The organism is Sphingomonas sp. CFBP 13706, assembly GCF_014842355.1.
Classification (GTDB): Bacteria; Pseudomonadota; Alphaproteobacteria; order Sphingomonadales; family Sphingomonadaceae; genus Sphingomonas; species Sphingomonas aerolata.
In genome coordinates this window covers 1-57671 of the sequence record NZ_JACYVM010000009.1, presented here as the reverse complement: position 1 = coordinate 57671, position 57671 = coordinate 1, and the positions used below count along the sequence as shown (strand labels likewise).

The window sequence follows — 57671 nt, the reverse complement described above, 5'->3', positions numbered from 1 at the left end:
GCCGGCGCGGTCGAGCAGCCGGCGTTTCGCGTCCGCCGCCTCGCCCTCGCCCAGCAGGATGACCGGGCGGCCCGCCAGCCGCACGAACAGCGGCAGGCTGTGCAGGCTCACCGCTTGAGCCATTCGGGCACGCGCTCGGCCGCCAGAATCGTCTCGGGCTCGATCCGGTCGGCGACCACCGCGAACCGGTCGCCATCGACCAGCACCTCGGGCACCAGGGCGCGGCTGTTATAGGTCGACGCCATCGTCGCGCCGTACGCGCCTGCGGTGCGGAACACGCCCAGATCGCCCGACTTCACGACGTCGATGTCGCGCCCCATCGCGAAGGTGTCGCCGGTCTCGCAGACCGGCCCGGCGATGTTCGCGGTCATCCGCTCGCCGCCCGGCTCCACCGCGACGAAGTCGTGATAGGCGTCGTACATCGCGACACGCGCGAGGTCGTTCATCGCCGCATCGACGATCACATAGGGGTTGGTCACGCCGGGCTTCACCCAGATGACCTTGGTCAGCAGAACGCCGGCGTTCCCTGCGATCACGCGCCCCGGCTCGAACATCAGCTCGACGTCCCAGCCCGCGGTCGCACGCGCGACCATCGCGCCATAGTCGGCCGGGCTCGGCAGCACGTCGTCGGGCTTGTACGGTACACCGAGACCGCCGCCCAGATCGACCCGGCTGATGACGTGCCCCGCCGCGCGTAGTTCGGCGACGAGTTCGCCGATCCGCGCATAGGCCGCCTCGAGCGGGGCGAGATCGGCGAGCTGGCTGCCGATATGGATCGCCACCCCGCGCAGATCGAGCCCCTCATGCTTCGACAACCGATCGAACATCGCGGGTGCTTGGTCGATCGGCACGCCGAACTTGTTCTCCTTGCGCCCGGTCGAGATCTTGGCGTGCGTGCCCGCATCGACATCGGGGTTCACGCGGAGCACCGCCGGTGCACGAATGCCGCGATCGCGGGCGAGTGCGGCGAGCACCTCGCCCTCCTCCTCGAGCTCGAGGTTGAACTGGCCGATCCCGGCATCAAGCGCGCGGGCGAGCTCGTCGCGGGTCTTGCCGACGCCCGAAAACACGATGTCCGACGCGGGGATGCCCGCCGCCAGCGCGCGCGCCATCTCGCCCGCCGACACCACGTCCGCGCCGTAACCCTCGTCAGCCAGCACGCGCAGCACCGCGACGTTCGGATTGGCCTTGATCGCATAGGCCAGATGCACGCGCCCCGCGCCTTTCAGCGCGTCGCGGAACACCTGCGCGTGACGGCGGAACGTCGCGGTCGAATAGACATAGACGGGCGTCCCGACCGCATCGGCGATCACGGGAAGCGCGACGTCCTCGACATGAAGGACGCCGTCGCGATAGTGGAAATGGTCCATGCTGGCCTGTGATCAGTTGGAAGGCGGCAGGTTGAATTCGTCGCTCCGCCGCTCGCGCGAGCTGGTGAGCAATTCATCACTGCGTTCGGGGCGTTGCTGCGGCGTCGGTGTCAGCAGCGCGGTCGGCGTCGGTGTCGTCTTCGCCCCGTAAGGCGCGACCGGCAGCGATTTGCCGGGCGCGGGTTCGAGCCCGTCGGCCGCCCCGCAGGCGGTCAGCGACAGACCCGACAGGGTCAGCCCGGCGAGAAGGATCAGGCGTGTCATTCGCTCGTCTCCCGTGCGGCGCGGATCGCGGCGCGTACATTGTCGGGCGCGGTGCCGCCGAAGCTGGTACGGCTGGCCACCGACGCGTCGACCGACAATACGCCGTACACCCGGTCGTCGATCCGCGCATCGATCGCCTGCAGATCCCCGATCGACAAAGCGTCGAGCGCGATGCCCAGATCCTCCGCGCGTTTCACCGCACGCCCGGTCACGTGGTGCGCCTCGCGGAACGGCAGCCCCGCCTCGCGCACCAGCCAGTCGGCCAGATCGGTCGCGGTCGCAAAGCCCGCCTCGGCCACCGCGCGCATCCGTTCGGTCCGGAACGTCGCGCTCTCGACCATCCCGGTCATCGCCGCGATCGACAGCGCGAGCAGGTCATGCGCCTCGAACACCGGCGGCTTGTCGTCCTGCATGTCCTTCGAATAGGCGAGCGGCAGCCCCTTCATCGTCACCATCAGCGCGGTCATGCAGCCCATGATCCGCCCCGAATGCCCGCGCACGAGCTCGGCGGCATCGGGATTGCGCTTCTGCGGCATGATCGAGCTGCCCGTCGACCATTGGTCGCTGAGCGCGACGAAGCCGAACGGCTGCGACGCCCAGAGCACGAACTCCTCCGCCAGTCGCGACAGATGCAACGCGCACTGGGTGGCCGCGACGAGGTAATCGAGCGCGAAGTCGCGGTCGCTGACCCCGTCGAGCGAGTTGGTCATCGGCCCGTCGAAGCCGAGCGCATGCGCGGTCATCTCGCGGTCGATCGGAAAGCCCGTCCCCGCCAGCGCGGCCGAGCCGAGCGGCGAGCGGTTCATCCGCACGCGCGCATCGGCAAAGCGGCTGACGTCGCGCGCGATCATCGCGTGATACGCCATCAGGTGATGGCCGAGCGTCACCGGCTGCGCGGATTGCAGATGCGTGAACCCCGGCATCACGCTCGCCGCATGCTCCTCGGCCCGCACGAGCAGCGCCGCCTGGAACCCGCCAAGCGCCGCGAGCACCTGATCGATCGCATCGCGCACCCAAAGCCGGAAATCGGTCGCGACCTGGTCGTTGCGCGACCGCGCGGTGTGCAGCCGCCCCGCGACCGGACCGATCGCCTCGGCCAGCCGCGCCTCGGTCTGCATATGGATATCTTCGAGGACGAGGTCCTCGGTGACGCCATTGGCAGCATAGTGCTCGGCGACCCGGTCGAGACCGGCGGCGATCGTCGCGGCGTCCTCGGCCGAGACGATGCCCTGCGCACCGAGCATCGCGACATGCGCCTTGGAGCCGGCGATGTCCTGCTTCCACAGTCGCTTGTCGAAGGGGATCGAGGCGTTTATCTCCCGCATGACCGCGGCCGGACCCTCGGCGAAGCGTCCACCCCACATCGCATTGGAGCCGTCCATGTCCTCCCCTTCTCTGCTCTCAAGGGCGTCGATCGTCTGTCTCCTGGGTAGCGCAATGCTGATTGCGGGCTGCGATAGGAAATCGCCGGCTCCGGAGCAAGCAAACGCGGCAGGCGCCGCGATGGGCAATGGCGCCGCATCGGACGAAGTCGCGGCCTCGCCCGACGAAGCGACCGGCACCCCCACCGCCCCGGTCGACAAGATCGACCGCAGCCACAAGGGCGAGACGGGGCCGACGACCAGCTTCACCGCCCCCGATGGAAAGTCCGTCACGCTCGCCAGCTTCAAGGGCAAGCCGCTGCTGCTCAACCTGTGGGCGACCTGGTGCGCGCCCTGCGTAGCCGAGATGCCGACACTCGACGCGGTCGCGGGCGCAATGAAGGACAAGGTCCAGGTCGTCGCGGTCAGCCAGGACCTTCAGGGCGCCGAGAAGGTCACGCCGTTCTTCGCGCAAAAGGCGTTCACGACGCTGAAACCCTATCTCGACGCCAAGGCCTCGCTTAGCATCGCGTATCAGGCGAACCTGCCGACCACGATCCTCTACGATTCGGACGGGCGCGAAGTCTGGCGAATGCTCGGCGGCTATGAATGGAACACCCCCGCCGCCGCAAAGCTGATCGCGGAGGCCCGCTGAACGCCCCGCACGACGACGCGCCGCTCCGCCGCGAAAGCAGGACGGGCGCGTCGTCGGCATGCAGGGCAAGCGTACCCCGTATCACGCGTGTACCTTGTTCTGCATCTCGTCCGTGCGCCTCATCTCGCCATCGAGATCTTGCTGAACATCCGACGCCAGACGCGAAAACTCCTGCTGCCTGCCTGCTGACTAGCCCGCAAGCACCACGCGGATGCGATCGGCCATATCGGGATCGACCGGGTTGTAGACGATCATCCCCAAGTCGGGGCGACCGTCGACCGCAAAGCCCGAATATTCCAACTCCATCGCGCCCAGACCGGGGTGGTGCAGCCGCTTGGTGCCCTCGCCGTGGAAGCGCACGTCATTGTCCGCCCATAGCGCCGCGAATTCGGGACTGGTCGCGCACAGCTCGGTGACGAGCTGGCCGACCTCGGACACGGCACCCGCGCGGACCGCGTCGGCCCGGAATGCGCCGACCACGAAGCGGGCGGTGCTTTCCCAATCCTCCTGCGCGCGCCGCACCCGGTCATTGCCGAACACCAGCCGCAGGATGTTGCGCTCCCTGGGTGGCAGCGCGCCGTAATCGGTGAGCACGAGCGCGGCTGCGCGGTTCCACGCCACGACGTCCCAGGTCGCGGTCTTGATGATCGCGGGGCTGGCGGGCATCCCGTCGAGCAGGCGCTGGAGCCGCGGCGTCACGCTGTCCGCGGCGCGGTAGCGCACCTCCGGCGGACGACCGAGCGCGAGCATGAACAGATGCTCGCGCTCGGCCTCGGTCAGCATCAGGCCGCCCGCAATGCGGTTCAGAACATCGGGGGATGGCGCGCCGCCACGTCCCTGTTCGAGCCAGGTGTACCAGGTCGGACTGATGTTGGCGCGTTGCGCGACCTCCTCGCGGCGCAGTCCCGGCGTGCGCCGCCGCTGGATCGGAAAGCCGAACGCGCCGGGGTCGAGCCGGGTGCGGCGATCGCGGAGATACACGCCGAGGGGGTTATCGGGGGTCGTCGTCATCACCAGCCTGTTAGCGATTATACTAGGAAGAGGTCACTGCTGTTCCCGGATAACGAATGCGCCGATCAGGCATCGATCTGCAATGGAGAACATCGATGCGCGTATTTCTGACCGGTGCGACCGGCTTCATCGGCTCGCACATCATTCCCGAATTGCTGGCGGCTGGCCACCAGGTGGTCGGCCTGACCCGTTCGGATGCCGGTGCCGCGGCCCTGGTCGCGGCGGGCGCCGAGCCGTACCGGGGCGACATCGACGATCTCGAGAGCCTGACGCGGGGTGCCGCGTCGTGCGATGGCGTGATCCATACGGCGTTCGATCATGACTTCACGAACTTCGTCGTCAATTGCCAGAGGGACGCCCGCGCGATCGCGGCGCTGGGCAGCGGACTGGCGGGAACCAGCAAGCCGCTCGTCATCACGTCCGGCACCGCCATGGGATCGGCAGCGCCCGGTGACCCGGCGTCGGAAGACGTTTTCGCAGCGCACAGCCCCAATCCTCGGGTCGCGTCCGAACTGGCAGGGCAGGCCCTCCTCGAGCGCGGCATCCACGTCATCGCGCTGCGCAACTCGCAGATCCACGACACGCGCAAACAGGGCCTTATCAGCGAGGTGATTGCGCTTGCCTGGGAGAAGGGCGTGTCGGCCTATGTCGGCGAGGGTGCCAACAGCTGGTCGGCCGCGCACGTCTCCGACACGGCCCGGCTATACCGGCTGGCACTGGAGCGGAACGCGATCGGCGCGCGCTACCACGGCACCGACGAGACAGCTATTCCCTTCCGCGCGATCGCCGAGACGATCGGCGAAACCTTCGGCCTGCCCGTGACGTCGGTAAGCGCAGACGAAGCCGGCGCGCATTTCGGCTGGCTCGCTGCCTTCGTGTCGAAGGACATGTCGGCGTCGAGCGCGCTGACCCGCGAGCGGCTGGGCTGGAACCCCGACGGGCCGACGCTGCACGCCGACATCCGCGCGATGACGGGCAGGACGTGACACCACGGGCGGCGAGGAAGCGGTCATCCCAGGATCCGCAACGCTTCGGCATGGAGTGCCGGAGTCGCGGCGACCAGCACCGCGCCGCCTTCCTCCGCCCGCCCTCCGTCGAGCCGCGTGACGACACCGCCCGCGCGCTCGATGATCGGGATCAGCGCGACGATGTCATAGGGCTGGAGCGAGGGCCCGATCGCCAGGTCGATCCGGCCTGCCGCGATCATCGCCATCGCATAGCATTCGCCGCCATAGCGGATCATCCGCACAGCCGCCTTCAACCGTGCGAAACCGGGCGCGAGGTCGTCGCCGAAATGCTCGGGCGAGGTGGTGTGCACGATCGCGCGATCGAGGCTGCCGACGTCACGCGTCGCCAGCGGTCGGCGCACACCGTCCCGCTCGGTCCACGCGCCGTCGCGATCCGCCCAGAAGCGTTCGCGGGTGAAGGGCTGGCTCATCATCCCCAGCTCGGCCCGGCCGTCGACCGTCAGCCCGATCAACGTCCCCCAGACGGGCAGGCCGCAGATGAACGGGCGAGTCCCGTCGACCGGATCGAGCACCCATCGAACACGCCCGCTGCCCGTCAGCCCGAATTCCTCGCCGAGGATGGCATGGTCGGGGAAATGTGCACCGATCTCGGCGCGGATCGCGACTTCCGCCTCCCGGTCCGCCTCGGTCACGGGGTCGAAGCTGTACCCCTCCTTCACCTTGGTATCGACCGCGATGTCGGTGCGGTAGCGGGGCATCGTCTCGGCATCGGCAAGGTCGGCAAGGCGATGCAGGAACGCGGTGTCGGGAAGGATCATGATCGACGTCCATTGGCGGTGGCGGCCTTCGCGCACAGCGGCACGAAACACAGAAGGGCCGTGAGCAGCCAGAAGGCGGCGGGCAGGCCGATGCCCTGCGCGACAAAGCCGATCACGGCGGGACCCGCGAGGATCCCGGCATAGCCGATCGTCGTGACCGCGGCGATTGCGAGGCCCGCCGGCATGACGGTCTGCTTGCCGGCCTGGCGGAACAGGATCGGCACGACGTTCGACGCACCGAGACCGATCAGCAGGAACCCCAGGAGCGCGACGGGTGCGACCGGCGCGAGCAGCATGACGCCGTAGCCGAGCAGCGAGAGCAGCCCGCCCCACAGCATCGTCCGCCGATCCCCGAGCCTCGCGACGATCGCATCCCCGGTCAGCCGCCCGGCAGTCATCGCCACCGCGAAGACGCTGTAGCCGAGCCCTGCTTGCGTAACCGGTAGCAGGCCCTTGCCGCTCAGCAGCAACGCCCCCCAGTCGAGCATCGCGCCTTCGGTCAGGAAGGTGATCGCCGCGAGCGCCGCGAGCAGCACCACGATCCCGCGCGGGATCACGACCAGCGGGGCCTCTTCGGTCCTGGGGGTCGGGATGAGCCGCGGCGCGGCCAGTGCCAGCGTCGCGATCATCAGGACCGACGCCGTGCCGACCCCGGCGACCGGACTGATCTTCAACGACAGGACGGCGGTCAACAGCGCCGATCCGACGAAGCCGCCGACGCTGAACAACCCGTGGAACCCGGACATCAGCGGCGTGCCGGCCTGCTTCTCCACTTCGACCGCGTGCACGTTCATGCCGACTTCGATTACGCCGAGGAACGCACCGAACAGCAGCAGCGCGAACGCCATGGTCGGCACCGTGGGCGCAAAGGCGAGGAAGGGCAGCAGGATCGCCTGCCCGATGCCGCCGACGAGGATCGCCGGTCGCGCGCCGAGCTTCGATGTCAGCGGCCCCGCAAGCTGCATCGCGCCCACCGAGCCGAGGCCGAGACACAGCAGCAGCAGCCCGAGCGATCCGTCGCCGATCGCCAGCCTCTGCTTGGCCAGCGGAACGAGCGGCGCCCAGCAGGCGAGCCCGAAGCCGGACACGAGAAAGGCCAGACGCGTCGCGAGGCGCGCCCCGGAATTTTGAATCGTCACTGGCGGATATCCTTGGATCAGCGCTGGCCGGGCGGGTCGGCACGCGCGATGGTGGCGCCGAGTTTCGTCAGATCGCGCACAAGGTCGGCATCGGCGTCGTGCTCGACGACGATCTGCGTAAGGGCATCGACGCCAAGGACCCGGTGCGGGGCGTGCTGGCCGAGCTTGTCGTTCGTCGCGAGGACGATCGTGCTGCGGCTACGCGCGGTCAGCGCACGCTTGAAACTGGCGTCGGCCGGGTCATAGGCACTGACGCCCCCGTGGGCGGATACCGCGCACGCGCCGAGGACGCACAGGTCGATGTTGAGCCGCGCGATCGCCTCGAGCGCCGTACCATCGACGGCGCCGCCGATCATCCGGTCGAACATGCCCCCCACCACCAGCAGATCGATGTCGTCGCGATGCTGGAGCGCCGCGGCGATCGTCACCGAACTCGTCGCGATGGTCAGATTGAGATAGGACGGCAGCGTCTCGACAAGGGCGAGATTGGAACTGCCGTTGTCGATGAAAACAAGGCTGCTCGGTTCGATGACCCGAACGGCGGCGTCAGCCAGCGCCCGCTTCCTGTGCACATCCTCGCCGACACGCTCGGCCATCGGCCTCGCCCCTTCGACGACGGGCAAGGCGCCGCCATAGACGCGGCGGCACAGGCCCTCCGCGGCAAGACCACGCAGATCCCGCCGGATCGCATCCTCGGAAACGCCGAACTCCTTGGCAAGCGCACCAGCATGAACCGGTTCGCCCAGGGATAGACGGGCAAGGATCGTATCGCGACGGCTGGACGGGATGTCATTTGGCATCCACTGTTCCTAGCCCTCACACCGTGCACAAACAAGATGGCTATTGATCAATCATGCATGATCGGGCATCGTGTTCACATCGGTGAGACTGATTACTCCCCATGTTCCATCTTCGCGGATGGAAGATCGGGAAGCGTACAAGCCTGCCGGCTCTCGGGCGAAGCCGCTGTCCTGTCAGGGGCTTCCTATCGGGACGGGGTAAGCGCCTCAGGTCGACCCCCTCGACTCACGGTACACAGCCTCAATATTGTTGCCGTCGGGATCATACATGAAGGCTGCATAATAGCCCTCGGGATAGCCATCCGTTCGCAGACCGGGTGCGCCGTTATCCACCCCTCCGGCAGCCAGCCCATGGCGGTAAAAGTCTTCGACAGCTTCGCGGGATGTAGCGCGGAACGCCGTGTGTTGCTTCGCGCCGATTGGATGGAAAACGTCGAGCCAGAACGCGGGATATTCGGTACCGAACGCAACACCTGCCAGGTCGGCGTCGCCATCGTCCGCCAGCTCCATAGTCGCGTTGATCCGCATGACGACTTTAGCCCCGAGGGGGCGAAGTGCTGCTTCGTAGAACCGCGCAGATCGAACGATGTCAGTGACACCGATGCCGGTATGATCAAGGAGCCAATTGGAAGCGTCTGCCATCGGATCTCTCCACCAGATTGCTGCTCGTTGTCTTATCAGATCATGCCCGGCAAGATCGTCGCTCCGCAAGCTCGACTGGGTTCGTCGCGCTTCCCAAAGCGCCTTGATCTTCGGCAAAGACGCCGCATTCGGTGTGGCTAGCTACGCCTCCCCCTCAAATGCTGCCGTTCCGCTTGCCGCTCCGCTCTGAATATTCCGCGTCGTCCCCATTGCGAATGGTCGGCCGATATGAAATTCTCGATTGATGATGACCAGCACTGGAGGATGTCAGTGTGGCGCGGTGCGGTTCCGGATTGACGCCGATCTGGAAGACGCCTCCATCTGCCATTGTCGAATGTGCCAGAAGGCGACGGGCGGACTGTTCGGGCCTTATGTCGGAGCGCCCTTGTCTGCCGTGACCTGGACCCGCGGTCAGCCCGGTCATTTTCAGAGTTCGAACAAGGCTCGTCGTGGGTTTTGCCGGGATTGTGGCACGCCGCTCACCTTCGAATATGGTGAGGGAAGCATCAGTTTCACGCTTGGCGCCATGGACGAACCACGCCTGGTCCATCTGACCGAACAGCTCGCGTCGTCCGAGCGCGTCGCCGACTTTCAGGCATTGGCGAATCTGCCCGAACACCCGCTAGATGAGCCACGAGCGGCGGCGCATCTGGCAGGAATCGTGTCTCTCCAGCATCCTGACTATGATACCGTTGCGTGGCGACCGAAGACATAGACCGCAGTCCGCTTTCTTGCGGCTCCGATCCGTCGCTTGACGCAGCAGAGCATGCGCCTGCAATCTGCTGACACTTCCCGAGACGTAAGGACACGACGATGGTTCTCATGTTGGCGCTCCTGCTCGCAGCACCGCAAGGATGCATCGATACACGCCGCGAATGCCGCGCCTGCACGACGACCGATGGCAAGCAGCGTTGCTCGAGCCCGGGCATAGCGTGCCAGCCTCTGACCCGCCTGTGTCGCCCGAACACCGACAGAGCCGCTACGGAACGCCCAAAGACTGCAAAGCCAGACCACCGCTGAGTCCGCAGCGATGGTCCAAACCGACAATGGGGCATCAGCAAATATGCGGCAGAACTGCACCCGGCCGATCCCACAGGACGGCACGCCGTCGCATACCTCTGTCATGGAGGTTCGGTCTAGGCGTCGAGAAGGTGAAGCTGTGGGTTGGCATTATACCTGCGGCTCTCTCCCTCGGCATTCGTTACATGCAAGACAGCCGCAACGCACAAGCCTGCGGCGAGACAGCTGTTTTAAGGCAGAAGACTGCGGTGATATAATGATTACAGTGACTTAGGTGTCACGAGTTGCGATCGCCCGCTTGAGCTACGAGCATTTCGCGGCGGCTTAGATTCCAGGCTTGAATGCGCTACTGCTCCGGCGCGTCCCTGATAGCATCGACTTCAGACGCGACACGGCGCCAATCCTCATTCCAGGTCGCGCCACGAAGCATATGGGCCAAGCGACACGCGAACGGCTCTTCGTCGTCGTTCCCGGCGGCGTGCTCGTCGCTGCGCTGGCAATCGTTCGGAAGTCCGGCAGGCGATGTCCAAGCCCGACTCCTGCATGTCGCTATCAACCAATCTACAACGGCGGCAGATCATCGACGTTGAACTGAAAATTCTCGTAAAGCAACTTATTGATGAATCGCTTACGGTCCGGCCTTATATTTGCTAATTTCTTATCGTTAAGAAATGACCTTTCTTGCAAACCTCGCCGAACAGCTATCTCTCCAAGATATTGAAATTCGTCCTCCGATTCCAATCCGGCCGTCGGTACAAATTCAATGTCGTGGCGCAGTCCGCGGCCGTGATACCCTTCTAGGTCCAACATCGTATAAATATACTCGGGGGGGGGGGGGGGGGGGGGGGGCCTCCATATCGTCGATCACGCGTGCCGCCCTCTTGCCTATCTCGTACTTGCTTACGGTCTCGTTGATAAGGGCAGCAAGCGCTATGCCTAGATCCGAGGAATCGCCAAACACTACTTTCACTTATTTGCCTTTCGCAACGGAACGGCTTGAATATGATCGACCCGACTATCGCGAGATCAGTTGAATGCGGTCGGTATCCTGATGATGGTTGCAGGTCCAATCTGGAATGCCGGAATTCCAGCCTGTATTGCTTTCAGCTGGTCAGGCTGAAACAAGCTGCCCGTCACTTTCCCTGTATTTATCGCGTCCCGCAGATCCCTCGTGGCGACACGTAGGTCCCTGGTGGCAGCACGTAGATCCATGTGCCGGTTGCCACGACACATGGTAATCCGGGTCTCAAAGGCTGCGAACCCGATTCCGGTAACTTCGTTGCCCCAACGCTTTCCGCGCCATAGACCGCTTCCAATTCGGCTTGATCGGTTCGGTGGCCTGCCTGAAAACGCCCACTTCCGTCACGATTGCGCCGAGCGGTTGCGTCCAGCCCATGTGCTCCACGCCCCCGGGCCTTCACAAGCCGAGGAGAGCGCTCGAGAAGTTTTCTGCCGCCCCTGTGAGAAGGCTGTCCCTACTTCAACAATGACTGTAAATAACCAGTCGACCTTGGAGCAGACGAACGTGGCGCGAGAGGAACCTCCTTCATCGCTCCCGTGAAGATCTTGCGTGTACAGACGCTCGCTAATCAAGAATAGTTAAACTTTGTCTTGGCCTTGCCGCTTGCATCGAAAGAAAGTGTGAACGAAGTCCACTCTCCTCCCGTATGGCCCCTCATCAACCCCCGAAGCTTCAAGCAAAGCTCCAGGTTTTCAGTTGCAAATCCAGGTGCAGTATCCGGATATGTTTGCAACCCTCCAAGCACGATCGAAAACGTACTGCTGACTTTGCCGTAACGCTCTACAAATTCATATTCGCACGTAATAGATTCATAAGGGCCGTTAACCTGATCGAGCATGAGTTGGGCCAGTTTAGTTAGTATCTCAGCCTGCTTCTCAAATTCGTTCATTTCCCGGCCCCGCTTTCATTTAGGTGGTAAAGCCTCTTTCTTAGGACCAACCGCACAGGTCAATTTAACGTAGGAAGGCGGCGGATCGGGATAAGAATCCTCCAGCCATCGCGAGAATATGACGGTAACGGCGTGCGCTATATCGTGAAGAAGACGCTCGGACATCAATCGTAGCGAGGGGCGGCGCAACGGGCCATATGTTCGTTTTCTTCATCTCATCGGAAATTCAGTCAGTAGTCGACACCTTCGACAACGGCAGTCTCGAAGAAAACTATGGCTGCCCGATATTTTCAACCAACCCCAACTTCGATAACGTCTTGAATTTATCTATGGCGCCAACTGTGACATCCGGCGTAGCCAGAGCAACTGATTCGGGCATATGATCCAGGTTTTGCCTCCTGTAGGCTGCATTAGCCACCGCGCCAGTAGCGAAGCAGACTATGTCAAGCGCTAGTTCCGCTGCGCTATCATCATCGATAAAACTGTATTGAGCGCTCAGATCCAGATCTGGATCTGAATGATTGAGATTTATTGATATCACTTTAGCATCAAACGCTTTATTTTCGATAGATTTTAGACATGAGTCAATGCTGCGCTTAGCAACTTCTAACGGCATCTTGTATTTAGCCAAAACGGGAAGGGAGTTAGTAGCCAAGTCTACCAATATTTTGTTTTGCTGATCAACATTCAGCGAATGGAATTCACGATCATCAATCAAGGGCCAACCTTTCGTCCATTCTTAACCACTAACTCATAGACACCCGGCCTCGCCGGCTTCGACTACATGGCTGCGCAGACGAACCCGGTCCTGTTCGAAGCCGCGAGCGGTCTGGGATTTGGCGTCGAAGCCAGGTTTCTGCCGTTCTATGCGTCGCTCTGGTTCAAGCTCGGTGGCTTCGGACTGATCGCCGGGCTTCGCCTCATGCAGTATGTTCTGGAGCGAAGGTACCGGCACTGAACATAGGCTGTTTCGGCCGCTCCGGTGCTGCGAGAGGCACGATCCACCAACGCCGGCAGGGGCAGGACGTCGCGTCTCCCGGCTTGGGGGTATCCGGACAGGGTTGACGGGGCCTCCGCCAGACCAGCCGTTACCCCCGAAACAGTCCCGCCCTGCCCACCACCGGACCGTCAACGGCAGACCATCTTCGCCACGTTCACCGCCTCGTCCACCGTGGCGAGCATGTCCGTGATGGTACCCAACGTGCTCTCGAGCCGCTCGATGTCGGCGATCTCGTCCTCGATGCGGGGCAGCGCTTCCGCGACGGTGTGCGAAAGCCTCACGATCTCGTCCGTCTGCCGTGCCAGCAGCACTGAGCCGGTGGACGTGACCCGTGCGTTCACATCCGCGATACGGTCGACGATCGCGGAGATCGCCGCCGCCGTCGGCGCGGCGTCGATCGACTCCTCGAGCGTTCGCACCAACGCGATCAGGGATTCGTGCATCGCCTTGAGTTCCGGGTTCGGCAACGCACCGTTCGTCGGTTCCTTCATCGTCCGGCCTCCCCAGCGGCGTCGATCGCATCGTACGTCTTCTGCGTGCGGCCCAGCCGATCGCGCATGTCCCGCAGCACCTCGTCGAACGGTCGACGGGAGCCGGCCGCGGCGGCGGTGTGAGCGTCGGCCAGGCCGAGCAGTGACGCGCGGAGCGTCGCCAGCGACGCCAGCTGCGCATCCCGGCGATCGATGCCGGAAAGATAGTCGGCGACGATCTGCCGCTGTCGGGCATCCGCCTTCTCCGTGGCCGCCGCGGCGTAGTTGCGCTGATGGGTCGACAACGCCGTGGTCCAGTTGGAGGCGACCGTGCCTCTCAGTCCTTCGGCATCGCTCGATCCGACGGCGGTGGCCATCGCCGTCAGCAGTCTGCGGACGTCCGGATCGGTACGGCGCAGGATCTCCTTGGCGCTGGTCTGCGCACGCAGATCGACCAGGCCGCCAGCGAGGGACGCGAAACCGGCCGCGATGCCAGGATCCAGATCGACGGCGGCGATGCCCGATCCCAGTTCCACGCCGAGCTGCCGGAAGGCGTCCGTCTGGACGCCGCCCCTGCCGCGGCCGGTCAGGGTCGCGAGCAGATTGCCGTACCGCGCGAGGTCGTCGAGGGCGGATCGCCAGCGCGCCGACACCTCGGGCGGAACGGCCGGCGGGAACCGCCGTTCGGAAAGCGCGATGGCACCGGAACGGACGAACCGATCGACTTCGACGGAACGGGTCAACCGATTCGCTTCGGCGAACGTCGTGGCTGCATCGGCCTGCAGGGCCGACGCTGCGCGACCGAAGCCGGTGAGGTCGGCCGATGGTGCCGTCGCGCACGAGGTCGTGCCGATGCCGAGCAGGGCGATGAGAAGAAGACGTGTCCTCGGCCAGATCGTGATCAAGCGCTGCACCCCAGTGCCGGTGAGAGATCCGTGAAGGCCCGCGGCTCCAGCCGTGGGAACAGTCCCAGCCTCGACCGCAGCTCTACCTCCTCCAACACGACGCGTGCCGCGCAGTGATCGAGCGACCGGGCCGCGGTCGTGTCCATGATGAACGCGGCGACCCGCCCGTCCGTTGTCGCCACGACCTTCCAGTATCCCGACGGGACGCGATGGCGTTCGTCGGCCGCCGGCAGGGGCGGCATCACCCTTTCGAACAGGGGCCCGGTCAGGACGTACACGGCGATGTCCTCGTTCTTCGCGAGCTCGTTCTCTTTGGCCTCCAGTCTCTGCCAGGGCGCCTGGTTGAGACCGGCGCCCTGAGGAGTGATGTTGGAGAGGACGTTGGTGTCGGCGGCGAACGGCGTACCCGAGAACGCGGCGAGCGGGGCCTGATGCCCGCGGTCGATGCCGAGCGCCTTGGGCGCACTGTCGTAGTCGTCGGGTTCCAGCGTCTCCTCAGGCGACAGCCACGGGTCGGCCGACCATCTCCTCGTCCCGGACGGCCCGATCGACGCGGGGGTGACGCGGTATGCGACCCAGTCGGCCATCTTGGTGAGATCGTTCGATGCCAGAGTGTAGATTTCGCGGACGACGATGTCGTCGATGTCGGGTGCGCCGATCGGGCAGCCGTGGAGGCAGTGGAACGTGTGCAGTTCGGCGGTGTCGCGGGCCTGACCGGGAAAGGCCATGGCAGCGATCAGGATCGAGCCTGCAAGGACCCGGCGCCAACGCGTCGACCGGCCGCGGATGCATCGTCCGTTCCTCGGCCCCGGTTCGCCTGTCGTACGCGCTAGGCGACCGGTCGATGCGGTCATGTGGGCGTCAGACATCGGCTGTCGGGTTCCCCGGGGACTCCGGCCCGGAGTTCGGACCCTCGATGCGTTCCCCGGCAACGACCCGCTTCGCCAGGAGATGGTCGCTCAGGGACTTCGGCCGGTATGGAGCGACCTTGTCCATCTGTGGCACCGAAGGTGCTGCCAGTCTTTCGAACACGCTCGGGTGGAGGGTGGCTTTGGCGTCCACCTCGCGCACTCCCTCGCCCCATGTGAGTTGATCTCCGGTGAGCCGCCGGAGCCACGACGGCTGTCCGTACAGACTGCCGATGCGCTCGCTGTGCTGCAGACCGAGGGGGTCCGGGGAGGTCACCAACCGGTCGTCGAGAACCACGACGTCGTCGCCGAGGGAACGACGCAGCTGCTCCACCATCCAGCGCAGCGCGATGTCGGAGAGCCGAGATTCGTCCTCGGGATAGCTGCCGCCGATGTCTGAATGGTTTCCGGCGAACCATACCTGATCCAACCAGTCGCCCCGCCCTCTCGCCTTGTTCCAGGCGACGTCGGCGGCACTGCCCCAACCGACTCGCGGAAACCGCGCGCGGTCCTCATCGATCGACAGGGCGTGGCGAAGGCATGGAATCTCCTTGTCCACGAACCTGTCGTAGTTCTCGCCGCTCCACCACGCGCCGTGCGAATGCCTGATCGCGAACAGCCATCGGCGGGGGTCCCACGGCGACATCGCGAGATGGTGGTCGTCCAGATACGTCTTGACCTGACTGAACAGGGAACGCGCCACCCAGTATGCAGCCATCGCAGGCAGTATGGCGAAGACCGCCGCCGCAAGGTGCAGGCCGGCGTGCCACAGGCCGATGGTGACGGCCAGAAGGAAGGTCATGCCTACCAGCGCCATGACCAATGCCGATCTGCTGCCGAGCGCGGCCACGGTATCGAACACTCCCACGAAGCTGGGCTGCACGTTCCCCTGCAGGTCTCCCTCGACGCCGACGCCTTCCGAACCGTGCTTCGCCCGGAAGCGTGACGCCAGGCTTTCGCGTTCCGTCTCGAACGCTTCTCTCTTCGACCCCGCTCCGTGGTTGTACACCTTCCGGACGGCTTCGCTGGCGATCGCGCGCAGGGGTGGGCCATGGAGCGGTACGGGACCACCGTCGGCGCATCGCGTCGGCACGCCGCAGAGGTTCATGACGTTGGCCAACGCACGGACCGTGTACGCCCCTCGGCTGAAGCCCACGAGACATACCCTGTCGCCCGGTTCGTAGCGGGCGACGATCGCGGCGTAGCAGTCGATCACGTTCTCATCGATCCCGGTACCCACGGCTGCGGCGAGCAGATTGCGGACCCGTCGGAACGTCAGACCGCCGACCTCGCCGACGCCCAACCCCGCATCGTAGAAGGCTACCTGACGGGAGGGCGGGATCGGCGAATCGGGGCCGGGACGCATGGCGCGGTACATCTTGTATACGTTCGACAGCCGCTGGTCCGGGCTTAGGCCACCCAACTGGCCCGTGCCGTCGGAAAAGATCATGATCGTCTTCGGCAAGGCAACCTCCTGATGCGGAACCGTACCGGGGCGTCGTCCGCGGGCGCGGATTGTCGAAGCTGCGATGTCGAAGGTGTCGACGATTTCACGTCGATTGCCAATAGGCGCGGTCGACTGACTTCACGACACGCTTCGACGACGGCGGCCGTAGGGTCGTCGATGCTTGGTGCCTGTCGCAGAGCGAGTCCGCGGCCGCTACGGGACCCCCCGCCCCGTCGTCGGTTGAAATCACTGCCCTGCACCGCGATCGTCGAGGCTGCGCCTGCGCCGCATGCAGCCCGTCGCCGAGCCGACGGTGCACGCGCGACGGGTCATCGCCGAGTTCGTCGAGGAAACAGTCGCTCGACAGGGACGCGTGGTAGTCGCCGAATCCGGGGTCCGCCTGGACCAGCACCTGCGAGCTCGGGTTAGCGAACTGGAACGGTCCGCTAGGATCGAGCATCGCGCCGCCCGCACTGCCGCCCGCACGATCGGTGGGCGGCTTCATCGCGAAGCCGAATGTCGCCTCGATCGCGATGTCGGCGATCACGCAGGGCGCGCTTCCCGGTGCGACGACCGCACCCGTGATCACGAAGGCGCCGGCGCCACCAGCCGAGACGGCACCGGGCCCCGCGCTTGCGGCGAAGATGTCGGCGGTGCCGCCACCCGGAACCAGGACGACATTGTCGATGCCAGCCGCGTACATCGTCAGCGTGCCGACGACCGTGCTGTCGAGACCGCGGGTTTGTTAAGCTTCGTAGCTTAGTCCCGTGGCGAAAACGCGGAGCCTTCCATGAATCCTTTCGACCGTGCCCTCACGTTCCTCCGTTTGAACTGGTTGCCCATACTGATCGCGGCAATGATGGTCGCGCTGGCGATCCTAGCCGGCGGTCTCGTGGATCTGAAGGAGCAGCAGGCAAATAAGGATGAGGCAGCCACCGCCTACGCACAGCAGCGAAGCCTTCTGGTTTCGACGACCGCCAGCGTCGCGCACCCCGATGATGCCCAGGCAGAAGGGACAAAGGCCCAGTATCAGCCAAAACCAGTGAATTCCGCTCCACCGCGACTGGTGAACGATACTCCTGACCGGGTCCTGTCGAGGGCTTCGCTCAGCATGGCGACCTGGAGCGTCTGGATCGGCATTTTCATAGGCCTCATCGGGTCGTTGATCGGCTTGGGTCAACTTGTCGGAACGTCTTCGGAAAGGGGTAGTCGAAGGAACTGCCTCATCCTTCAGATCGAGCGTCGGGCTTTCGGCTGCCACGTCGTACGCTTGATCAACGTTGGCGGCGGAAGCCTGTCCTTGACGGGCATAGAGGCGCTCGACGCCACGGGAGCGTTCAGCTCCATGGTAGGGGCCGATCTCCCCCCAGGAAGACATCTGGACATAACCATAGTACCCGCTCATGGGGTCCCCCGTCCTTCTTTCGATCTTGTAGTAGCAGGGGGGATCGACGGTCGTGGACTGACGGGATCTTTCGAATACGACCCCGTCAACGGTTACATTCTGCGGCGGCAAGTCGAGGCCTAGAAGAAGACATGTCATGACGGCTATCACTTCGAAACCTCACTTGCCTTCCGGTGCCGGCATCGCACCCGTTCGATCGGCAGTATCAATCCCGCAATGGCAATGAGCATCGTTTCACCTAAATTTCGACATCGTCGACACACCCACACTGAATTATTTCGCTAAATCTTCTGGTTCACCTATTAACTACAAATCAACATTCCAAGTTTGATCGTCAGTTACTCTGCAACTTCAATATGGCGTCTATATCGCTTGCTGAATATCCATGCCGAGCGCCGAACAATGCCGCTTCGGCCTCGTCCCGCGGACTCCACGGCGCGTCGACCGGCACTCCGTTGTCCGTGAGCATGGCGACGACCGATTTCACCGGCCTGCCGGTACGCGCGACGAGTTCGCCCAACGAGACCAACCGCCGCGACAGCTCGAGGACCTCGGCCACGGGTACGGTGCGATCGCTGGTCTTGGCGCTCGGCCAGTGCTTCAGGGCAGCGCCGGCATGCCGTGCATGGAGGTTCAGGACCTCCAGGGCATCGTTCTTGGACATCATGGGGAGGAACACGGCGTCGCCGGGCGGCATGTAGACCATCTCTGCCAACCGCCGTGCGTCGGCCGGGTCGATGACGATCCGCCGCAGGAGAGGTTGGGGTCCTGGAGCGATAGCGTACCTGAGACGCCCCCCGAGCAGTCCTTCCACGATCGGACCCCATGGCTTCGATCGGCCCCCGATCATCCGCACGACGATCGGGAGCTTCATCCAGCCGGCCGCCCCCGGTGCGGCGGACGCGACCAGCCTCGCGGTGAGGGCCCCGAGGGACGACGACGTCACCCGATGCGAACCGTCGCGGGTCATCGTTCCGGCCGACCTCTCGAACGTGACCAGACCACGGGTCTCGAGCTGTTCGACCCCGTGATCGGCGATGCCCAGCGCCGCGGCGGCGTGATTGAGCGGTACGCTCGAACGCAAGGCTTCCGACAGCGCCTCGACCTCATGCCGATCCAGATACGGCTGGGGCTCGTTTCCATCGAGCGCGAACACGGTCCGGAGCACCCCTTGCCGCCGCAGCGCCACGAGCGCGGTGGAGGTGAGGAACGGCAGTCTGCCGGCGGCCTTGGACCCCATGCCGCGCATCGAGACCGTCTCGGTGATCGCTTGGCGGAGGTCGGTCACCACCTTCACCAGGATCGGTGGCGCGCTCTGCTCCATCACGACGTCGAGCAGCCGCATGGTCGCCCCGCGGTTGCCGTCTCCGAACCGGCCGTTCCGGATCGCGATGCGGTCGGCGGCGAGGGTCATGAATCCCTCCGGCCAGGTCGTCAGCGTCCGCCAGGCATCGGCGATCGCCCCCGCGAGGGCGGCGGGCTCGGTCCCCATTCGGAAGACCAGGTGATCCGAGGCGCATCGGATCTCGGGATCGTGGACGCCGGCCACCGCGACCAGCAGGTCGAGCAGGTCGCCAGGATCCAGGCCGTTCAGCATCGCGGGCAGTCGTCCGATGCTCCGCCGCCGTCGGTCCGCGTCGGGATGGACGAGGTCCAGCGCGGCCTCGAGTGCCTCCCGTTGCTCCGGCGGGACCTTTCCGTGCTTTGCAAGGACGAGCGGTTCGCCGCACTTGTCGCAGAGATCGACGCCCGAGGCATGGTACCACCTCTGCCGGCTGCCGCAGTCCGGATCGGGACACCGACTGGCCAGGAACTCCCAGCTCTCGCGGCAGAAGGGGAAGGGGCGCAGCTGCCACTCCTTGAGATGGATACCCTGTCGGCTCAGCGTCGTCGGCGAGAAGCGGCGCTCGTCGTGGACGATGAAGCGCCGGTCGATCGATACGCCGCCGAAGACGCGGCGGTCGGGTCGACCGGGATCGATCGGGTAGGACATCGCCTCGAGTTCGGCGACGTCGACGCGCAGGCACGCGGCCAGATCGGCGAAGGCGGGTTCTCCGCGGGACAGTTCGGGACGGCGCGACCAGACCGCGCCGGCGATCGAAGTCAGTTCCAGCGTGTTCGGCAGTCCTTCGGCGGCCGCGGTCCTCGCCATGAACCCGCTGAGCGACTCGCCGGGTTCTGGCATGCGTCGACATCCGACCGTCCAGTCGGGCGTGGCTGCGGTCCCGGTCATGATCCTGCCTTCCTGCTGAAGGGATTGCGGTCGATGAAGCCGGCGGCGACGGCGAAGCGGTCGACCGCCTCCTCCAGATCGACGACGTCGATGGTCCTGGCTCCGCGCTCCATCGAAAGACCGAGCGCGATGCGGACGATCTTCATCAGGCTGCGGATGCGGCCGCCGCATCCCCCCGCCAGGGGTGCCGCCACCGCCTCCTCCGACAGTCCTGCGCCATCCACGAGGCCGGCAGCGATCATGGCGTCGTCCAGGTCGCGGAGGAGACGGACGAAGATGGCCTGGTCCTCGTCCGCGAACCATTCGAGCGGTTGGAGCGGGATGCGGTCGTCGAGCCGCTCCGCGAGTTCCGGACATGCCTTGAGCACCGTTCCGGCCTCCTCGCTGCCGACGATCGCGATCGGGGCGATGCCCGCGTCCATGATCTTCTCGCGGATGGTCGTGGCGATGGGACGGCTCATGGTCGGGCGCCTGCTCGCACGGTTGAACTCGTCGAAGACCACGAGCTGGACCATCGCCGACCGCATTCCGCGGATCGCCTTCGTCCATCGCAGGTCGGCCCTGCCGAGATCGGGGCGAGGAAGCCCGAGCGCCGACAGGATGGCCGTGGGGATCGAGTCGGTCGTGCCGGCGGTGGGCATCACGACGTGGAGCACCGGCTGCGCGCCCGCCGGATGATCTCCATCGGCCTTAACGCGGGTCGCGAGCTCCTCCACGGCGAACGTCTTTCCGCTGCCCATCGGGGCGATCATCATCGCACCGCCGCAGGGAGCGCCCTCGCGACGGCCGATGTAGGACCGTCGCACCTCGTCGAGGGCCTCGATGGCCCCCTCCTGCGGGGGGTACCTGAGGACGATGCGGTCGAAGGCCGCCTTCGCCTCGGCGATGTCGGGCATGCTGCTCACTTCGCATTCTCCTTCGGCATGCGACGGCGCAGCGGCTGACTCGCGACCGGCGTCTCGACGGCACGTTCCGCGCCCGCGTCCCGAGGATCGCGCCGACGTCTGGCGCGGGTCGCCTTCGGCGGCAGATCGGGTCGGGTCGAAAGCACCTCGTGGTCGAAGATGGTCAGCGCGGCGCGGTCGTGACCGACGAAGTCGGCCTGCTGCACGTGCTCGCTGGGCCTCAGTTCGAGACTGGCTATGGTACCGGTGATCTCACGTATCCGGGGCACGTCGTAGAGGCGCGCCATCTCGGCCCGGGTCTCGGCATCCCTCTGCGGGTCGGCTTTCAGCTTCGCCTGCAGAAGACGGTGACGCGCTTCGGCACGTTCCTGGGCCGTGTTGAACGCGGCCCCTTCCTGAGCGGCCTTCGCCCGGATCGCATTGTGGACGAAGAGCGGCATGCCGTCCGCATAGTCCTCGTCGCTGCATCGCAGTTCGACGTACGTCCGCCGCTTCCTGTTCCAGACCCAGATGCGCGAGATGTCCATCGGATCGTAGCGGAAGTCGACGGTGGCGGTCGCTCCCCGACGCCGCTGGCGACGGCATTCGCCGGCCACGAGATCGTCGAGCAGCGCAAACACCTCGTTGTGATCATGATAGCGCAGAGTCTCGAAGACGATGCCCGACCCGCTCAGCTGCGCCTTCTCGCGCACCGGCATCAGATCACGGCGGAAGGCGTTGAGGTCCACGAAGTTGTTGATGCCGTTCTTCGCGGCGTCGTGCTGGAAGGCGAGCAGCGGCTGCCTGCCGTTCAACCCGCCGTGCGGTTCGGTGTTGTATATCGCGACCGCACGCAGCGCGATGTCCTCCAATTCCTCCATCAGCACGACGGCGTCCTTGGCCGCGTCGTAGCCGTCGTGCCGAACCTGCGCGATGGGGACCGTCCTGCCCGCGAGGTCGTTGGTTATGAGACGGTTGACGGTGCCCATCGCCCTCTCTCCGACGGCCCTGTACCTGGGCTTGGCGACGGGACAGAAGCGGACCGAGAAGCCGGCGCTCCGCGCCGCCGCCTCCATCGTGTGGCTCCGGAACTCCACGGCGTTGTCGACGACGATCTCGACCGGCTTGCCGCGCACGTTCGCCAGCATCGGGTAGCGTTCGGCCATGTCCGGGGGCACGCGCTTGGGCATGGCCATGCGCCACAGGGTCTCGCCGAGCGTCCAGACGGACGGTGGCGTGAAGCTGATCACATGTGACACGATCGCCCGGGTGGCGACGTCGACGGCAAGGGTGAGCCACGGCCGGCCGAGCACGATCTCCTCGCCGCTCGGAAGCTGGTAGATCACGATGGCGTCGAGACGGGTGTGGTCGATGATCACCCGCTGCATCGCGAAGTCCGCCGTCAGCGATCTGCCGCCGCCCATCCAGTCCTGCAGCACGGCCTTGGAACCACGCGCCGAGCGCACGGTCTCGCGCTGTTCCAGGGCATGGCATCGACGACGGAAGGTGTCGCGCGACGCGATGGCATACGGTTCGTCCGGTCGGACGTGGTTCGGGTCCCGCCCCTCGTTGATCGCCGTGAGCTCGCATCGGTACTCGGCGTACGCCGACGAGATCTCGATGCGTGCGGCGCTCCGCGCAAGTGCGTGCTTCTGCAGCAGTTCGGCCTGCAGATCGCCGGTGTACGGGCCTCGCGGCGTCTTTCCCGTCATGCGCACCATCTGCGCGGCGTGCCGCGATCCCGGATGCCCCCGCTTCGCGCGCCACCGTTCGATGGTGGCCGGTGAGTCATGCGGACCGTACTTCTTGATGAGCGCAGCGTCCCAGTGCTTCGCCAGGTGACGTCCGATCGCCTTGCGGCCGAGGGGTACGCCCGCGTCGTCGAGCATGTCGCACTCGGCCAGCATCTTACCGGCCATGGGTTCGATCGCCGTGGCCTGGGCGACCGTCCACTGCGAGACGTCGTTCATGTGCCGCACCCTGTCGTACGACGGCTTCCGCAGGACGGAGGCTCGGTCGGCCGCGAGCAGTCGGGTGAACTGATCGTCGTCGATGGGGCGGAGCGCGCCGAACGCGTCGGGCGCCGCGTAGACGGCGCCGGTCGTCGGATCGACGAACTGGAGACGTCCGTCGACGTGCCCACGGTACTCGTACGAGGTGCCGTCGATCTGCACGACGCTGTTCGCGGGGAAGTTGTTCTTGGGCATCGGTTCCTCCTTGCCGTGTGATGGCGTGATGGCGTGATGGCACGTCGGCCGTGGCGTTCGGCCCGGTCTTCCAGGCTGCAGGCCAGGTCGGGTCTGAGGACGGGTCGTGTCGCGAACGACCGTTCCCGTCCGCGTCAGTCGATGGTCAAGGGGCTCGCATCGTGGAGCCTGATCGTCAGGTCCATGCGCAGGAGGCGGCGGACGAGCATGCTCTGGACGAGTGCCCGCCCTGCCGCCGCGTGACCGGGAACCAACGCCTCGGCGAGTTCGCCGTACGTGGTGTACCCGCCGGTGCGGCGCCGGTGGTCGGCCAGGACGCCGAGTTCGTGGTCGCCGATCGTCACGAAGCCGCGCGATGCGAACAGGGAGACGTTGCGCCGATGGACGAGACCACGGAAGATCTCGTTCCTGAACACCACGCGGAACGCGATCCCGCACCGCCGGCACACCTCCCGCACGTAGGCGAGCTTCAGTCTGTATTCCGGATCGTCGAGATCGCGATCGGTACGCTTCATCTCCAGCAGCGTCACGTGCCCCGCCGGGTCCGTCTGCTCGATGTCGCACGTGTAGGAGAACGCCCTCCCCTGGTGAACGAACTCGAACGAGACGCTCTCGGCGTCGAGCTTCGCGACGTCGGCGTCCGTGTCGGACTTGAGGAGCTGCCACAGAGCGGTCTCGCCCTCCCAATGGAGCAGGTGACCGGCCTTCCGCGACGTGTGCCAGCCGTTCTCGTGCCAGAGGCCGCCGTTGAAGGTGCGCAGCGGTCCGGCGCCCTCGGCTCGGACCATCGTGCACATCGAGACGGTCTCGTCGTCGACCTCGAAGCGGTCGTCCTTCCGGCGGATGCGACGATCCGAAATCACCTGCCCCGGACTCTCGAAATGATCGAGGCCGGGAGCCCGGATCGCGAGTTGCGACGTGGGAATGCGGACGACGCGTTTCGCGCGCTCGACGTAGTCCTCGTCGATGGCGGAGGCGGGGGTCATCCGACGCGCGTCCAACGGCCGCGTCGATCCACCGGTCCGAGCTTCGCCGGCTTCAGGAGGCCGAGCGCGATCTCGGTACCGAGACGGCTGACGACCCGATGACGAGGCGCTGGTCCGCCGAAGCGACCGAACCGATCGGCATCGACGAAGGCGTAGCGGCCGTCACCGGTCCGACCCAGGAAGACCTCGTCCCTTCCGCCGATCACGACCCGCGTTCCGGGTACGAGCGGCCAGGCGTGCTGTCGCACGCCGACTCCGTGGCTGGTCCGCGACGAACCTGCTGCGGAGCCGCCCTCGACGTCGTCGGGTGGTCCGGCCGCCTTGGGGGCTCTGGAATTGCGCATGGTTGCTCCTCCTCTTTCTTCAGGACTGCGAGATCAGATAGAAGGGGGCGCCCCCCGAGACGGCGATGGCGGAGATCCGGAGGTCGCCGATCATCAGGCTTTCGCCTGCCGACGGCAGGTCGAAGAACTGCACGACGACCTCGTCGAACGGATCGGTCCTGGCCCGGTGCGGCTGCGTCTGGCCATCGCCTTCGATGCAGTGCGCGTCGTCGGTTCCGGGCGGATCGCCGAGGATGACCACGTGTTCGTCCAGATACCTCATACAGATCCTTTATGTTCCGCTTAGTGTGGAATGAGAAACTGTGGCCCGGACAGATTGTTCCACACCAGGTGGAACTTTTTCGATCAGAATCGTTTGATTCCTGCTTGCGGTCACCAGGTTCGAAGTTTACGGGAGCCCATGGACGACCCTGCACACCGCCCCGTCACGAAAACGATACGAAGGCTTTTGGAATCGGAGACCGGAAGGGCGACCGAAGACGAATACCAGCGGGAATTGGGTCTCTACATGGCCGCAGGGGGCGAGAAGCGGCGGGTGATCGACCATCGGTTGCGGGCGTTCGCCGATCTGCCCGCTGCCAAGAAGCGCACTATCGCCGACGTCGTCGTCGTCGCGAAGCGCCTCGGGGGCGCTCAGAGCAACGTGTACAGGTTGCTCAAGAGGATCCAGGCGGACGGACCGGTCTCCGGGCTGATGCCGCGCAACAGATTGAAACCGAAGTCCGGGGTCGCCGCGGATGGCTTCGGGCCTCCCGTGGACGGTTGGATCGCCGAAGCGCTCCTTTCCAAGCCCGACGCATCGATCTCGGAGATAGCGAAGACGCTGTCTTCGAAGGCGAAGCTGCAGAAGGCCCAGGACCCCGCCGACGCTCTGACGCTACCCAGCCTCGCTTCGGTCAGACGCCGCGTCCAGGCGTTGCGATCGCAGGGCACGAACACGAGCCTGATGGGGCTGCTCGGGGAAACCCTGCTGATCGATCAGTGTCCCACCGACATCGTCGTGAAAGTCCCCCCCGGCGGACGAGGACGACCCGAGCTCCGCCGCGTCTTCGTCGTGATGGTGCTGGACGCCTCTTCGAGTACCGTGCTCGGCGTGGGCGCATTCGTGGATGGCGACACCGTCCGCGGCCTGACGGCCGCGTTGCGCGATCTCAAGACGCGGATCGTGATGCTGGCGCTTCGCGGCGTCTGGTTCGCGGGGCCGCCGTCGAAGATCCGGTGGATGGTTTCCGACGATCTCATTCCCTTCGTGGTGGACGTCGAGAAGCGGGCCTCGTCGGTCAAACCATCCGTCGACCTCGCCTGCCATGTCGTCGAGGATGGGAGGGTGGGGCGCGAACTCTATCGACATCTCGGTGGCCGGATCAAAGACTTCGCACTTCTGGCACGTAATCCCGATGACGTGGTGACCGCGTCCGACGACATCGTTCGGCGCCCCGACGACGAGGGCATATTCACGCTGGCGGGCGCCGAAGCAGCTCTGCGTTCGGCGGCGACGCGTCGCGACGGCGAGAGGATTGACGGCATTCCGAAATCACGACCGAAGCGGATGAGTGCGGCCGCGGCCTTCTCCGAGACCACGCGGCGTTTGTTTGAGGGAGTATCGCTCGCCGGTGCCACCCGGCTCGGATCGACGGCGGATGGCGACGACTAGTCTCTCACGGCATAAGGCAGGAGCAGCTCGTCCAACACCTGGCATGCGGTATCGAACGCGACGGGTTCCCGTCGCCCTGCCGACCCTGGAACGCGGGCCAGCAACGCCACGCGTCCGATGCGAAGACCGACCACCGCTCGTATCGCTGCTCCGACGTGCCATCTGCCGACGACGAGGCGACCCGAACTTCCGGCGATCGCCGACCGCATGGGGTCGGAGCAGAGCACCGGGTCGGACTCGGAAAGGGCGATCCGGCCTGAGGCGATGTCGTCGAAGTCTGCCATCTGCGCGGCCTGATCCGTTCCGGGTTCCCCGGCGGAAAGACGATGCCGGACTATCGCTCCACGCCTGAGGTCGACGACGCAGACCAGTTGCGCGGCTTCCGACGGACCGGTGCCGTGACGTACATCGAGGTCCAGTACCGCACGGTCGATTGCGAAATCGGCGTTCAGCCGCATCCGTTCGGCGATCGAGCCGCCTGCCAGCGTGTTGGCGACGTGCGTGCGAACGGACTTGCGCGACGGAGGCGCGCGCCCCTCCACCCTGCTGAGTTCCGCTGCAGTCCTGTAGATCTGCGCCGGACTGGCCGAATGTCCGGCGGATTCGACGGCACGTGCCATGATGTTCACCGACGGATCGACGTCCTCCATCGATGCGACGTCATCCGATGCCTTCGCGGATCCCGCATAGGTCCTTGCCAGCCAGTAGAACAACGAACGCCCGATGCCGGCCTGTCTCGCATACTGCTCCGCCATGGCCGCGGAACGGTCCGGTTGGCGGAGATAGCGTCTGACGATCGCGAGCCGTCGTCGGGCCTCGTCCCATTTTCCGGGATGGCTGTCGGCCAGCATAGCGCGACCTCGCGCATCGATTTCATCTTCATGATCCATACGCCTGGATCACACCAAGGCTCTTTTCCACTGCCTGCCACCGCGTGCTGCCGGACCCGGAAGCCTGAAGACCGGCCGCCATGATCGCCCGACACATAACGACGCCTGCGCGGGCGAAGGCAGCGAGGTCCCGCACTGCGACTGGAGGCGGGACGAAGTCGGCGCGTGGCTGATCGGGAGGGATCTCTGCATGATGAACGCTGACGATGCGGCCCTGACCTGCCTACGCCGGCGCGGACGAAGGAGGTTCGGTCCTGCCGAGGAACTAGGGGAGCACCTGCAGACCGAGCGCTTCGGCAGGCTCCGACGCTGACTGAAACGTGTAGTCTGGGCGTCTTCGCGTCGATGGGCACGTCGTCGTGAGGTTCCGCCGATCCCGACTGGCGCTCCTCGGTATCGGATCACGCATTGCCGAGGCGGCCATCCACGGCAGAACGATCGGGGGGCGGACGGACCTTCGACGTCCCTTACGAGACCGACGTCATTCCTGCCCGCTGCCGTCGGCGTCCGGTCGACGCCCTGACGCGCTGACCCGGTTCCCAAGGTCAGATCTGTCGCTGGCCGGCTCTTTTAATCGATGAATGGAAGGTCATGACGGAAAAAATGGGTCCGGTAGCAAATACCGGACCCAGGGGGGGAGGACTGAAACTGCGTTAGAAGGAGGCGCGAGCCCCGAATATGAACCGGGTGCCGGTGTTCTGGATGTTCTTCACCCGTTCTTCGAGGACCGAATAGTCGAACACGTAGCTCTTGGTCAGGTTCACACCCTGTACGTAGACCTGCAATCCGGGGGTGATGTCGTATGAAGCACTGAAATCGAGCTGCCCATAGGCACGACGGTTTTCAGGCTGGCCGTAGTCGCTGAAGCAGGTCCTGAGGAACGATGACCGCCAGTTGTACGAAGCACGCGCTTGCAATCCGTACTTCTGAAAGAACAGGCTTCCGTTCGCCGAATGCGGAGAGAGGCCGTTGTAGCCGCAGCTGTTGTTGATGGTGGCCGTTCGCTTGGCGCTGCTGGAGACGTAGGTGTAGTTTCCGGCGACGCCGAACCCTCCGATGAAGCCGGAGCTCAGGCTGTCGGCGGTAAGTTGCCCACCGACCTCCACGCCCGTCACCGAACCGGTAGCGCCGTTGCGGGTGCGGGTGTCCTGGAATGTATAGGCCCCGACCGGCACCGGCAGCGTCTGCTGCTCGAGGAAGTCGGAGAACTGCTTGTAGAAGCCTGCGACGCTCACGTAGCTGATGTCGGACAGGTACCATTCGTAGGACAGATCGTAGTTGGTCGACTTGAAGGGGCGCAACGCGGGATTGCCGCCGCCGGATACCGCCGCCGTTATGCGGCCCGTGTAGTTGTTGTCCACTCCGAGGTCGGTGAGCGTGGGCCGCGTCACGGTCTGCGACGCGGCGGCGCGCAGTAGCATGTCGTCGGTCAGGTCGTACTTCACGTTCGCGGACGGAAGGAAGTTTCGATAGCTGCTGCGCACGCTGGTCGCGGACGGATCGTTGAACACGATGTTGAGGTTGTCGTCGCCCGGGTTCACCCGGATCGAACGGATCGTCTGTGCGAAGCCCTGGGAGAGCACCGAAGTGTCGGCGACGCGGAAGCCGATGTTGCCGGACCAGCGCGGTCCACCGACGCCGACGTTGAGATAGCCCGCCCAGACCTTCTCACGGACGTCGAGCAGCTGACCGGGACGATCGCGCAAGCCGAACGGACCGCCGGCGAGCGCCAGTTGGCGGCCGGCTTCGGCGGACTGCTCCGCGGCGGTGCGTCCCTGTCGCGCCAGAGCGAGCACGTTGGGTTGCGAGAGGTAGGCGATGACCGCCGACGGATCGAAGGTGATGAAGTCGACCGGCGCCTTGTCGCTCCCCGATGTCCTGGGGAGCCAGTTGTCCAGCGTGTACGGTGACAGCAGAGAGGTCGGTATCGGGACTTCGTAGCCGCAGAACGTGCATACCGTATCGGAGTTGTCCGTGTTGGTACGCCGTTTGTGGCGTTCGTTGTAGGCCGCCCCGAACAGGATCGACTTCACGATGCCGGCGTCCTCGTTGCGGAACTCCCCGTCGAAATGATATTCGGAACCGGTATCCCGCACCCGGCCCTCCCCGACGGCGGTATAGTGCGCGCGCATGAGCGCCGGGTCCGTGATCGGCCCGAGATTGGACAGGATCGGCAATTCGGTGCCCTGGACCAGATCCCACCGCGGCGACGTCTGAGCGAGGGATCCGACCACCACGAAGGCGTTCGGAGTGCGGTTCTTGGCCTGCGTCCTCGATGCGTCGAACCTGAGGTCGAGATTGTCGCTCACGCTCCATTTGAGGTTGGCGCCGGCTTGGTAGCTCTTCGTGAGGCGATCGGCTTGGGACGCGTAGTTGTCGTTCTGAGACAGCGTCACGCGGCGATCCGCGAGCGCTGGATCGCCGAGCTGGGGATTGGCGGCGAGAAACTGCGATCCCGGGCGGTTGAAACCGACCACGGTTCCGTTGCCGTTCGTGGTCAGGCCGATGAACCGCGGCGTGTAGAATGCACCGAACGTGCGTCCTGCGCTACGGACGTCGAACTTCGAATAGAGACCATCCACCGTCAGCAGAAGCTTGTCGCCGAGTCGACCCTGCACGGTACCCGCGACGTTCAGTCGCTCGCGACTCTCCAACGAGCGATTGAACGTCGAGTCGCGCGGCGTGAAGATGCCGTTGGCGCTGTCGACGAGGCTGCCGGCACCCAGGCCCGTAGCGCCGGCGCCGCCTGCGATGAGCCCCTGGGTTCCCGGCAACCAGCCGTGGATGATGAACTGATCGTTCTGGCTGCGACGGTTGGTGTAGGAAGCCGAGACGACCGCTCCGAAGGTCTTTGCTTCATTGGTGAACGAAGCCACGCCCGACAGGTCCGGGCTCGCCTTGTCACGGAGCGTATCGTACATGCCGGCTGCCGACGCCGTGACGTGCATGCCCGCCTTGCCGTCCAGCGGACGGGCGGTCACGATGTTCACGGTCGCGCCGATGCCGCCTTCCTGAAGTTGCGGAACGGTGCTCTTGTAGATGTCGGTTCGCTGGATCATGTTCGGCGACAGCACGTCGAACGAGAACTCACGGCCGGGATTGTCGGTCGCCATGATGCGGCCATTGACGAGCACCGTATTGAACTGGGGCCCGAGGCCACGGACCGTGATGAACTGCCCCTCCCCGCCGTTCCTGTCGATCGCGACGCCCGTGACCCGCTGAAGCGACTCCGAGATGTTCACGTCCGGGAACTTGCCGACGTCTTCGGCCGATACCGAGTCGACGATCTGTGCGGCATTCCGCTTCGTCGCCTGGGACGAGCGAAGACTGGCGCGGATGCCCGTGACGACGATCTCCTCCGAGGGCTGGACGTCCTGCGTCGCCGTGCCGACGCCGGACTGGCTCCCGATGGCTGCGCCACCGTCCTGTACGCTGTCGATGGGCGTCGTCTGGGCGTGGACCGACGTCGACATCGCGACGCCGGCGACCGCAGCTAGCAGGTATCCCTTGTTCATCTTCATCCCCTCCGTTTCCCGTTGTGCCGGGATAGTCCGCCCATATCGGCCCAAAAAATCAGACCTGTCAAACTAAAATATCAGTCAGGCATTTTGGAATGTCTGTTGACCTGTACGACGCCGTTGGCGCACAAGGGGGCGATAACGATGTTCAGCGGCACGGCCGCTGTCGAGACGGGAAATCGGGGGCGGGTGCGCAGATGAGTGGAACCAGAATTGTCGACTGCCGCGTCTCGCGCTTCCAGTTTCGGCGGGACCGACCGATAGGCGACGCGCAGGTTTCGGCGACGCAGGCGAACATCGTCGCCGTCGAACTGGTGGACGAGGCCGGCCGCATCGGTCTCGGTTTCATGCAGGTCCTGTTCCAGCCGCTCATGTCGGAGGCGGGCATCGAAGCAGCGTTCCGACAGGAGGCCTTTCCGATGCTCGAAGGTCGGGAAGCCGGTTCGCTGGCCCTGCAGGTCACGAAGCCGCGCGGTGGAAACGTCCGGAGGATGCTGCTGCCGTTCGAAGAGGCGATCCAGCATGCCGTATGGGATCTCTTCAGCCAGTCGGTGGGACTGCCGTTATGGCGGTTGCTCGGCGACAAACGCGACGAGCTCGCGGTCTATGCGAGCGGGCTCGATTTCCACCTCTCGGATCACGCCTTCCAGGAACTGTTCGGCCGCGCCGCCGATGCCGGTTTCCGCGGCTACAAGATCAAGGTCGGTCATGCGGACATCGAGCGTGACCTCGGCCGTCTCGATCTTCTGAAGAAGGCCACTGGCGACGACGGCCGGCCCGTGATGATCGATGCGAACGAGGCATGGACCGCAGCCGAGACCCTTGCCGCACTGGATCTGTTCGCCCGCGCGGGTCACGATATCTACTGGGTGGAGGACCCGATACCACGGGACGACTTCGATGGTCTGCGGCGTCTGCGGCTGGCTCGCCCCGGCACGCGCATCAACAGCGGCGAATATCTCGACCTTTCCGGGAAGCGACGGCTGTTGCAGGCGGATGCCTGCGACATGCTGAACGTCCATGGCCAGGTCAGCGACGTGATGCGGGCCGGCTGGCTGGCCGGCGAGCACAACGTCGAAGTGACGTTCGGCAACAGCTTCCTCGAGGTAGGCGTGAACATGGCGCTGGCGCTGCCGGGCGTGCGTTGGCTCGAATACAGCTTCCAGAACTTCGAACACCTCGTCGAGGAGCCCTATCCGGTCCGTGACGGACTGATCCGCGGTCACGACCGCCCCGGCCACGGCCTGCGACTCAGCCGGACCGCCCGCGACGAGCATCGTACGCCCGAACCGTTGTCCGAGGCAGCGCTCCCGCCCGCGCCCCGGTGGGAGCGCCCGGCATGAGCTCCGTTCCGATGGCGCTTCGGGATCAGGTTCCGGCCGCCGAAGGAGCCGGACTTCATTGGGTGAGCGGTCGCCGGAAATGGGTTCTTCTCGTGTCGATGGGCACGGTTTTCTTCACGCTGCTGACGCTCTACGCCTCGGTGCTCGGGGTGCTGCTGCCGAACCAGATCCAGAACCTCGATCCCGTCGGGAAGGCACAGACGCTCGGCGTGATCTACGCCATCACCTCCGTGTTCAGCACGTTGACCACGCCGATCGCGGGCGCTCTGTCGGATCGCACCCGCAGTCGGTTCGGACGACGTACGCCTTGGATCATCGTCGGCGGCACGATCGGCGGTACCGCCATCATACTCACGCCGCATGCCCCGGGGCTCGTCGGGATCACCGCCATCTGGCTGGTCGCGGTCGTCTCGTTGAACGCCATGCAGCCCGCCATCACCACGTTGGTGGCGGATCGCTTCTCGCCGACCGAGCGTGGGCTGGCGTCGGGCGTCGTCGGTGGTGCGATGACCGCCGGCGTATCGTTCGGCACCTTCTTCGCCGGGACGCTCGCGGACCGGATCCAGCTGGCGTATGGAGTCGTGGGCGCCGCGATCATCGTCGCATGCCTCGCATTCGTCGCCATCAACCCGGAACCACGGGTCGCGCTGTCGGCGGCGCCACCGTTCCGTCTCGGAGCGTTCCTCAAGGGCTTCTGGATCAGCCCGCGCGAACATCCGGATTTCGCCTGGGCCTTCGCCGGTCGGTTCGCGATCTACATGGGCTATCAGGCCATCCTGACCTATCTGCTCTACATCCTCCAGGATCATATCGGCCTGAGCCAGTCGGTCGCCAACGCGACCATCGCCACGATGTCGATCGTGACCTTCGTCGCGCTGGTGTTCTCCGGCCTTGGATCGGGCGTGCTGTCCGACCGGCTCGGACGACGCAAGCCGTTGGTGTTCATCGCGAGCCTCATCATGGCGCTGGCAGTCGCGATGCCGCTGTTCGCGCCGACCCCGGGAGGCATGATGGCCTACGCGGTGCTGATAGGGCTCGGATACGGGGCGTTCATGTCGGTGGACCTCGCGCTCATGACCCAGGTGCTGCCGAAGGCCCGTGAGGGCGAGGAGGATGCGACCGGCAAGGATCTCGGCATCCTGACCACCGCGATCAACGTGCCGCAGATCCTCAGTCCGGTGATGGCGGCGATGCTGTTGTCTCTGACCGGCAACAGCTACCCAACCCTTTTTATCGTATCCGGGCTGTTCGTGATCGCCGGATCGTTCCTGGTCCTGCCGATCAGGTCGGTCCGCTGAGGATGGACGTCGTCGACTCCCACCTGCACCTGTGGGCGCTCGCCACTCCCGGCCACGAATGGCCGACGGCAGGGACGCCCACGCTTCACCGCGACTTCGCGATGGCCGATCTCCGCGAGGCTACCGACTCCACCCCGCTGGCGGGAGCGGTGCTCGTCCAGTCGCAGCCTACCGATGCCGATACCGACTGGATGCTGGCAGTGGCTGCGCAGGAACCGCTGGTGCTGGGCGTGGTCGGTTGGGTCGACCTTTCCGCCCCCGAAGCTCCGTTGCGGATCGCCGAGCTCGCAGACCGGCCCAAGCTCTGCGGGCTGCGACCGATGCTGCAGGCGATCGACGACTCCGAATGGCTGCTCCGCGACGACCTCGTTCCGGCAATCGAGGCGATGGTCGCACATGACCTCCGCCTCGATGCTCTGGTCGAGCCCCGCCATCTTCCGATGCTGGCACGCTTCGCCGATCGATGGCCTCGGTTGAGCATCGTGATCGACCACGCGGCCAAGCCACAGGTGTCGGATGCGGCTCGCGATCCGTGGTGGGACGCAATCGCCGAGCTCGCCGGACGTGGGCTTCACTGCAAGCTGTCGGGTCTTCGCACCGGGGAGCTTCCCGCACCATCCACCGGCGAGCTGGCTGCCCTCATCGAGCATCTCGTCGTCAACTTCGGCGATCGGCTCATGTGGGGCAGCGATTGGCCGGTACTCACCCTCTCCGGGGACACCTACGCCGCATGGCTCGACGAGGCCGCAGGCCTCGCCGATCTTTTCGGCGCCAGCCGAGAACAGCTATTCGGCCGGAGCGCGCGACGATTCTACGCACTGGGAGACGTGACATGAGTAAGTGCCTTACAGGATTGCCGCTGGCGCTTGCCGCATTGTCGGTTCACGCGGTCTCGGCGGCTCAGCAGCTGCCGCCTCAGCCGACAATTCCGGTACTGCCCTCGCTCGGAGCTCCGGATTCGCACGATACGTTTGCCGCGATGTCGCTGCCGGTCCCGCCGGTCGCGATCCCGTCGGTCGTGCACGTCTCGCCGACGGGGGCCGACGCGGGTGACGGCACGATGGCACGTCCCTTTCGCTCGATCGAACGCGCACAGCAGGCGGTGCGGAGGCTGAACGCGGCGCATGACGTGACGGTGTCGCTGGCGGACGGCATGTACGCGCTTCAGGCACCGCTGCGCTTCGCCGCGGACGACGGCGGCCGGAACGGCCATGTCGTGACTTGGCAGGCGGCGCCGGGCGCGCATCCGGTCCTGTCGGGCGGAACCGTCATCGCCGGTTGGACCCTGGCGGACCGCTCACGCGGCATCTGGACGGCCGATGTGCCGCGTGGCGCGGATCCGCGTCAGATCTGGGTCGGCTCGCGGATGGCACAACGCGCGCAGGTTCGTGCGCCACGAAAGGCCTTCGCCTTCAGCGCGACGGGAATGACCATCGTGGATCCGGCCTGGCGCTTCCTCGCGACCCTGCCCGATCAATCGCGCATCGAGGTCGAGCATACCGGGATCTTCACCGATCGCCGGGCTCTCGTCGAGCGGATCGACGGAGATGTCATCCGCATGCAGCAGCCCGGCTGGCGCAACAATCTGATCGGTTACGACACGCTGCCGAAGACGCTCGCAGGAGAGGCCGGGCGGCTGTACTTCGCCAACTCGTTGGCATTCCTGCGGGAACCGGGCCAGTGGTTCGTCGATCCGGCCTTGGGCAGGCTCTACTACAAGCCGCGCGAGGGCGAGGACATGACCCGGGTGGAGGTCGTGATGCCGAGACTGGAGTCGCTCATCGCGATCGCGGGAAGCTATGACCGACCAATCGCCGATCTGAGCTTCTCCGGCATTTCGTTCCGCCACACCAGTTGGCTCGGCGCGTCGACCGCAGAGGGCTATGCCAGCCAGCAGAGCGGATCATACCTAGCCGGCGTCGTTCCCGGCTATCCGGCGGACCCGATCACGACGTGCAGCTGGGGGTGCTGGGCGTTCGAGACGATGCGCAACCGGTGGCGGCAACAACCGGCGGCCGTGCAGGTCGCTGCTGCGGTTCGCGTCGTCTTCGAGCAGACCGAGTTCGCCCAGCTCGGGCAGATCGCTCTCGGCATCGGCAACAATCCGGAAGCGAACGGCAGCGGCGTCGGCTACGGCGCGGCCGGGGTGGAGGTGCGCCGAAGTCGCTTCAGCGACCTGGCCGGCGGCGCGATCATGGTCGGGGGGATCGCACCCGACGCGCACCATCCGCCGCGCCCCGAGATGGGCGTGCGCAACGTCGTGATCTCGAACAACCGGATCGAGAACGTGTCGCAGGACTACAAGGAGCAGGCGGCGATTCTCGTCACCTATGCTGCAGGCACGATCGTGACGCACAACGACGTCTCGAACTCGCCCTACGACGGGATCGACATCGGTTGGGGCTGGGGCGTCAACGATCCCGGCGGCAGTGGTGCATATCGAACCCGTACGCGAGGCTACTACGATCAGCCCGGCAACATCGTGTACGACACGCCGACGATCCTGCGGGACACGGTCGTGACCGGCAACCGCGTCCACAACGTCAAGACGAACTTCGCCGATGGCGGAGCGATCTATCATCTGTCCGCAGACCCCGGCGCGCTGATAGCGGACAACTACATCTACGACGTCCCCGGCGGGATCGGCCTCTATCTCGACGAAGGGTCGCGCTACGTCACCGTACGCAACAACGTCGTGGACGGCGTCGGCGTCTGGCTGAACGCGAACACTATGGACGGCTATCGTCCCCATCGCACCACAACGGACAACCTGGCTACGTCCAACTGGTACAATGGCGGAAAGCTGGGCGGATCCTGGGACCACTACATGAACAATCGTCTGGTCGACAACGTCAAGGTAAGCGGAGGCTCGTGGCCTTCGGCCGCTGCGAGAACAATCCGCGAGGCGGGTGTCGAACCGGAAAAGCGGCCGTGACATCGGGTCTGGTATTTCAGATGGGTGGCGCTGATTGGTTCAAGGCGATAACGCCCACGACCATGACCAAGCCATCCAAGACCGTCCGTACCCGCTCTTCCACCGTGCCGGCGGAAGAGCCACTCGAAACCGGTCGCCGTCTGGGCGACTTGGCATATCGTCGCATCCTGGAAGGTTTGTTCGATCGAAGGCTGCCTGCCGGTTCGTTCATATCGCAGAACGAGCTGGTGCGTCTGCTCGACCTCCCGATCCAACCGTTGCGCGATGCGCTACGGGTGCTGGAGACCGAGGGCATCCTGAAGATACACGCGCGCTCGGGCATCGAGTTCCTGAAGGCGGATCTGGAGTTGGCGCGATCGACCTATCAGTTCCGTTCGATCATCGAGAGGTCCGCCGCGCGTGCCTATGCGGAGACCGCCGAAAGCACCGACATCGTCATACTCGTCGAGGCTCACAACGCCCTGCTCGCACGTGTCGAACTCGAAGGTGCCACTGCCGCCGTACAGGAAGCGATGGAGCAGTTGGAACAGCGCTTTCACGGCAGCATCATCGCCGCGTTGCGAAATCCGATGATCGAGACCACGGCCCGCAGACTGAAGAACCACGTCGCCTTGATCCGGCTCGACCTCACTTTCACCGTACCGCGGGTGATCCGTACCATCCGCGAGCATCTCGACGTGCTCGATGCCTGTCTCGCACGCGATCCCGCCGCGGCTGAGGCTGCGCTGGGTCACCATTTCCAGGCGGCTCTGCAGCGCATCCTCGGGATGGTCTGATCTCGCGGCGGCGGGGCATTCGAACTTCATCACCTACTGAGATGGGAACCAGACTATGAAACTACTGCGTTACGGAGAAGTCGGACGCGAGCGCGTCGGACTGCTGGACACCGATGGCGGCATTCGCGCACTGCCGGAGGCCCTAGGCGACCTTGGCGGCGATCGTCTGTCGCCCGCGGGGCTCGCAGCCATCTCGGCGCTGGATCCCGCCGGCCTGCCACTGGTCGACGGCCAGCAGCGTTTGGGATCGTGCGTGGCCCGGCCGGGCAAGTTCGTATGCATCGGCCTCAACTACCGCGACCATGCCGCCGAAAGCGGCCTGCCCATTCCCGCCGAACCGGTGGTCTTCGGCAAATGGACCAGCGCGGTGGTCGGTCCCAACGACGATGTCGAGATCCCTCGCGGTTCTGAGAAGACCGATTGGGAAGTGGAGCTGGGCGTCGTGATCGGAACGACGGCCCGTCACGTCGATGCCGAGGTCGCTCTCGACCACGTCGCGGGATATTGCGTGGTCCACGACGTCAGCGAACGGGCGTTCCAGCTCGAGCGCGGCGGAACCTGGGACAAGGGCAAGGGATGCGACACGTTCGGTCCGATCGGCCCATGGCTCGTTACGGCCGACGAGGTCGGCGACCCGCAGGCACTGAGGTTGTGGCTCGAGGTGGACGGTCATCGTTATCAGGACGGCGATACGGCCGACATGATATTCACCGTCGCCGAGCTGGTGTCCTACTGCAGTCGGTTCATGACGCTCGAACCGGGTGACGTGATCTCGACCGGTACGCCGAAGGGGGTCGGTCTCGGCCAGAAACCGCCGGTATATCTGCGCGCGGGTCAGACCGTTCGCCTCGGGATCGATGGTCTCGGCGTGCAGCAGCAGCGCATCGTCGAAGCGACCTGATGCAGCACCGCAGCTGGCCGGCGCCCGCCGGTCGGCTGCGGCATCCATCGGCGACCGCTATCCGTCCAACAGGATGGAGCGGTCGATCTCCCCGATGCTCCGGACGCCGGTCAGTGCCATGGTGACGCGCATCTCCCTTTCTATCAGCCCGATCAGCGCCGCTACGCCAGCCTCGCCGCCCGCCGCTACGGCGTAGAGCCAGGCGCGACCCAGGAGCACGCCGTCCGCACCGAGTGCCAGCATCCGGATCACGTCTGTTCCCGATCGAATGCCCGAATCCGCGAGGATCGACAGTCGTCCGCCTACGGCGTCCGAGATTGCAGGAAGTGCCCTCGCCGTAGACGAAGCGCCATCCAGCTGCCGTCCGCCATGGTTGGAGACGACGATGGCGTCCGCGCCGGCATCGAGGGCGGCGCGCGCGTCTTCCGGGTCGAGGATGCCCTTTATGATCAACGGCCCCTTCCATGCGGCGCGGATCCAACCGATGTCCTTCCAAGCGATGGACGGATCGAAGTTCGCAGCCAGCCAGCCGATGTAGTCATCCATGCCCGACGCCTCGCCCAGCACCGGCGTCAGATTGCCCAGACGATGCGGTCGACCACGCACACCGACGTCCCAGGCCCATCCGGGGTGTCCTACGGCCTGCATCGCGCGACGCAGCGGCGCGTACGGCCCGGACATTCCGGAGTGCGCGTCGCGATGACGAGATCCGGGTACGGGCATGTCGACGGTGAAGACGAGAGCCTCCGCCCCCTGCTCCTTCGCCGTTTCGATGAGATCGGACATGAACCCGCGGTCTCGGATCACGTAGAGCTGAAACCACAACGGCCCGGCAGTCCCCGCTCGGACCTCCGTCAGCGAACACAGTCCCACCGTCGACAGCGTGAAGGGGATGCCTGCCGAGGTCGCGGCACGAGCCGCCTGCACTTCGGCACGTCGACGATACATTCCAGCGATTCCGATAGGTGCCAACGCGATCGGCAGGGGCCGCTGGACGCCCATGAGGTCGGCGGAGAGATCGATGTCGGCCACGTCGCACATCACCCGCTGGCAGAGACCGACTCGCGCGAGGTCCTCTACGTTGGCGCGCATGGTCGCCTCCGATCCTGCCCCACCATCGGCGTAGTCGAACAAGAACCGGGGCAGTCGTGACTGGGCGGCGATCCGGAAGTCACCGGGTGACGAAATGACTGTCATTCAGGTTGGCCCTTGGAGGTATCGGATGACGTTGGTGCCGGAGTGACGCGATCGGTGGAGCGGTCGACCTGTCGCCGCAGCCCGTTCGGAACCGCTGCCGTACGTTCATGGAGGTCACACCGACGACGATCGATTTCACTCGAGCCCGAGCGTGACCATCATGCGGGTTCAGGCCGCGCCATGCGTGATCGTCGGCAACGGCAATGCTTGTCACCCCTGGGCTCCGGTCGTCTTCGATCCGGTGTGTCGGGCCGGCAGCGGCGCATCGGAGCGGATCAGTCCGCGTTCGAGAAGCTCGGTCCAGAAGTCGGCTGGAATCGCATGGCGATGCAGATCGACCGTCTGGCCGACGCGCATTGCGCTGTCGCACCCTGGAATCACGCTTGCGACGAGGGGATGAGCCAGCACGAATTGCAGGGCGGCGGCGGGTAGCGGGACACCGTGTCGATCGGCGACCGCCTCGATCGCGGCCACCTTGGCAACGACCTCCGCGGACGCCGGGGCGTAGTCGTACGTCATCCTGGCTTGCGACCTTGTTCCCGTAGCGAGGATGCCGCTGTTGTAGGGACCGCCGATCACGATCGACGTCTTCGTGGTGGCGCAGGCCGGGAGAAGCGCGTCGAGCGCAGCCTGTTCGAGGAGCGTATAGCGTCCGGCCAGCAGGATCACGTCCAGATGCGCTTCCGCCATGACGTCGAGACATATCTCGATCTCGTTCACACCCAGGCCGAACCCGGCGATCGTGCCCTCGCGGCGCAGCCGTTCCAATGCCCGCAGGCCACCTCCCCGCGTCAGTTGCTCCCAATGGTGCTGGTTGGCTCCACCGTGGTTGCGATGACCGATGTCGTGAACATAGAGCAGATCGATCCGAGCAAGGCCCAGTCGCTGCAGACTGTGATCTACGCTTCGCAGGACGGCGTCGTGACCATAGTCGTACATCGGCCTAAAGGGCATCGGCGACCGAAAGCCGTCGCGCATGCGGTCGTCCGTGATCGACGGGTCCGGCTCCAGCAACCGTCCGACCTTGGTCGACACGACCACATCGGTACGGGACCGCAACGCATCGCCCACGCGTCTCTCGCTCAAACCTCGACCGTAGTGCGGCGCGGTATCGAAATATACCATCCCGGCATGCAGCGCTGCGTCCAGCGCCGCCCGTGCGGTCGCATCGTCGACGGGGTGGTAGAGGTTGCCTAGCGACGCGGCTCCGAAACCGAGTTCAGGAACGTACAGTGCGGTCGTGCCGATTCGGCGTCGATCGATCCCGCTCACGTTGGAGCATCCAGCCGGAAGATACGTCGCATCGCAACCCATTTCTCGCCCTCGTTCGCGCTGGGCAGCCGTCGCTGGAATCGTTCCATCGCCTGCTGCCATCGGGCATCCACGGCTTCGAGTTCCGGTGTGACGGCTCGGGGCCAGTCGTCGGCGACTTCGGCGATCATGAAGAGGCGATCCCCGGTCCGCCATATCTCCAGTTGATCGACTCCCGACGCACGAATGCCTCGGATCACGTCCGGCCATACCTCTCCGGGTGCATGTGCGGCTTCGTAGGCTGCGATCAGGCCGGCATCGTCGATCAGATCGAGCGCGGAGCATACGCGGCGACCGGAACTCATGCCATGCTCCAGCCGCCGTCGATGGTGTGCAGTTGGCCCGTCGTATAGGCGCTTTCGTCCGAAAGCAGATACAGGGCCAGATAGGCGATCTCCTCCGCCGATCCGAGCCGCCCCATCGGCTGGCGTGAGACGAACGCCGCCCGAGCGGCCTGCTCGTCACCGGTGGCCGCAAGGCGTTCGTCCAGACTGGGCGACTGGACCGTACCGGGGCAGATGGCGTTGCAGCGGATGCCACGACCGACGTAGTCGACCGCTACCGATCGGGTTATTCCCGCCACCGCGGCCTTGCTCGAACAATAGGCGTAGCGGTTTGCGACGCCGATGATGGGACCCGCGACCGAAGCCATGTTGACGATCGATCCGCCCCCGTTCGACACCATGCCAGGCAGGAATGCGCGCAACATGTATGTGATGGCATGGACATTGAGATCGAAGGAGAGCCGGTAACCTTCGTCCGAAGTCGCCATCAGCTCGCCGGCATCCACATAGCCCGCGCAGTTGAACAACGCATCCACGGCATCCGCATTCTCGCCGAACGCCGTTACTGCCTCACGATCGGTGAGATCCAGCACACGAACCTCACAACCCGATAGGTCCGCTAGCCGTTCCGCGTTGCGGTCTACGGCGACGACCGTCGCACCCTCCCGGGCGCACAACTCGGCCGTCGCCCGTCCGATACCCTGGGCAGCACCCGTGACGACAACCCTCTTTCCCATCAGTCTCGGCATTGGGTTCCTTCCAAACCACGTTCGCATCGAACGCAACATGTCGGACGAGACGGTCAACGCTCCGGCCAACAGACAATCCGCATACATTGATATCTCAGGACAGAGTATTAAAATATTTACCGATGAGGGGTTTTCTACGTCGACGTTCGGTCATGGGGCGGGTGGTCCGGCCGACGTCATTTCGGCGATCTACCTGACGCCGGTTCGGGTCGTCGCCTCACCTGTTCGCTACCATCGGACGCTCGGGTGACGTGCATGACGTAAAATGGTCTCCCGCCATGAAGGTGCGGCAGACCGCCTCTCCGACGGGGGTCGACGAAGCACTACCGCTTGGGTGGGTCGCGACGGATCGTCGAACCAAAGGGCCCCGTGACGACGTCCACGCAGGGAGGGGGATGCGACACGTGTTCTGACTACGATCTGAAGGTCGGGCGTTCAGATCGCATCTTAGCAACGTATGAACTCAGCGGACGAGCGATAAGGCGATACAGCCCCACGATGAGCTGCAATCCCGGTCCAATGGGCACCAGATCAACCCATGACACCCGCCCAACGCGCATTTGGCGATGACGGGCTACGGCATCGACGATGACTAACGACCCGCCGGCTTCCAGCAAACGCGCGGCTCTCAGGCTTTTGGTCGAAAATCGATCCCCTTGAGGACCACGGAGACGCGGACCATGAAATATGATCCGTCCCGCGTCGCCAGGACCGCTTCGACGGCGAGAACCTCTCGAACCATTGCCACGAGTTTCGCAAGATACTCCGCCTCTAGATCCTCACGCCCGTTCAAGCGCCAGATGAAGGAGCTGTGCCTGAAGAGGTTCAGAAGATTCTCCGTTTCACCCGTCTTTTCGAAGTCTGACCAGAGCGCTTCGTGACAGCGGTCGAAGATTGCGAACAGGCGTTCGTTCCAGAGGAAATGGTACGCATCGACGAGGCGGGAGCGATCGGCTTGCGGAAGCGGTTGACCCGATCGCGGTCGAGAAGCGAGATCGACTATCGCCCTCACGCCGTTGTAGTAGTCGGCTTTGCCCCGCGGCGCCTGCGCCACCTCGCTGAGTATGGTCGCTGCGGCCGCGTCGTCTTTTTCGGCTCGGGCGAGATCGATCAGAATGTTGTTGGTGACGGTGATCGACTTCGCTTTTCGGGCGGCCACGAGAAGGCGCTGAAGTTCGACCCTGCGTTCGTCGGCATTGACGATCTGATTGGCGAGTATAGTCCTGGCCTGCACTGCATTGATCGAACGCCGATCAATTGCGATGGCGCGCTCCGCCGCTGCGACAGAGCCGATGACGTCTCCCTCGCGCTTCAGAGCCAGCGACAGACCGAGTTCGGCGCTCTGCCGTTGGCCTTTGCTCAGCATTGAGTGGTCCAAAGCCTGGAACTCCCGCGCTGCTTCCGGCACGCGCTCGCTCATCCGGTAGCCCCGCGCGAGTTCATAACGCAGCACGTTGATCTCGCGAGCGTACTTCGCCTCCCCGCCCAGCATTTGGATGGTGTCTTCGCACAGCGACGCTGCGCTTCTGAAATGATCGCCCGTCATGAGGACTTCGACGAAGGCTGAGGCCAGCCGGATTACGGCTCCGATCTCGACGGGGTTCTCCTCGTCAAGCGCACGCCGGCCCGCACGCAATATCAGGGTACACGCATTTTGGATCTCGTAGCCGTCGCATAATGCGTCCTTGACGCGCCGTCCGGTCTGCGAAGTGGCGATGCTGCCGGTCATCCAGTCACCGCCGAAGTACATCTCGAGCGCCTTGGCATCGAACGATCTGACGACGTCGTCGCTCATTATGCTGCGCACGTAATCGCGGACGGGACGGGACACCACGAGTGCCTTGCGCGTGCTGTCGTCAGGCATGCCGTCGAGCGTGGTCACGGTCGCGGTGTCGATCAACGACCGTTCCAGCAGGGTTCTGGCATGGGCTGGATGGAATGGATGGGGACCCAGGAAACGTGTCAGCCTGTTCAACTGCTCGCCTTTTGGCAGGGTGGCGAGAGCGAGGAGCAGATTGAATGCGCGCTCGTCCGACCTGTCGTCCGACCGCTCGAGTTCCGTCACCGCTGCGACGAGCGCTGGCGGCGCGGATGATGTCACGGCCGAGGCATCGCCAAGGTCCGGATTCGCGACCATCAGATCGCCGACCGATACGATCTCCAGATCGCGTAGCGCATCGTCGAGGCGCGACGGCACGCCATCGGTGTGCCGATGGAGGCTCGATACGACGTCGGGCCGAGCGTAGCGATCTCCGCCGAGTTCGCTTTCACGGGCATACGTGGCCACGTCAGGCTCATCCAGCGCAGAGAGTTCTATGAGCGGGAACGTCGAGAATCTGGGTTTCCGCCTAGTCTGGATCACGACCTTTGCCTCCGGCGCGTAGTCCAGAAGCGGATGCACCAGCGCTTCGACGGCACGTTCGGTCTTGGCCGCCGCTGGGCCTGCGTCCACGTCGTCGAGTATGAGGATGCACGGTCCGGCATTGGCGATCGCGACACACATCTGCTGGAACGTCACGCCGAAGCGGGTTCGCAACTCGTCGTAGAAACCGTCGTTGTCGGTGAAGGCAGCGAAATCGAGACTGAAGACCCGATTTCGCGCAACCCCTATCTGCGGACACAAGGATGCAAGGAATCCATCCTCCCCCATTCCCCAATCGGCCGAAAGCCAGATGGCACGCACGGCCGTAAGGTGCCTCAGACTGGCTTGTTGTTCTACACGACGCACCTTGAGGTGAGCCGTTGCCTTGGGTAGCGGATGCTGCAAGGCGTCCAGATCGAAGGCGGAAGGCGCCAGGTCTGCCAACCGGGGACGGCTTGAGACGATGACATCGGAGGCGGCCGAAGTCGGTGCGTCGGCTCGACGCTCGACTTCGTAGGACATGCTCAGCCCGCCGCCCTCCTCGTCGATGTCCTGACTGTTGTCAGGTGCGAGCTTCCATCTACCACCCGTCACTTCGATGAGCCGGCGAGGCCAACTCGTCAGCTTTCGTCTTGTACCATCGATCTCCAGACGGTTGACGGAGTAGCCCTGAATGCGGCGGTGACCGTCACCATAGCGTTCGAGGCCGAACAGGGAAGCGGCCTGGACGCGTCTGCGGCTGGGTCCCCCACCATGCTGCGTTGCACGAGTTTCCGGCTCGTGCATGTGTCCGAACAGATGAAGATCGAAGCGGCCCGCAGGATCGAGATCATTGTCCCAGGTAGCGGGACTAGTTCTGCGGAACCAGGAAGACGGCTGATGGGTCACCAGTAGATTGGCATCGTTCGACCGGGTCCAATCGTCAGGTGACGGACCAGCGATCGCAAGAAGCTGTCGTGCATCGACGTGGAGGTTGCCCTCATAGTCGCCGGCACCCAGCTGCAGCCACGTGGAGTTGAGCGCGACGACGCCGAGTTTACCGGCGGGGGCGTCGAGGAGATAGGATGCATCACCTGGTAGCAGTCCCTCACGGTGTGGCGGGAGATGTAGCCCATCTGCAATGGCCTTCGATCGCCATGCGGTGTAGCCGGAGAACGTGCGATTTAGGAAATCGAGATATTGATCGTCAGACCATAGGCCCTGCTGCAGTTCCGGTATGCTCCAGTACCGGGCAAGCGTGAGGGCGATCGGGTCGAGACCATTGGGGCGAGTCAGGTCATGATTGCCGGGGACCGTTATGACCGGAGGTTTCGGCCCTAGCTGGGCAAGGCGGTCGAGGATGCGATCGAGTATGACCTGGAACCCATCGAATTCCGCGGGGCTGCCGCGCTGCGCGAGGTCGCCGGAAAATACGACGACATCGAAGCCGCCGGTCTTCCTGTGAGCCGTTTCCAGATCGTCCAGCAGAACCGTTGCGGATCGTGGCCACACGCGGTCCTGCTCGCTCACCCCGACATGGATGTCGCTGAAATGAAGCCAGCGGAAGCCCTGTGAGTCTACCATTCGCGCCGATCCTCATACCGTCCGGTTCGGCTGTGCTGACCCGATACCTTAAACCGGCAGGATAGTTCGACACCGGTGGATTGGACAAGCGCCCTTGGCCCGTGTCTTCGATCGCGATCGCAGCCGTTTAGGCGACCAGTTCGCGGAATCGTACCCGTTCGGATGCGAAGTCGATTGTCGGGATGGTTCAGATGGGACTGAAGGCATGCACGACGTAGGCGACGGGCATGCCGCACTCCAACTTTCGCAGGGATGGCTGTTCCGGATCTGGGATTAGGTTCGAGGATGCAGTCCCAGCGCCGATGCCCCGGCGGACGGAGGGGCCGATACTGGACTGGCCAGGACGAGCGCGATCGCGCTGAACATCATTCGCATCATTCGTTCTCCGTTGGGCGAGCCTGCTGCGCCTTGTCGGGGGTCGTTCCCTCCCCTGTGAAAGGGGTTAGGCGGAAGGCGACGCGCGTCGGCGCGAGCGTCGTACGGTACTTCGGAAGCGGCTTGCCGAACTCGCTCCATTGGGTGTCGCCCCCTACCCCCCATTGCGCGGAGTCGATCAACAGCGTGACCTGGCCGTGCGGTACGACATCGGTCGATTTCCAGCTGCCCGGCGCATGGCGATCGAGATCGGCATAGGGAAAGGCCAGTGCGGTCATCATCAGCGGTGCGTCGCCTGCAACGCGCAGTCCCCTGCCCGCACCCGCCAGCTCCATCCAACGGACATCGACCTTGTTGCCGGTTTCCTGCGGCCGGATGTAATCGTGGTTCTGCTCCGCGATCGCGCCACGCCAGAGCCCGATGGGTGCCGACGTCTTGCGATCGACATAGCTTTCGTGTGGTCCACGCCCATACCACTCGACCGTGGTGATGTCGGTCGGCATCGCAAAGGCGAGCCCGACCCGGAACGGCGGCGGCAGGTCGGCCTTGATCGGGTTAAGGGCGGCCGAGACCGCCACCGATCCGTCGCCCGCCATCGTGTAGGTGGTCTTGAAGGTCGCAGCTCCGTCGCCCAGTGCGAAATCGACGGTGACGGTCGAACCCGCACCATGCACCGATCGCACGGTCCTCCCGCCGCTCATAGCCTTCCATGCGGCGAGCTGTTTGTCGGTGCCTATGCCGATATCGTTGTCTGTCACCGCACGCCAGAAGTTGGGGGCACCGCCCGAAGCGATGTCACGACCGTTGACCGCGTAGCTGCGGATGAGGCCCGTGCGACGATCAACGACGAGAACGGTGTCCTTCGCCGAGAGCCTGATCGTGTCGCCCGCCTCCCGCAGGGCGACCAGCCCCCCGGTCTGCTGGGCCGGCGGGGCCGGTGCAACACCGAACGCGAATTGCTCCCAGCCGACGATCGCACCGACGGGGACCAGAGGGATCACGTTCTCCTTCGCTCGCGCACGCACGGTCACGAAGTACTCGGCGCCGGAGCGGCGATCATACTTCGCGACCGGCAGCGCGATCACCGCGGTTCCGCGTGCCGGGACCTTCACGTCGGGCAGCTTGCCGCCCGCGACGACGATTCCGTTCTCTGCAAGCTCCCAGTCGAACGCGAAGCCCGAAAGGTCCCTGAAGTCATGACGGTTGCGGACCGTCACGCGCGCGCCGTCGAAGCCGTCGAACTGGATCGGCGCGTAGACCTTGCGGACCTCGTACAGCGCCGGGTTGGGCGTCCGATCGGATTGGAGCAGACCGTCGCCGAACTCGATCTCGCCGCCGGGATTAGGGCCATATTCGCCACCATCCCCCCAGTAGCGCCGACCGTCCTTCGCATAGCGGTACATCGACTGATCCACCCAGTCCCAGAGGAAGCCGCCCTGCAGCTTGTTCGGATGAGCGTAGATCGTATCCCAATAGTCCTTCAGGTTACCTCCCGAATTGCCCATCAGGTGCGCATATTCGGTCTGGATGACCGGCTGCTTGAAGTTCCAGTTGGTCGCATAGTCGGCGAGCTTGACGGCGGGATCGTACATCGGCGCGTAGATGTCGGCATACCAGTTGGGTCGATGGTCGCTGATCCCGTCCCACGTGCCCCAGCCGAGGTAGCTTATCAATCGGTCGGGATCCCGTGCCTTCGCAGCAGCGGCGGCGGCCTCGAAGTTGGGCCCGATCCCCGCCTCGTTGCCGAGCGACCAGAACAGGATCGACGGATGGTTCTTGTCACGTTCGACCATGTTCGTGACCCGACTTACGTGCGCGGCCTTCCAGGCCGGATCGAAGCCGATCTGGAACCGGGCGCGCTCATCGGGATGCTTGTTGGCGTAGTCCATGTACGCGTGACTCTCGATGTTCGCCTCGTCCATGACGTACAGGCCATAGTGGTCGGCCAGTTCGTAGAGATACGGGTCGTTCGGATAGTGGGAGGTGCGGATCGCGTTGATGTTGGCGCGCTTCATGAGCCGGACGTCTTGCTCCATCGACGCCCGGCTGATGACGTGGAACGTCTCGGGATCATGCTCATGACGGTTGACGCCGCGGATCGTGATCGGCTTGCCGTTCACCGTGACGCGTCCATCGATCATGGCGACGGTACGGAAGCCGATCCTTCGCGCAGTCGACTCGAGAACGGTTCCGCGCGCATCGACGAGTTCCGTCACCAGCGTGTAGAGGTCCGGCGTCTCGGCGGTCCACGGTTTCACCGCCGGCACGGTGGCAGTCAGCGTCACGCGACGCTCGCCGTCGGCCATCGCGACCGTGGCACTGCGTTGCGTGACCAGGCGGGCCCCGTCGAACACCAGCGCGCGTGCGGTAGCTGCGGCGCCCGGCGTCACCGTCATGTCGATCGCCAGTTTTCCGTGACGGTATGCCGCGTCGAGTCCCGCACGGACGAACACGTCCCGGACCCGCGTCTTCGGCGTCGACACCAGGTAGACCGAGCGCTCGATCCCCGACACGCGCCAGAAATCCTGATCCTCAAGATAGCTTCCGTCGGACCAGCGAAAGACCTGGATCGCGATCGTGTTCCGCCCAGGTCTCATCAAGCGCGTGACGTCGAAGTCGCTCGGCAGCTTTGAATCCTCGGAGTAGCCGACCTTCACGCCGTTGACCCAGACGTAATATGCGGACCCTGCTGCACCGATGTGCAGGACCACGTCGTTGCCGGTCCAGCGGCTGGGCAGGTCTACGGTGCGGCGATACGATCCCACCGGGTTCGTCGAATGCGGTATCAGCGGGCGATTGGCGGGAAAGGGATAGGTGATGTTGTTGTAGCGGGCTTGATCGAAACCCTCGGCTTGCCAATCGGCGGGGACCTTGATCGTCTTCCAGGAAGACGCATCGTAGTTCGGTTGCTCGAACCCCGCCGGCAGTCGATCCGCGTCGGGCGACAGCGAGAATCTCCAGTCGCCATCCAGCGTCAGAAACCGGTCCGACGACGCTTCGACGCCCGCCAACGCCTTGGCGCGAGTCTCGAATGGGAAACCGGTTGAGCTAGCCGGCAATTTTCCGACTGCGAAGACTTCCGGGTTCTCCCAGTCAGGTCGCGTGGCGTCGACCTGCACCGCTTGCATCCGCGGCGCACTTTCCTGTGCGGACACCGTGCTCGCCAGCGCGGCACCGGCCGCGCTGGCTAAAATGGACGATCGGCGCATCGGCCCTTCTCCTTCTTGTGGAAATCGCGACGTAGTTCTTGCTTATTACCTTCACCGCTCCCTACTGCTAGAGCCAGCGCACCGCACCGGTCGCCAGGCTGTAGACCGCTCCGACGACCTTCAGCTTGTCCTGACGCTGCGGTTCGAGCAGCATCGGCTCCGAATAGTTCTGTAGCCGATCGACCATGCGGCGGACATTCTCGTCGATCGTACGGTTCAGCAGCGTCTCGTTCGTCGCACCGGCGCGCCGTGCGACCAGAACCGAGGGGATGATCGGCTCTATCATGCGCCCGATGCTGCCCGGCAGCCGGGCATCCTTGTTCACGACGTCGACCGCGGCCGCGACGGCGCCGCATTTCTCGTGCCCCAGCACCACCACCAGCGGCACACCGAGCGCCGTGACCGAATATTCGATCGAGCCCATGCCCGCGGTATCGACATTGTTGCCGGCGGTGCGGACGATGAACAATTCGCCGAGGCCCGCACCGAACAGCTGTTCGGGGCCGACGCGCGAGTCCGAGCAGCCGACGAGCGTCGCGAACGGCTGCTGGCCCTCGGCGAGTGCGAGACGCCGGGCGCGCGACAGGTCGGACTTGACCGGCCGATCCGCGACGAACCCTGCATTGCCGTCCTTCAGCCGTCGTAACGCCGCGTCAGGCGTAAGCTGGGGAGTGGCCGATACGATCGGATCAGCCGCGCCAGCAGAGGTCGCCGTCGTTGCGGCTGCAATCGATGCGAGCGTGCCGGTGGTCAGAATGTCACGTCGGGAAATGGTCATGGATCGTCCTTTCAGGTGAGGGAATTTCAGAATTGGGCAACCAGGGTGATCTGCGCGATATGGTTGGGACCGGGCCGGTCGCGGCCGACCAGCGTCTGGTTGAGATAGCCGATCTCGGTCGACAGGCCGGGCTTCAGGGGGATGCCGACACCGGCGAAGGTGCGGATCTGATCGAGCCCGGAGCTGACACCCCAGCGCGTGTCGGCAAGTTCGAAGAAGACTTCGCTCGTCACGATGGCGGACGGCGCGCCGGGCTTGCCCAGCGGCATCACACCGCGCAGCATCTGTCGTGCCCGCCACGACGTTCCGCTCGCATTCTCGCGCCACCGCTGTTCGGTCCGCGTCCGCCCGATCAGCCGCAGCTTCGGAGACGAATGCAGCGTGACGAGCAGCTGCTGCCAAGTGCGATGCTCGGTCGATGATGCACGATCGTCGACCGGCGTATTGCGAAAGACCGCATAGCCTCCGTAGATCGAGAGATCGGGCGATGGCTCCCAGCCAAGCCCGAGCCGCAGGTTGCGTTGCCCGAGATGCCCGATGTCATCTGTGACCCGGATCTGCCCTTCGGCCCACACCCCGAGCTGCCCCCGGACCGTTCCGCTTGCGAGGAAGCCGCCCCATGTCTGGACATCGCTTTGCGCCAGCGCGGGGGTTGCAATCAGGGCGATGACGATCGATGCGGCAAACCCGATCGGTATCGAAGCCCGCCGAGGCGGCCCTCGTCCTCGCTGGTCCTTCAACCGCTTGCATGCTGTACTCACGGCCTGTCTCCTTCTCTTTGCGGAGCGTCCCGGGTGATCGGCGTTGCTCGCAGGACCGAGATGGCGGGTTCATGGTGTGAGTGCCAATCGATAGTCGAAGGGCATATTGATAGCGTCGCACTATCGGAATTCGTTCATGATCCTGGTGGCGCTTTCGGACACGCGGTTTGCGATCATTCCATAAAGCGCGCTGTTCGCGGCGTTTTCGCGCCAGCAGGCGGCGATCATCCGGTGCCCGTTCCAGCCGTCGGGTCGCAGGACCTTGACCCCGGCGTCGCCACCGACTTCGGAACAAAGGTACAGCCGCGGCAGGATCGCCAGCCCGAGGCCGGTCGCCGCCATCTGCCGCAGGCTGTCGAGGCTGGTCCCCTCATAGTCGCGGAGCAGGACCATGCCGTATCGCTCGCACAGGATCATGCCCTGCCGGTGGAGGTGATGCCGCGGATCGAGGCTCAGGACTTCGGCACCGCGCAGATCCTCCGCCGTCACGGATGCGCGATCGGCGAGCGGATGAAGCGGCGACGCGACGAGCACCAGATCTTCGCGGAACAGCGGTTCGATCGAGAGCGCATCGCCGTGGATCGGCAGGGGCCCCAGGATCATGTCGAGCTGGCCGCGTGCGAGCTCCAGCGCCTGCTCGTCGGGGATCCCTTCCCGAATGTAGAGCCGCAGACCGGGGTGATCGCGCGCAAGTTCGGCGATGACGCCTGGCAGGAGGTACGGCCCCAACGTCGGCGTGACCCCGAACCTGATCGTCCCGACGGCTCGATCGCGGGCGGTAGAGGCGAGATCGCAGAGGTCCTGTCGCTCGACCAGCAGCTTGCGGGCACGGTCGGCGATGTCCCGCCCGACCGGCGTCAGGTGTGCCCCGACCAGCTGGCGCTCGACGAGCGTGACCCCCAGTTCGGCTTCGAGCACACGAAGCTGCTGGCTCAGCGTTGGTTGGGAAACATGTGCAGCCGCGGCAGCCCGCCGGAAATTCCGTGCGTCGGCGATCGCGACCAGGTATTCCAGCTGACGAAAGGTTGGCATGCCTTGCTCCTGAGTTCTGACATCTCGATTTCGCCGCCGATCGCCTTGAAGCGATCTATCGGCCGGTCGGCAGCCTGCTCGATGCGCGCCGCCTTCAGTATCACCTCGACGCTCACCCGCCCCGGTTTCGAGGCCACTGACAGCTTCGCCTCGGTGTCCAGACGCCCTTGCCCGGACGGTCCACGAACTCTGCGGAAGCCAGTGGGCAGTTCGGCGGCGGCGTCGTCCGCGCGGAAGTACAGCCAGCCCGAAGCTATCGTTCGGGGTAGGTACGGGGTCGGTGCGAGGAATCTCCCGCCTCCGCAATCAGGCAACCCGGGCATGCTCTGCCCGGATGGCGTCCACCAGTCGCTCTAGTTCGCCGTCCGTATTGAACAGGCTGGGCGTTACCCGCAGGACGGGTCCGGATGCCAATCCCTGCTTCGCGACGACAAGAACCTGATGCTTGTCGATGAAACGCCGCTGTGCCGCGCGCGCCTGATTCCAACCTTTCTGACCGGGAAGTCTGAAGGCACCGATGACGGCACACAGGCCCGGTTCTTCGGAATGGACCAGCTGCAAGCCAGGCAAGCTACGGACGCCGCTCGTCCATTGTTCACGTTTGGCTCTCAGGTTTTCGAGCTTGTGCGCCTGTCCGAACGCACGATGCTCGGCGACGGCTGTGGGTATGGTCAGCCTTGCAGCGAAGTCGATCGTGCCGGTCGGCACTCGGGCACGGATGTCATCCTCCTCGTGGATGTGGTTCCCTAGCCACGGCGTGACATCGCCAAGCCGCTCGCGGCGGATGTAGAGCGCGCCGGTCCCAAGCGGGGCAGCCACCCATTTGTGGAGGCTGAACCCCATGAAATCGATACCGAGGTCGTCCACGTCGACAGGCAGCAGACCGACGGACTGCGCACTGTCCAGAATGACGTCGACGCCCTGCCTCCGGGCCATGGCCGCGATCTCGCGGACGGGTAGGACGAGCCCGTTCCGGTTCGAAACGTGCGTAAGGAGTATCAGTCGCGCCCGGGGCGCTTCGCGCAGGGCCTTCGCGTAGACCGCGAGGATGTTGGCCGTCGTCGAGGGCTCCGGAACCACGAGACGTACATGCTGCGCGCCGCGCGACGATGCGAGGTAGGCCATGGCGTGCTGCATCTCGTCATAATCGACGTCGGCGGTGATGACTGCCTCTCCGGCCCTCAGCGGCCGGTAGTTGACGATGAGACCGTAGAGCGCTTCCGTGCCCCCGCCACATAGCGCGACCTCGCCGGTACGAGCGCCGATGAGACCGGCTACGCTGTCCGTCGACTGCTGCAGTCTGTCGTCACGCGACGGCCCAGGTAGGGCGCTGCGTAGAAACACGGCGTTGTTGCGGTTCACCCACTCGCCATGACGACGGTAGGTAGCAGCGACCGTGCTGGTCATCGGGCCATAATAGGCGGCGTCGAAGTTGGCGAAGCGGCGATCGACATCGTAGCGTGCCGCGACGTCGTCCCTCGCGCGGTCGGGTACGGGCAGCGCCCCGGTGAGCGAGGTTCCCGCAGCGGTGCCGCCGACCATCTTCATGAATGCTCTTCGTCCGTTCAAATCCACGGCTCCTGCTTGACCCTCGTCGATCCCCGGGTCAAAGCCCGAGATGATACAAGATAACATTACGTAAAAGGGGTCTAGCGTGAATTCTCGTGTATGTCGTGCAGCATTCCTGCTTTCCACGGCTGCGGCCATGCCCGCCCTCGCGCAGGAACGTGATCCCTCGGCAGATGCAGAGGGAGAGGCGATCATCGTCACCGGCAGCCGATTTGGCGGACGGACGTCGACCCAGTCGGCGACGCCGGTCGATTCGGTCGGGCGAGATCAGCTTCAGCAGAGCGGTCGGATCGACCTCATCCAGCAGCTGAAGGTAGAGGTACCAAGCTTCAACACGCCGCGGCCCTTGGGATCCGGCGTCGGCGATTATCTCGTGCCGCCCTCGCTGCGCGGTCTCGGACCGGGCGAGGTCCTGGTGCTGGTTAACGGCAAACGACGGCACACCTCGAGCGATCTCAATTCGAGCAACGGCATCGGTCGCGGCGACGTCTCGGTCGACTTCAACGCCATTCCATCGTTCGCGCTGTCGCGTGCGGAGGTGCTGCGCGATGGCGCGTCCGCCCAATATGGGTCGGATGCCATCTCCGGCGTCATCAATCTCATCCTCGACCGGTCGGTCGGGACACGTGCGCAGATGACTGGTGGAATCACGACCGAAGGCGACGGTGCCTACGGAGAGGCCAGCGTTTCGTCGGGTGTCCGCGTGGGCAAGGACGGTGTGTTCCGGCTCACCGCTTCGTTCCAGCAGCACGAGGGCACCGACCGGTCCCGGCCTGATACCAGACAGCAGTATTTCGGGACGAACGCTGCCGGACGGCCCACCGCGATTTCGGGCAACTACGGCTCGGGCACCGGCCTGACGCCCTCGAGCGGCACGCTCGACCCGCGCGAAGCGATGATCGATCGCAACGTGTTCCGCTTCGGGGATCAGCCCAACACGAACGCACAACTGTTCTACAACTTCGTCGCCCCCGCCTCCGAGAACGTCGAGGTCTACGCGTTCGGTGGCTACAACCGTCTCGATGGCGACATCGAGTATTTCTTCCGTCGAGCGGGGCAGGACGAGACCATACGCAGCATCAATCCCGACGGGTACCGGCCCATTCTGGATTCCAGGATCGAGAACCTGTCGACGGCGATTGGACTGCGCGGTGAGGATCTAGCGGGATTCGGCTGGGATCTGTCGACGGTCTTCGGCCTCAACACGCAGAACCTCAGTTACGACAATAGCGTCAACGTCTCCTACGGGGCATCGACGCCTCGGCGGTTCGACCGGCTGCGCTCCGACTTCTACCAGTGGACGAACAATCTCGACGTGACGCGCGAGATACCGCTGAGTGACGCCGAACCGCTCAAACTCGCAGCAGGCCTTGAATATCGCGAGGAAACCTATCGCCTGTTTTCCGGAGCACCCGCAGGGTACCTGAACGGCGGTGTGCCGATCCTCGACGGGCCGAATGCCGGACGGCCGGCGATCATCGGCGCGCAGCCGGGTCCAAGCAACAGTGCCGACGATCGCGCTTCGCTCGGTCGTCGCAGCTGGGCGGCGTACGGTGACGCGGAGAAGATGTTGTTCGACCGCCTGCTCCTGCAGGGTACGGTGCGACATGAAGACTACAGCGACTTCGGCAGCACGACGAACTTCAAGTTGGCGGGACGCCTCGGCCTTTTCGGCGGGTTGGCAGCCCGCGCCTCGTACAACACGGGCTTCCGAGCCCCTGCGCTCGCGCAATCTGGGTACAACGCCTCGAACACGCTGATCCTGAACGGCCAGCAGGCGATCGTGCGCGTGGCGTCCGTCGATAGTCCGGCAGCCCGCCTTGCCGGGGCGACCGACCTGAAGCCCGAGCAGTCGCGCAACGTTTCGGCTGGTGTCGTCCTCGAATCCGGTGGTTTCACGGCAACGCTCGATGCCTATCAGATCAAGGTCCGCGATCGCATCGCGATCTCCTCGACCTTCCAGGACGCTCGGTTGACCAGCTTCCTTGCCGCCAATGGCCAGGGCAATTTCAGCGCCCTGTCCTACCTGACCAATGCGGTCGACACGAGGACCAGGGGCGTCGACCTGATCGTGAACTATCGCACCCGCATCGCGGACGGGCTGTTCAGCGGAACGCTCGCCGGCAACTACAACAAGACCGTCTTCGATCGCATCGCGGGGACGCCTGCGCCGCTCGCCGCGCTTGGCATCACCACACCGTTGTTCGACCTGACGCAACAGCTGCGCTTCTCGGACAGCCTGCCGCGAACCAAGGTGACGCTCGACCTCAACTATTCTCGCGGGCCGTTCGCGATCTCGCTGACGAACACGCGCTACGGCGAGGTATCGACCGTGGCCCTGACCAACCGTACCCCCGCTCAGATCGCCGCACTCACGCCAGGTTACGACGTCGCTCTCGTGCCGGCGTCCGCCACCAGCGCGAACTCCGACATCATCCAGCGCTTCGGCGCTGACGTGCTGACGGACATCGAGGTCTCGTGGCAGGCGACGCGCCTGCTGCGCCTGAGTGCCGGCGCCCAGAACGTGTTCGACGTCTATCCGGACGAGAACATCGCTTCGACTGTCGCTTCGGTTGCGGCCGGAACCAACGGGGCAGACAACGCCGGCTCCCAACCCTACAATGCGATTTCGCCGTTCGGCTTCGGTGGGCGGACGATGTTCGTCCGGATGGGCCTGAGCTTCTGACATGAGCCCTGTCGTCATGGCGATCCACCGGATGGCGTGACCGGACATCCGGCGGGGCAAAGCGAGATGCAAGGTGCGAAGCTTCGAACACGAGTGTTGACCCCGCTTTGCACCGGGCGGTCCTGGAATGGACAGCATCCCTAGCCATCGCCGTCGTCAGGACGCGTGCTATCCCGTCAAGACGGGTGCTGTCGCTGCACCGGAGACACCCCTTCCCGGTTCCGCTAGAAGATGACGGCACAGGACTTCGTACGCGAGATGTTCGAACGTCAGATCATGTCGTGCATGCCACGTCATCTACTTTGTGTTGGCGTCGTATCAGTAGGTGCCGCGCCGGCTACTGGAACCACACCCGCGTTTCCGGTCCTCTTGTTGGTCGCCTCTACATAGACCTGGGCCCCTGCATCTTCAGGAAGATCAACCGACCCCCCGAACGTCCCGGGCGAGCTGACGAACGCCAGTGGTGCGGTCGAAAGACGTCTTCCGTTCGACCAGACGATCGCGGTAACCTCGTATTCGGAGGCGTCCCACTCTCCACCGGGCGTGATCGGGCATCCACACATGAGTTCGACCTTGGCTCGAACTAGAAGGCGGCTTCCATCACGCGAACTGGTGGGCGTGATCGCCAGCCCAGGCAGCTCGACCATCCAACCGTTGCCGACGTCGACCGGCTCGCCTGGAATAATCCAGCGCTGGGACTTCACATGAACGAGCGACTGCGGTCGACCGAGGGGCCCGGCTACGTCAAGATCGACCAGAGTAGGCTTGGCAATGTCCACGTCCGCGACGAAGGACGCTGCATCGTCGGACTTCAAAAGCGGTGATCGGCCACGTGACCGCATGATGCGTTCGGTGTTCCCCGTCCCCCCCCTTGGTCACGCCCTGCGCCAGGATCTCGCCGGTCTGCGCGTTTCGGATCGTTATGCGGGCGCCACCGGTATGATCACCGATGAACTTGCCGTCTTGGCTCAGCACGCGAACGACGACGCGTGCGGGTTCCGCAGCCGCCGGAGAAGCGATGGCGAACCAGGCGACCAACCATGTGACTCTCCGTCTCATGCATTTTCCTTCTGCCACGCCTCAGCTCGTCGAGGTACGCCGCTTAGAATAGTCGCGCCGCTGCAGCCAGCGCACGATTCCGGTTGCGAAGAGGATCGTCGGCAGCATCCCTGCGGCCAGTGCGAGCAGCCGGCCGGTGAGCCCGAAAGCCTCGCCGCCATGCAGCGGGTGGAGCCAGTTCAGCACCTTGTCCCCACCACTGTCCGCCAAGCCGTCGCGAAGGGCAAGGATGCGACCACTATAGGGATCGAGCCAGACGTTGGTGCGTGGGAACCGCCGGCTCGGCTCGCCGGGACGGGCGAGATTGATCCGAGCCGTCCCGGTCGGGCTGGCGGGCGTTTCGATCCAGGCCAGCGCACCGTCGGGAAAGCGCTCGCGTGCCCGCATGATGAGTGCGTCGATGGTCAAGCGAGTGCTTCCGGGCATGACGGCCGGCTTGGGTGTCTGGTAAAGCGGCGAGACGCTGGAGATGATCGGCCGGGTCTGGTCGGGCAGGTCGAGCATCACCCCCGTCGCGGTCACGACCAGCAACAGGATCAGTCCGGAAAGGCCGGCCAGCTTGTGCCAGTCGTATAGTCGCCGGATCGGCACGGCGCGCGTTTTGAACCGCAGCGCCCGCCACCAGCCCCCTGCTCGCGGCCACCACGCCCATATACCGCTCGCCAGCAGCACCA

51 protein-coding genes (1 of these 51 running past the window's edge) are annotated in these 57671 nt (G+C 64.8%); 14 read left to right on the top strand and 37 right to left on the bottom strand.

What is annotated here, in order from left to right:
• The 4 genes in view from IFS44_RS15555 to argH are tightly spaced (at most 12 nt apart) and all read right to left on the bottom strand, a layout consistent with a single transcriptional unit that may run on beyond the window.
• A protein-coding gene (locus IFS44_RS15555) for an NAD(P)-dependent oxidoreductase (RefSeq protein ID WP_192099135.1) crosses the window boundary here: on the bottom strand, positions 1-111 show its 5' portion. The gene continues 660 nt to the left of window position 1, outside the view; only the first 111 of its 771 coding nucleotides appear in the window; the start codon lies at positions 109-111; its stop codon lies off the left edge, out of view.
• The gene (gene lysA, locus IFS44_RS15550) at positions 108-1370 is read right to left on the bottom strand and encodes a diaminopimelate decarboxylase (RefSeq protein WP_192099134.1); all 1263 of its coding nucleotides are present in this window, start codon (positions 1368-1370) and stop codon (positions 108-110) included. Before lysA ends, IFS44_RS15555 begins: the two co-directional genes overlap by 4 nt.
• A 12-nt stretch (positions 1371-1382) precedes the next feature.
• Positions 1383-1634 carry a hypothetical protein gene (locus IFS44_RS15545; protein WP_031394336.1) on the bottom strand — a complete coding sequence of 84 codons (252 nt, stop codon included), beginning with the start codon at positions 1632-1634 and terminating at the stop codon, positions 1383-1385.
• A complete protein-coding gene (gene argH / locus IFS44_RS15540) occupies positions 1631-2998 on the bottom strand; it encodes an argininosuccinate lyase (RefSeq protein ID WP_192099185.1) in 1368 nt (455 codons plus the stop codon). Before argH ends, IFS44_RS15545 begins: the two co-directional genes overlap by 4 nt.
• Before the next feature lie 139 nt (positions 2999-3137).
• Here argH and IFS44_RS15535 point away from each other — a divergent pair, with 139 nt between their 5' ends.
• Positions 3138-3650, top strand: a complete 513-nt coding sequence (locus tag IFS44_RS15535) for a TlpA family protein disulfide reductase (protein WP_342366447.1) — start codon at positions 3138-3140, stop codon at positions 3648-3650.
• Positions 3651-3839: 189 nt separating this feature from the next.
• Here the strand turns inward: IFS44_RS15535 and IFS44_RS15530 are convergent, their stop codons facing one another.
• A complete protein-coding gene (locus IFS44_RS15530; RefSeq protein WP_192099132.1) occupies positions 3840-4661 on the bottom strand; it encodes a helix-turn-helix transcriptional regulator in 822 nt (273 codons plus the stop codon).
• Positions 4662-4756: 95 nt separating this feature from the next.
• On the opposite strand from IFS44_RS15530, the gene IFS44_RS15525 reads away from it, so the two are divergent.
• The gene (locus IFS44_RS15525) at positions 4757-5647 is read left to right on the top strand and encodes an SDR family oxidoreductase (protein WP_192099131.1); all 891 of its coding nucleotides are present in this window, start codon (positions 4757-4759) and stop codon (positions 5645-5647) included.
• A 23-nt stretch (positions 5648-5670) separates the two neighbouring features.
• Here the strand turns inward: IFS44_RS15525 and hisN are convergent, their stop codons facing one another.
• From hisN to IFS44_RS15505, 4 genes are all read right to left on the bottom strand, one after another.
• A complete protein-coding gene (gene hisN, locus IFS44_RS15520; RefSeq protein ID WP_192099130.1) occupies positions 5671-6447 on the bottom strand; it encodes a histidinol-phosphatase in 777 nt (258 codons plus the stop codon).
• A complete protein-coding gene (locus IFS44_RS15515) occupies positions 6444-7586 on the bottom strand; it encodes an MFS transporter (protein ID WP_192099129.1) in 1143 nt (380 codons plus the stop codon). Before IFS44_RS15515 ends, hisN begins: the two co-directional genes overlap by 4 nt.
• Positions 7587-7603: 17 nt before the next feature.
• Positions 7604-8386: a DeoR/GlpR family DNA-binding transcription regulator gene (locus tag IFS44_RS15510; protein WP_192099128.1), complete on the bottom strand. Its 783-nt coding sequence runs from the start codon at positions 8384-8386 to the stop codon at positions 7604-7606.
• A 207-nt stretch (positions 8387-8593) separates the two neighbouring features.
• Positions 8594-9028, bottom strand: a complete 435-nt coding sequence (locus IFS44_RS15505; RefSeq protein WP_192099127.1) for a VOC family protein — start codon at positions 9026-9028, stop codon at positions 8594-8596.
• Between the two features lie 244 nt (positions 9029-9272).
• On the opposite strand from IFS44_RS15505, the gene IFS44_RS15500 reads away from it, so the two are divergent.
• Positions 9273-9743: a GFA family protein gene (locus tag IFS44_RS15500; protein WP_192099184.1), complete on the top strand. Its 471-nt coding sequence runs from the start codon at positions 9273-9275 to the stop codon at positions 9741-9743.
• 1894 nt (positions 9744-11637) lie between these two features.
• On the opposite strand, the gene IFS44_RS15495 is transcribed toward IFS44_RS15500, so the two are convergent.
• Both IFS44_RS15495 and IFS44_RS15490 read right to left on the bottom strand, forming a co-directional pair.
• Positions 11638-11958: a hypothetical protein gene (locus IFS44_RS15495; RefSeq protein ID WP_192099126.1), complete on the bottom strand. Its 321-nt coding sequence runs from the start codon at positions 11956-11958 to the stop codon at positions 11638-11640.
• A 271-nt stretch (positions 11959-12229) separates the two neighbouring features.
• Positions 12230-12676 (bottom strand): hypothetical protein, encoded by a 447-nt coding sequence (locus IFS44_RS15490; protein WP_192099125.1) that lies wholly within the window; start codon positions 12674-12676, stop codon positions 12230-12232.
• Between the two features lie 66 nt (positions 12677-12742).
• On the opposite strand from IFS44_RS15490, the gene IFS44_RS15485 reads away from it, so the two are divergent.
• Positions 12743-12916, top strand: coding sequence for a hypothetical protein (locus tag IFS44_RS15485; protein ID WP_192099124.1), 174 nt, complete (start codon positions 12743-12745; stop codon positions 12914-12916).
• 170 nt (positions 12917-13086) lie between these two features.
• Here IFS44_RS15485 and IFS44_RS15480 read toward each other — a convergent pair whose 3' ends face one another.
• The 5 genes from IFS44_RS15480 to IFS44_RS15460 form a co-directional block, all read right to left on the bottom strand.
• Positions 13087-13449, bottom strand: coding sequence for a hypothetical protein (locus IFS44_RS15480; RefSeq protein WP_192099123.1), 363 nt, complete (start codon positions 13447-13449; stop codon positions 13087-13089).
• Complete coding sequence (locus IFS44_RS15475; RefSeq protein WP_192099122.1) at positions 13446-14333, bottom strand: hypothetical protein; 888 nt, start codon at positions 14331-14333, stop codon at positions 13446-13448. The genes IFS44_RS15480 and IFS44_RS15475 overlap by 4 nt, the downstream gene beginning before the upstream one ends.
• The gene (locus IFS44_RS15470; RefSeq protein WP_192099121.1) at positions 14330-15061 is read right to left on the bottom strand and encodes a DNA/RNA non-specific endonuclease; all 732 of its coding nucleotides are present in this window, start codon (positions 15059-15061) and stop codon (positions 14330-14332) included. Before IFS44_RS15470 ends, IFS44_RS15475 begins: the two co-directional genes overlap by 4 nt.
• 133 nt (positions 15062-15194) lie before the next feature.
• Entirely contained in the window at positions 15195-16706 is a 1512-nt protein-coding gene (locus IFS44_RS15465; protein ID WP_192099120.1) for a phospholipase effector Tle1 domain-containing protein, read from the bottom strand.
• A gap of 85 nt (positions 16707-16791) precedes the next feature.
• Complete coding sequence (locus tag IFS44_RS15460) at positions 16792-17391, bottom strand: hypothetical protein (protein ID WP_192099119.1); 600 nt, start codon at positions 17389-17391, stop codon at positions 16792-16794.
• Between the two features lie 87 nt (positions 17392-17478).
• Between IFS44_RS15460 and IFS44_RS15455 the strand changes: the two genes are divergently transcribed.
• A complete protein-coding gene (locus tag IFS44_RS15455; protein ID WP_192099118.1) occupies positions 17479-18216 on the top strand; it encodes a hypothetical protein in 738 nt (245 codons plus the stop codon).
• 211 nt (positions 18217-18427) lie between these two features.
• Here the strand turns inward: IFS44_RS15455 and IFS44_RS15450 are convergent, their stop codons facing one another.
• From IFS44_RS15450 to IFS44_RS15425, 6 genes are all read right to left on the bottom strand, one after another.
• A complete protein-coding gene (locus IFS44_RS15450) occupies positions 18428-20326 on the bottom strand; it encodes a hypothetical protein (RefSeq protein WP_192099117.1) in 1899 nt (632 codons plus the stop codon).
• Positions 20323-21222: a TniB family NTP-binding protein gene (locus tag IFS44_RS15445; protein WP_206757848.1), complete on the bottom strand. Its 900-nt coding sequence runs from the start codon at positions 21220-21222 to the stop codon at positions 20323-20325. Before IFS44_RS15445 ends, IFS44_RS15450 begins: the two co-directional genes overlap by 4 nt.
• A gap of 5 nt (positions 21223-21227) precedes the next feature.
• Positions 21228-23417 (bottom strand): Mu transposase C-terminal domain-containing protein, encoded by a 2190-nt coding sequence (locus IFS44_RS15440; protein ID WP_192099115.1) that lies wholly within the window; start codon positions 23415-23417, stop codon positions 21228-21230.
• A 134-nt stretch (positions 23418-23551) separates the two neighbouring features.
• On the bottom strand, positions 23552-24403 hold the full coding sequence (locus tag IFS44_RS15435) for a hypothetical protein (protein WP_192099114.1): 852 nt from the start codon (positions 24401-24403) through the stop codon (positions 23552-23554).
• A complete protein-coding gene (locus tag IFS44_RS15430) occupies positions 24400-24747 on the bottom strand; it encodes a hypothetical protein (RefSeq protein WP_192099113.1) in 348 nt (115 codons plus the stop codon). Before IFS44_RS15430 ends, IFS44_RS15435 begins: the two co-directional genes overlap by 4 nt.
• Positions 24748-24766: 19 nt before the next feature.
• Positions 24767-24988 (bottom strand): hypothetical protein, encoded by a 222-nt coding sequence (locus IFS44_RS15425; protein ID WP_192099112.1) that lies wholly within the window; start codon positions 24986-24988, stop codon positions 24767-24769.
• 159 nt (positions 24989-25147) lie between these two features.
• On the opposite strand from IFS44_RS15425, the gene IFS44_RS15420 reads away from it, so the two are divergent.
• Complete coding sequence (locus IFS44_RS15420) at positions 25148-26401, top strand: hypothetical protein (RefSeq protein WP_192099111.1); 1254 nt, start codon at positions 25148-25150, stop codon at positions 26399-26401.
• Here the strand turns inward: IFS44_RS15420 and IFS44_RS15415 are convergent.
• From IFS44_RS15415 to IFS44_RS22300, 3 genes are all read right to left on the bottom strand, one after another.
• Complete coding sequence (locus IFS44_RS15415; RefSeq protein WP_192099110.1) at positions 26398-27291, bottom strand: hypothetical protein; 894 nt, start codon at positions 27289-27291, stop codon at positions 26398-26400. The genes IFS44_RS15420 and IFS44_RS15415 overlap by 4 nt on opposite strands.
• A 653-nt stretch (positions 27292-27944) precedes the next feature.
• Positions 27945-30812, bottom strand: a complete 2868-nt coding sequence (locus IFS44_RS15410; RefSeq protein ID WP_192099109.1) for a TonB-dependent receptor — start codon at positions 30810-30812, stop codon at positions 27945-27947.
• A 74-nt stretch (positions 30813-30886) separates the two neighbouring features.
• The gene (locus tag IFS44_RS22300; RefSeq protein ID WP_244650353.1) at positions 30887-31333 is read right to left on the bottom strand and encodes a hypothetical protein; all 447 of its coding nucleotides are present in this window, start codon (positions 31331-31333) and stop codon (positions 30887-30889) included.
• Between IFS44_RS22300 and IFS44_RS15405 the strand changes: the two genes are divergently transcribed.
• Genes IFS44_RS15405 through IFS44_RS15380 form a run of 6 tightly spaced genes read left to right on the top strand, consistent with a single transcriptional unit; the run spans position 31301 to position 38062 of the window.
• Entirely contained in the window at positions 31301-32152 is an 852-nt protein-coding gene (locus IFS44_RS15405) for an enolase C-terminal domain-like protein (RefSeq protein ID WP_244650352.1), read from the top strand. The two genes, IFS44_RS22300 and IFS44_RS15405, sit on opposite strands and share 33 nt — an antisense overlap.
• Positions 32149-33450 carry an MFS transporter gene (locus tag IFS44_RS15400; RefSeq protein ID WP_192099107.1) on the top strand — a complete coding sequence of 434 codons (1302 nt, stop codon included), beginning with the start codon at positions 32149-32151 and terminating at the stop codon, positions 33448-33450. The genes IFS44_RS15405 and IFS44_RS15400 overlap by 4 nt, the downstream gene beginning before the upstream one ends.
• 2 nt (positions 33451-33452) lie before the next feature.
• A complete protein-coding gene (locus IFS44_RS15395; RefSeq protein ID WP_192099106.1) occupies positions 33453-34286 on the top strand; it encodes an amidohydrolase family protein in 834 nt (277 codons plus the stop codon).
• The gene (locus IFS44_RS15390; protein WP_192099105.1) at positions 34283-36385 is read left to right on the top strand and encodes a right-handed parallel beta-helix repeat-containing protein; all 2103 of its coding nucleotides are present in this window, start codon (positions 34283-34285) and stop codon (positions 36383-36385) included. Before IFS44_RS15395 ends, IFS44_RS15390 begins: the two co-directional genes overlap by 4 nt.
• Positions 36382-37161, top strand: coding sequence for a GntR family transcriptional regulator (locus IFS44_RS15385; protein ID WP_342366446.1), 780 nt, complete (start codon positions 36382-36384; stop codon positions 37159-37161). The genes IFS44_RS15390 and IFS44_RS15385 overlap by 4 nt, the downstream gene beginning before the upstream one ends.
• Before the next feature lie 55 nt (positions 37162-37216).
• On the top strand, positions 37217-38062 hold the full coding sequence (locus IFS44_RS15380; protein WP_192099104.1) for a fumarylacetoacetate hydrolase family protein: 846 nt from the start codon (positions 37217-37219) through the stop codon (positions 38060-38062).
• Between the two features lie 57 nt (positions 38063-38119).
• On the opposite strand, the gene lldD is transcribed toward IFS44_RS15380, so the two are convergent.
• From lldD to IFS44_RS15360, 4 genes are all read right to left on the bottom strand, one after another.
• Positions 38120-39259, bottom strand: a complete 1140-nt coding sequence (gene lldD / locus IFS44_RS15375) for an FMN-dependent L-lactate dehydrogenase LldD (protein WP_192099103.1) — start codon at positions 39257-39259, stop codon at positions 38120-38122.
• Positions 39260-39469: 210 nt separating this feature from the next.
• A complete protein-coding gene (locus IFS44_RS15370) occupies positions 39470-40531 on the bottom strand; it encodes an aldo/keto reductase (RefSeq protein WP_342366445.1) in 1062 nt (353 codons plus the stop codon).
• Positions 40528-40875, bottom strand: coding sequence for an L-rhamnose mutarotase (locus tag IFS44_RS15365; RefSeq protein ID WP_192099101.1), 348 nt, complete (start codon positions 40873-40875; stop codon positions 40528-40530). The genes IFS44_RS15370 and IFS44_RS15365 overlap by 4 nt, the downstream gene beginning before the upstream one ends.
• Positions 40872-41591 carry an SDR family oxidoreductase gene (locus IFS44_RS15360; RefSeq protein WP_342366444.1) on the bottom strand — a complete coding sequence of 240 codons (720 nt, stop codon included), beginning with the start codon at positions 41589-41591 and terminating at the stop codon, positions 40872-40874. Before IFS44_RS15360 ends, IFS44_RS15365 begins: the two co-directional genes overlap by 4 nt.
• Between IFS44_RS15360 and IFS44_RS15355 the strand changes: the two genes are divergently transcribed.
• On the top strand, positions 41569-41853 hold the full coding sequence (locus IFS44_RS15355; protein WP_192099189.1) for a hypothetical protein: 285 nt from the start codon (positions 41569-41571) through the stop codon (positions 41851-41853). The genes IFS44_RS15360 and IFS44_RS15355 overlap by 23 nt on opposite strands.
• Before the next feature lie 378 nt (positions 41854-42231).
• Here IFS44_RS15355 and IFS44_RS15350 read toward each other — a convergent pair whose 3' ends face one another.
• From IFS44_RS15350 to IFS44_RS15320, 6 genes are all read right to left on the bottom strand, one after another.
• Positions 42232-45528, bottom strand: a complete 3297-nt coding sequence (locus IFS44_RS15350; RefSeq protein WP_192099099.1) for a metallophosphoesterase family protein — start codon at positions 45526-45528, stop codon at positions 42232-42234.
• Positions 45529-45902: 374 nt separating this feature from the next.
• Entirely contained in the window at positions 45903-49112 is a 3210-nt protein-coding gene (locus IFS44_RS15345) for a glycoside hydrolase family 2 TIM barrel-domain containing protein (RefSeq protein WP_192099098.1), read from the bottom strand.
• A 67-nt stretch (positions 49113-49179) separates the two neighbouring features.
• A complete protein-coding gene (locus IFS44_RS15340; RefSeq protein ID WP_192099097.1) occupies positions 49180-49890 on the bottom strand; it encodes a carbonic anhydrase in 711 nt (236 codons plus the stop codon).
• A gap of 26 nt (positions 49891-49916) precedes the next feature.
• Positions 49917-50651 (bottom strand): DUF2490 domain-containing protein, encoded by a 735-nt coding sequence (locus tag IFS44_RS15335; protein ID WP_192099096.1) that lies wholly within the window; start codon positions 50649-50651, stop codon positions 49917-49919.
• 120 nt (positions 50652-50771) lie between these two features.
• On the bottom strand, positions 50772-51683 hold the full coding sequence (locus tag IFS44_RS15330) for a hydrogen peroxide-inducible genes activator (RefSeq protein WP_192099095.1): 912 nt from the start codon (positions 51681-51683) through the stop codon (positions 50772-50774).
• A gap of 306 nt (positions 51684-51989) precedes the next feature.
• Positions 51990-53231, bottom strand: coding sequence for an aminotransferase class V-fold PLP-dependent enzyme (locus IFS44_RS15320; protein WP_244650351.1), 1242 nt, complete (start codon positions 53229-53231; stop codon positions 51990-51992).
• 157 nt (positions 53232-53388) lie between these two features.
• On the opposite strand from IFS44_RS15320, the gene IFS44_RS15315 reads away from it, so the two are divergent.
• Positions 53389-55938, top strand: coding sequence for a TonB-dependent receptor plug domain-containing protein (locus tag IFS44_RS15315; RefSeq protein WP_192099094.1), 2550 nt, complete (start codon positions 53389-53391; stop codon positions 55936-55938).
• A 293-nt stretch (positions 55939-56231) separates the two neighbouring features.
• On the opposite strand, the gene IFS44_RS15310 is transcribed toward IFS44_RS15315, so the two are convergent.
• A complete protein-coding gene (locus IFS44_RS15310; protein ID WP_192099093.1) occupies positions 56232-56753 on the bottom strand; it encodes a hypothetical protein in 522 nt (173 codons plus the stop codon).
• Positions 56754-57018: 265 nt separating this feature from the next.
• On the bottom strand, positions 57019-57671 hold a 653-nt coding region (locus tag IFS44_RS15305), incomplete at its 5' end, for a PepSY-associated TM helix domain-containing protein (RefSeq protein ID WP_192099092.1).

What these genes read in the sequence shown, in the direction of transcription:
- lysA (WP_192099134.1), bottom strand. Translation starts at nt 1,370, where the DNA reads ATGGACCATTTCCACTATCGCGACGGCGTCCTTCATGTCGAGGACGTC.
- IFS44_RS15545 (WP_031394336.1), bottom strand. Translation starts at nt 1,634, where the DNA reads ATGACACGCCTGATCCTTCTCGCCGGGCTGACCCTGTCGGGTCTGTCG.
- argH (WP_192099185.1), bottom strand. Translation starts at nt 2,998, where the DNA reads ATGTGGGGTGGACGCTTCGCCGAGGGTCCGGCCGCGGTCATGCGGGAG.
- IFS44_RS15535 (WP_342366447.1), top strand. Translation starts at nt 3,138, where the DNA reads ATGGGCAATGGCGCCGCATCGGACGAAGTCGCGGCCTCGCCCGACGAA.
- IFS44_RS15530 (WP_192099132.1), bottom strand. Translation starts at nt 4,661, where the DNA reads ATGACGACGACCCCCGATAACCCCCTCGGCGTGTATCTCCGCGATCGC.
- IFS44_RS15525 (WP_192099131.1), top strand. Translation starts at nt 4,757, where the DNA reads ATGCGCGTATTTCTGACCGGTGCGACCGGCTTCATCGGCTCGCACATC.
- hisN (WP_192099130.1), bottom strand. Translation starts at nt 6,447, where the DNA reads ATGATCCTTCCCGACACCGCGTTCCTGCATCGCCTTGCCGACCTTGCC.
- IFS44_RS15510 (WP_192099128.1), bottom strand. Translation starts at nt 8,386, where the DNA reads ATGCCAAATGACATCCCGTCCAGCCGTCGCGATACGATCCTTGCCCGT.
- IFS44_RS15505 (WP_192099127.1), bottom strand. Translation starts at nt 9,028, where the DNA reads ATGGCAGACGCTTCCAATTGGCTCCTTGATCATACCGGCATCGGTGTC.
- IFS44_RS15500 (WP_192099184.1), top strand. Translation starts at nt 9,273, where the DNA reads ATGATGACCAGCACTGGAGGATGTCAGTGTGGCGCGGTGCGGTTCCGG.
- IFS44_RS15495 (WP_192099126.1), bottom strand. Translation starts at nt 11,958, where the DNA reads ATGAACGAATTTGAGAAGCAGGCTGAGATACTAACTAAACTGGCCCAA.
- IFS44_RS15485 (WP_192099124.1), top strand. Translation starts at nt 12,743, where the DNA reads ATGGCTGCGCAGACGAACCCGGTCCTGTTCGAAGCCGCGAGCGGTCTG.
- IFS44_RS15480 (WP_192099123.1), bottom strand. Translation starts at nt 13,449, where the DNA reads ATGAAGGAACCGACGAACGGTGCGTTGCCGAACCCGGAACTCAAGGCG.
- IFS44_RS15470 (WP_192099121.1), bottom strand. Translation starts at nt 15,061, where the DNA reads ATGGCCTTTCCCGGTCAGGCCCGCGACACCGCCGAACTGCACACGTTC.
- IFS44_RS15460 (WP_192099119.1), bottom strand. Translation starts at nt 17,391, where the DNA reads ATGTACGCGGCTGGCATCGACAATGTCGTCCTGGTTCCGGGTGGCGGC.
- IFS44_RS15455 (WP_192099118.1), top strand. Translation starts at nt 17,479, where the DNA reads ATGAATCCTTTCGACCGTGCCCTCACGTTCCTCCGTTTGAACTGGTTG.
- IFS44_RS15450 (WP_192099117.1), bottom strand. Translation starts at nt 20,326, where the DNA reads ATGACCGGGACCGCAGCCACGCCCGACTGGACGGTCGGATGTCGACGC.
- IFS44_RS15445 (WP_206757848.1), bottom strand. Translation starts at nt 21,222, where the DNA reads ATGCCCGACATCGCCGAGGCGAAGGCGGCCTTCGACCGCATCGTCCTC.
- IFS44_RS15440 (WP_192099115.1), bottom strand. Translation starts at nt 23,417, where the DNA reads ATGCCCAAGAACAACTTCCCCGCGAACAGCGTCGTGCAGATCGACGGC.
- IFS44_RS15435 (WP_192099114.1), bottom strand. Translation starts at nt 24,403, where the DNA reads ATGACCCCCGCCTCCGCCATCGACGAGGACTACGTCGAGCGCGCGAAA.
- IFS44_RS15430 (WP_192099113.1), bottom strand. Translation starts at nt 24,747, where the DNA reads ATGCGCAATTCCAGAGCCCCCAAGGCGGCCGGACCACCCGACGACGTC.
- IFS44_RS15420 (WP_192099111.1), top strand. Translation starts at nt 25,148, where the DNA reads ATGGACGACCCTGCACACCGCCCCGTCACGAAAACGATACGAAGGCTT.
- IFS44_RS15415 (WP_192099110.1), bottom strand. Translation starts at nt 27,291, where the DNA reads ATGGATCATGAAGATGAAATCGATGCGCGAGGTCGCGCTATGCTGGCC.
- IFS44_RS15410 (WP_192099109.1), bottom strand. Translation starts at nt 30,812, where the DNA reads ATGAAGATGAACAAGGGATACCTGCTAGCTGCGGTCGCCGGCGTCGCG.
- IFS44_RS15405 (WP_244650352.1), top strand. Translation starts at nt 31,301, where the DNA reads ATGCTGCTGCCGTTCGAAGAGGCGATCCAGCATGCCGTATGGGATCTC.
- IFS44_RS22300 (WP_244650353.1), bottom strand. Translation starts at nt 31,333, where the DNA reads ATGCTGGATCGCCTCTTCGAACGGCAGCAGCATCCTCCGGACGTTTCC.
- IFS44_RS15400 (WP_192099107.1), top strand. Translation starts at nt 32,149, where the DNA reads ATGAGCTCCGTTCCGATGGCGCTTCGGGATCAGGTTCCGGCCGCCGAA.
- IFS44_RS15395 (WP_192099106.1), top strand. Translation starts at nt 33,453, where the DNA reads ATGGACGTCGTCGACTCCCACCTGCACCTGTGGGCGCTCGCCACTCCC.
- IFS44_RS15390 (WP_192099105.1), top strand. Translation starts at nt 34,283, where the DNA reads ATGAGTAAGTGCCTTACAGGATTGCCGCTGGCGCTTGCCGCATTGTCG.
- IFS44_RS15380 (WP_192099104.1), top strand. Translation starts at nt 37,217, where the DNA reads ATGAAACTACTGCGTTACGGAGAAGTCGGACGCGAGCGCGTCGGACTG.
- lldD (WP_192099103.1), bottom strand. Translation starts at nt 39,259, where the DNA reads ATGACAGTCATTTCGTCACCCGGTGACTTCCGGATCGCCGCCCAGTCA.
- IFS44_RS15365 (WP_192099101.1), bottom strand. Translation starts at nt 40,875, where the DNA reads ATGAGTTCCGGTCGCCGCGTATGCTCCGCGCTCGATCTGATCGACGAT.
- IFS44_RS15360 (WP_342366444.1), bottom strand. Translation starts at nt 41,591, where the DNA reads ATGGGAAAGAGGGTTGTCGTCACGGGTGCTGCCCAGGGTATCGGACGG.
- IFS44_RS15350 (WP_192099099.1), bottom strand. Translation starts at nt 45,528, where the DNA reads ATGGTAGACTCACAGGGCTTCCGCTGGCTTCATTTCAGCGACATCCAT.
- IFS44_RS15345 (WP_192099098.1), bottom strand. Translation starts at nt 49,112, where the DNA reads ATGCGCCGATCGTCCATTTTAGCCAGCGCGGCCGGTGCCGCGCTGGCG.
- IFS44_RS15340 (WP_192099097.1), bottom strand. Translation starts at nt 49,890, where the DNA reads ATGACCATTTCCCGACGTGACATTCTGACCACCGGCACGCTCGCATCG.
- IFS44_RS15330 (WP_192099095.1), bottom strand. Translation starts at nt 51,683, where the DNA reads ATGCCAACCTTTCGTCAGCTGGAATACCTGGTCGCGATCGCCGACGCA.
- IFS44_RS15320 (WP_244650351.1), bottom strand. Translation starts at nt 53,231, where the DNA reads ATGAAGATGGTCGGCGGCACCGCTGCGGGAACCTCGCTCACCGGGGCG.
- IFS44_RS15315 (WP_192099094.1), top strand. Translation starts at nt 53,389, where the DNA reads ATGCCCGCCCTCGCGCAGGAACGTGATCCCTCGGCAGATGCAGAGGGA.